The 57,671-nt window shown below is 33.2% G+C and carries 64 protein-coding genes (2 of these 64 running past the window's edge); 24 read left to right on the top strand and 40 right to left on the bottom strand.

The window, feature by feature from the left end:
• A protein-coding gene (locus CELAL_RS07410) for a class I SAM-dependent methyltransferase (protein ID WP_013550281.1) crosses the window boundary here: on the top strand, positions 1-506 show its 3' portion. It extends 322 nt beyond the left edge of the window; 506 of the gene's 828 nt are visible here — the last part of the coding sequence; its start codon lies beyond the left edge, outside the window; its stop codon occupies positions 504-506.
• 284 nt (positions 507-790) lie between these two features.
• Here CELAL_RS07410 and CELAL_RS07415 read toward each other — a convergent pair whose 3' ends face one another.
• Positions 791-2,281: a hypothetical protein gene (locus tag CELAL_RS07415; RefSeq protein ID WP_013550282.1), complete on the bottom strand. Its 1,491-nt coding sequence runs from the start codon at positions 2,279-2,281 to the stop codon at positions 791-793.
• Between the two features lie 181 nt (positions 2,282-2,462).
• On the opposite strand from CELAL_RS07415, the gene yiaA reads away from it, so the two are divergent.
• From yiaA to CELAL_RS07480, 13 genes are all read left to right on the top strand, one after another.
• On the top strand, positions 2,463-2,930 hold the full coding sequence (gene yiaA / locus CELAL_RS07420; protein WP_013550283.1) for an inner membrane protein YiaA: 468 nt from the start codon (positions 2,463-2,465) through the stop codon (positions 2,928-2,930).
• 251 nt (positions 2,931-3,181) lie between these two features.
• Positions 3,182-3,490 (top strand): hypothetical protein, encoded by a 309-nt coding sequence (locus tag CELAL_RS07425; RefSeq protein WP_013550284.1) that lies wholly within the window; start codon positions 3,182-3,184, stop codon positions 3,488-3,490.
• Positions 3,491-3,610: 120 nt separating this feature from the next.
• Complete coding sequence (locus tag CELAL_RS07430; RefSeq protein WP_148229661.1) at positions 3,611-4,366, top strand: hypothetical protein; 756 nt, start codon at positions 3,611-3,613, stop codon at positions 4,364-4,366.
• 8 nt (positions 4,367-4,374) lie between these two features.
• Positions 4,375-4,761, top strand: coding sequence for a hypothetical protein (locus CELAL_RS07435; protein ID WP_013550286.1), 387 nt, complete (start codon positions 4,375-4,377; stop codon positions 4,759-4,761).
• Between the two features lie 54 nt (positions 4,762-4,815).
• Positions 4,816-5,511 carry a hypothetical protein gene (locus tag CELAL_RS07440; RefSeq protein WP_013550287.1) on the top strand — a complete coding sequence of 232 codons (696 nt, stop codon included), beginning with the start codon at positions 4,816-4,818 and terminating at the stop codon, positions 5,509-5,511.
• Between the two features lie 136 nt (positions 5,512-5,647).
• The gene (locus tag CELAL_RS07445) at positions 5,648-6,031 is read left to right on the top strand and encodes a hypothetical protein (RefSeq protein ID WP_013550288.1); all 384 of its coding nucleotides are present in this window, start codon (positions 5,648-5,650) and stop codon (positions 6,029-6,031) included.
• 405 nt (positions 6,032-6,436) lie between these two features.
• Entirely contained in the window at positions 6,437-7,510 is a 1,074-nt protein-coding gene (locus CELAL_RS07455; protein WP_013550289.1) for a hypothetical protein, read from the top strand.
• Between the two features lie 97 nt (positions 7,511-7,607).
• Positions 7,608-8,150 carry an REP-associated tyrosine transposase gene (locus CELAL_RS07460; RefSeq protein ID WP_013550290.1) on the top strand — a complete coding sequence of 181 codons (543 nt, stop codon included), beginning with the start codon at positions 7,608-7,610 and terminating at the stop codon, positions 8,148-8,150.
• A gap of 98 nt (positions 8,151-8,248) precedes the next feature.
• Positions 8,249-8,713, top strand: a complete 465-nt coding sequence (locus CELAL_RS07465; protein WP_013550291.1) for a SitI3 family protein — start codon at positions 8,249-8,251, stop codon at positions 8,711-8,713.
• 41 nt (positions 8,714-8,754) lie between these two features.
• Positions 8,755-8,928 (top strand): hypothetical protein, encoded by a 174-nt coding sequence (locus tag CELAL_RS22345; RefSeq protein WP_013550292.1) that lies wholly within the window; start codon positions 8,755-8,757, stop codon positions 8,926-8,928.
• On the top strand, positions 8,929-10,008 hold the full coding sequence (locus CELAL_RS07470) for a hypothetical protein (RefSeq protein ID WP_013550293.1): 1,080 nt from the start codon (positions 8,929-8,931) through the stop codon (positions 10,006-10,008). It begins immediately after the preceding gene.
• A gap of 251 nt (positions 10,009-10,259) precedes the next feature.
• A complete protein-coding gene (locus tag CELAL_RS07475; protein ID WP_013550294.1) occupies positions 10,260-10,541 on the top strand; it encodes a GNAT family N-acetyltransferase in 282 nt (93 codons plus the stop codon).
• Between the two features lie 107 nt (positions 10,542-10,648).
• Positions 10,649-11,155, top strand: a complete 507-nt coding sequence (locus CELAL_RS07480) for an OmpH family outer membrane protein (RefSeq protein ID WP_013550295.1) — start codon at positions 10,649-10,651, stop codon at positions 11,153-11,155.
• A gap of 83 nt (positions 11,156-11,238) precedes the next feature.
• Here the strand turns inward: CELAL_RS07480 and CELAL_RS07485 are convergent, their stop codons facing one another.
• A complete protein-coding gene (locus CELAL_RS07485) occupies positions 11,239-11,634 on the bottom strand; it encodes a hypothetical protein (protein ID WP_013550296.1) in 396 nt (131 codons plus the stop codon).
• Between the two features lie 12 nt (positions 11,635-11,646).
• Positions 11,647-12,804 (bottom strand): DNA polymerase III subunit, encoded by a 1,158-nt coding sequence (locus CELAL_RS07490; protein WP_013550297.1) that lies wholly within the window; start codon positions 12,802-12,804, stop codon positions 11,647-11,649.
• Between the two features lie 217 nt (positions 12,805-13,021).
• On the opposite strand from CELAL_RS07490, the gene CELAL_RS07495 reads away from it, so the two are divergent.
• The 3 genes from CELAL_RS07495 to CELAL_RS07505 all read left to right on the top strand — a co-directional run bounded on the left by CELAL_RS07495 (position 13,022) and on the right by CELAL_RS07505 (position 16,957).
• On the top strand, positions 13,022-14,209 hold the full coding sequence (locus CELAL_RS07495; RefSeq protein WP_013550298.1) for a phosphoglycerate kinase: 1,188 nt from the start codon (positions 13,022-13,024) through the stop codon (positions 14,207-14,209).
• Between the two features lie 119 nt (positions 14,210-14,328).
• Positions 14,329-15,963 (top strand): lytic transglycosylase domain-containing protein, encoded by a 1,635-nt coding sequence (locus CELAL_RS07500; protein ID WP_013550299.1) that lies wholly within the window; start codon positions 14,329-14,331, stop codon positions 15,961-15,963.
• A gap of 13 nt (positions 15,964-15,976) precedes the next feature.
• Positions 15,977-16,957, top strand: coding sequence for a DUF4837 family protein (locus tag CELAL_RS07505; RefSeq protein WP_013550300.1), 981 nt, complete (start codon positions 15,977-15,979; stop codon positions 16,955-16,957).
• A gap of 75 nt (positions 16,958-17,032) precedes the next feature.
• Here CELAL_RS07505 and CELAL_RS22780 read toward each other — a convergent pair whose 3' ends face one another.
• The 8 genes from CELAL_RS22780 to trhO form a co-directional block, all read right to left on the bottom strand.
• Entirely contained in the window at positions 17,033-17,203 is a 171-nt protein-coding gene (locus tag CELAL_RS22780) for a DUF6747 family protein (protein ID WP_013550301.1), read from the bottom strand.
• 667 nt (positions 17,204-17,870) lie between these two features.
• A complete protein-coding gene (locus CELAL_RS07510) occupies positions 17,871-18,524 on the bottom strand; it encodes a CoA transferase subunit B (RefSeq protein WP_013550303.1) in 654 nt (217 codons plus the stop codon).
• 193 nt (positions 18,525-18,717) lie between these two features.
• A complete protein-coding gene (locus CELAL_RS22585) occupies positions 18,718-18,846 on the bottom strand; it encodes a four helix bundle protein (RefSeq protein WP_316928354.1) in 129 nt (42 codons plus the stop codon).
• A 39-nt stretch (positions 18,847-18,885) separates the two neighbouring features.
• Positions 18,886-19,587, bottom strand: coding sequence for a CoA transferase subunit A (locus tag CELAL_RS07515; protein WP_013550304.1), 702 nt, complete (start codon positions 19,585-19,587; stop codon positions 18,886-18,888).
• Between the two features lie 104 nt (positions 19,588-19,691).
• Positions 19,692-22,040 (bottom strand): penicillin-binding protein 1A, encoded by a 2,349-nt coding sequence (locus CELAL_RS07520; protein ID WP_013550305.1) that lies wholly within the window; start codon positions 22,038-22,040, stop codon positions 19,692-19,694.
• An 8-nt stretch (positions 22,041-22,048) separates the two neighbouring features.
• Positions 22,049-22,537, bottom strand: coding sequence for a gliding motility lipoprotein GldH (locus CELAL_RS07525; protein ID WP_013550306.1), 489 nt, complete (start codon positions 22,535-22,537; stop codon positions 22,049-22,051).
• On the bottom strand, positions 22,524-23,927 hold the full coding sequence (locus tag CELAL_RS07530; RefSeq protein ID WP_013550307.1) for a PSP1 domain-containing protein: 1,404 nt from the start codon (positions 23,925-23,927) through the stop codon (positions 22,524-22,526). Before CELAL_RS07530 ends, CELAL_RS07525 begins: the two co-directional genes overlap by 14 nt.
• 225 nt (positions 23,928-24,152) lie before the next feature.
• On the bottom strand, positions 24,153-25,184 hold the full coding sequence (trhO, locus tag CELAL_RS07535) for an oxygen-dependent tRNA uridine(34) hydroxylase TrhO (RefSeq protein ID WP_013550308.1): 1,032 nt from the start codon (positions 25,182-25,184) through the stop codon (positions 24,153-24,155).
• Between the two features lie 351 nt (positions 25,185-25,535).
• On the opposite strand from trhO, the gene recA reads away from it, so the two are divergent.
• From recA to CELAL_RS07555, 4 genes are all read left to right on the top strand, one after another.
• Positions 25,536-26,543, top strand: a complete 1,008-nt coding sequence (gene recA / locus CELAL_RS07540; RefSeq protein WP_041557613.1) for a recombinase RecA — start codon at positions 25,536-25,538, stop codon at positions 26,541-26,543.
• Positions 26,544-26,631: 88 nt separating this feature from the next.
• On the top strand, positions 26,632-27,054 hold the full coding sequence (locus CELAL_RS07545; protein WP_013550310.1) for a hypothetical protein: 423 nt from the start codon (positions 26,632-26,634) through the stop codon (positions 27,052-27,054).
• A gap of 34 nt (positions 27,055-27,088) precedes the next feature.
• Positions 27,089-27,625, top strand: a complete 537-nt coding sequence (locus CELAL_RS07550; protein WP_013550311.1) for an RNA polymerase sigma factor — start codon at positions 27,089-27,091, stop codon at positions 27,623-27,625.
• 47 nt (positions 27,626-27,672) lie between these two features.
• Complete coding sequence (locus CELAL_RS07555; protein WP_013550312.1) at positions 27,673-29,190, top strand: porin family protein; 1,518 nt, start codon at positions 27,673-27,675, stop codon at positions 29,188-29,190.
• Here CELAL_RS07555 and CELAL_RS07560 read toward each other — a convergent pair.
• Positions 29,187-30,071: an ExbD/TolR family protein gene (locus CELAL_RS07560; RefSeq protein WP_013550313.1), complete on the bottom strand. Its 885-nt coding sequence runs from the start codon at positions 30,069-30,071 to the stop codon at positions 29,187-29,189. The two genes, CELAL_RS07555 and CELAL_RS07560, sit on opposite strands and share 4 nt — an antisense overlap.
• Before the next feature lies 1 nt (position 30,072).
• Complete coding sequence (locus CELAL_RS07565) at positions 30,073-30,819, bottom strand: lysophospholipid acyltransferase family protein (protein ID WP_013550314.1); 747 nt, start codon at positions 30,817-30,819, stop codon at positions 30,073-30,075.
• A 71-nt stretch (positions 30,820-30,890) separates the two neighbouring features.
• Between CELAL_RS07565 and trpS the strand changes: the two genes are divergently transcribed.
• On the top strand, positions 30,891-31,859 hold the full coding sequence (gene trpS / locus CELAL_RS07570; RefSeq protein ID WP_013550315.1) for a tryptophan--tRNA ligase: 969 nt from the start codon (positions 30,891-30,893) through the stop codon (positions 31,857-31,859).
• A gap of 546 nt (positions 31,860-32,405) precedes the next feature.
• On the opposite strand, the gene CELAL_RS07575 is transcribed toward trpS, so the two are convergent.
• The 3 genes from CELAL_RS07575 to dprA form a co-directional block, all read right to left on the bottom strand.
• Positions 32,406-32,732 (bottom strand): DMT family transporter, encoded by a 327-nt coding sequence (locus CELAL_RS07575; RefSeq protein WP_041558015.1) that lies wholly within the window; start codon positions 32,730-32,732, stop codon positions 32,406-32,408.
• A gap of 69 nt (positions 32,733-32,801) precedes the next feature.
• A complete protein-coding gene (locus CELAL_RS07580; RefSeq protein WP_013550317.1) occupies positions 32,802-33,365 on the bottom strand; it encodes a Crp/Fnr family transcriptional regulator in 564 nt (187 codons plus the stop codon).
• Positions 33,366-33,405: 40 nt separating this feature from the next.
• Positions 33,406-34,509 carry a DNA-processing protein DprA gene (gene dprA / locus CELAL_RS07585; protein ID WP_013550318.1) on the bottom strand — a complete coding sequence of 368 codons (1,104 nt, stop codon included), beginning with the start codon at positions 34,507-34,509 and terminating at the stop codon, positions 33,406-33,408.
• 104 nt (positions 34,510-34,613) lie between these two features.
• On the opposite strand from dprA, the gene CELAL_RS07590 reads away from it, so the two are divergent.
• Both CELAL_RS07590 and CELAL_RS07595 read left to right on the top strand, forming a co-directional pair.
• Entirely contained in the window at positions 34,614-35,564 is a 951-nt protein-coding gene (locus tag CELAL_RS07590; protein WP_013550319.1) for an HU domain-containing protein, read from the top strand.
• A gap of 58 nt (positions 35,565-35,622) precedes the next feature.
• The gene (locus tag CELAL_RS07595) at positions 35,623-36,150 is read left to right on the top strand and encodes an acyl-CoA thioesterase (RefSeq protein WP_013550320.1); all 528 of its coding nucleotides are present in this window, start codon (positions 35,623-35,625) and stop codon (positions 36,148-36,150) included.
• 45 nt (positions 36,151-36,195) lie between these two features.
• Here the strand turns inward: CELAL_RS07595 and CELAL_RS07600 are convergent, their stop codons facing one another.
• The 24 genes from CELAL_RS07600 to CELAL_RS07715 form a co-directional block, all read right to left on the bottom strand.
• On the bottom strand, positions 36,196-37,428 hold the full coding sequence (locus CELAL_RS07600; RefSeq protein WP_013550321.1) for a murein hydrolase activator EnvC family protein: 1,233 nt from the start codon (positions 37,426-37,428) through the stop codon (positions 36,196-36,198).
• A gap of 1 nt (position 37,429) precedes the next feature.
• On the bottom strand, positions 37,430-38,203 hold the full coding sequence (locus CELAL_RS07605; protein WP_013550322.1) for a DUF4292 domain-containing protein: 774 nt from the start codon (positions 38,201-38,203) through the stop codon (positions 37,430-37,432).
• Between the two features lie 3 nt (positions 38,204-38,206).
• Positions 38,207-39,154 (bottom strand): tetratricopeptide repeat protein, encoded by a 948-nt coding sequence (locus tag CELAL_RS07610; RefSeq protein ID WP_013550323.1) that lies wholly within the window; start codon positions 39,152-39,154, stop codon positions 38,207-38,209.
• A gap of 63 nt (positions 39,155-39,217) precedes the next feature.
• Positions 39,218-40,234, bottom strand: a complete 1,017-nt coding sequence (locus CELAL_RS07615; protein WP_013550324.1) for a sugar phosphate nucleotidyltransferase — start codon at positions 40,232-40,234, stop codon at positions 39,218-39,220.
• Positions 40,235-40,344: 110 nt separating this feature from the next.
• Positions 40,345-40,779, bottom strand: coding sequence for a dUTP diphosphatase (gene dut, locus CELAL_RS07620; RefSeq protein WP_013550325.1), 435 nt, complete (start codon positions 40,777-40,779; stop codon positions 40,345-40,347).
• Between the two features lie 34 nt (positions 40,780-40,813).
• Positions 40,814-42,280: a lipopolysaccharide biosynthesis protein gene (locus CELAL_RS07625; RefSeq protein ID WP_013550326.1), complete on the bottom strand. Its 1,467-nt coding sequence runs from the start codon at positions 42,278-42,280 to the stop codon at positions 40,814-40,816.
• 50 nt (positions 42,281-42,330) lie between these two features.
• The gene (locus CELAL_RS07630; RefSeq protein WP_013550327.1) at positions 42,331-42,849 is read right to left on the bottom strand and encodes a hypothetical protein; all 519 of its coding nucleotides are present in this window, start codon (positions 42,847-42,849) and stop codon (positions 42,331-42,333) included.
• Positions 42,850-42,946: 97 nt separating this feature from the next.
• Complete coding sequence (locus CELAL_RS07635; protein WP_013550328.1) at positions 42,947-43,501, bottom strand: hypothetical protein; 555 nt, start codon at positions 43,499-43,501, stop codon at positions 42,947-42,949.
• The gene (locus tag CELAL_RS07640) at positions 43,498-43,989 is read right to left on the bottom strand and encodes an RNA polymerase sigma factor (protein ID WP_013550329.1); all 492 of its coding nucleotides are present in this window, start codon (positions 43,987-43,989) and stop codon (positions 43,498-43,500) included. The genes CELAL_RS07635 and CELAL_RS07640 overlap by 4 nt, the downstream gene beginning before the upstream one ends.
• Positions 43,990-43,995: 6 nt before the next feature.
• A complete protein-coding gene (locus tag CELAL_RS07645) occupies positions 43,996-44,829 on the bottom strand; it encodes an alpha/beta fold hydrolase (RefSeq protein ID WP_013550330.1) in 834 nt (277 codons plus the stop codon).
• 683 nt (positions 44,830-45,512) lie between these two features.
• Positions 45,513-46,373 carry an ATP synthase F1 subunit gamma gene (gene atpG, locus CELAL_RS07650; protein ID WP_013550331.1) on the bottom strand — a complete coding sequence of 287 codons (861 nt, stop codon included), beginning with the start codon at positions 46,371-46,373 and terminating at the stop codon, positions 45,513-45,515.
• A 99-nt stretch (positions 46,374-46,472) separates the two neighbouring features.
• Positions 46,473-48,053 carry a F0F1 ATP synthase subunit alpha gene (gene atpA / locus CELAL_RS07655; RefSeq protein ID WP_013550332.1) on the bottom strand — a complete coding sequence of 527 codons (1,581 nt, stop codon included), beginning with the start codon at positions 48,051-48,053 and terminating at the stop codon, positions 46,473-46,475.
• A 56-nt stretch (positions 48,054-48,109) separates the two neighbouring features.
• Positions 48,110-48,649: an ATP synthase F1 subunit delta gene (atpH, locus tag CELAL_RS07660; RefSeq protein WP_013550333.1), complete on the bottom strand. Its 540-nt coding sequence runs from the start codon at positions 48,647-48,649 to the stop codon at positions 48,110-48,112.
• A 4-nt stretch (positions 48,650-48,653) separates the two neighbouring features.
• Positions 48,654-49,151 carry a F0F1 ATP synthase subunit B gene (locus CELAL_RS07665; RefSeq protein WP_013550334.1) on the bottom strand — a complete coding sequence of 166 codons (498 nt, stop codon included), beginning with the start codon at positions 49,149-49,151 and terminating at the stop codon, positions 48,654-48,656.
• Between the two features lie 95 nt (positions 49,152-49,246).
• Positions 49,247-49,435, bottom strand: a complete 189-nt coding sequence (atpE, locus tag CELAL_RS07670; RefSeq protein ID WP_013550335.1) for an ATP synthase F0 subunit C — start codon at positions 49,433-49,435, stop codon at positions 49,247-49,249.
• Between the two features lie 38 nt (positions 49,436-49,473).
• A complete protein-coding gene (gene atpB / locus CELAL_RS07675; protein ID WP_013550336.1) occupies positions 49,474-50,670 on the bottom strand; it encodes a F0F1 ATP synthase subunit A in 1,197 nt (398 codons plus the stop codon).
• 93 nt (positions 50,671-50,763) lie between these two features.
• The gene (locus CELAL_RS07680; RefSeq protein WP_013550337.1) at positions 50,764-51,141 is read right to left on the bottom strand and encodes a DUF6168 family protein; all 378 of its coding nucleotides are present in this window, start codon (positions 51,139-51,141) and stop codon (positions 50,764-50,766) included.
• 4 nt (positions 51,142-51,145) lie between these two features.
• Positions 51,146-51,373: an AtpZ/AtpI family protein gene (locus CELAL_RS07685; protein WP_013550338.1), complete on the bottom strand. Its 228-nt coding sequence runs from the start codon at positions 51,371-51,373 to the stop codon at positions 51,146-51,148.
• Positions 51,351-51,776 (bottom strand): bactofilin family protein, encoded by a 426-nt coding sequence (locus tag CELAL_RS07690; RefSeq protein WP_013550339.1) that lies wholly within the window; start codon positions 51,774-51,776, stop codon positions 51,351-51,353. The genes CELAL_RS07685 and CELAL_RS07690 overlap by 23 nt, the downstream gene beginning before the upstream one ends.
• A gap of 3 nt (positions 51,777-51,779) precedes the next feature.
• Positions 51,780-54,332 (bottom strand): type IX secretion system periplasmic lipoprotein PorW/SprE, encoded by a 2,553-nt coding sequence (gene porW, locus CELAL_RS07695; protein ID WP_013550340.1) that lies wholly within the window; start codon positions 54,330-54,332, stop codon positions 51,780-51,782.
• A 280-nt stretch (positions 54,333-54,612) separates the two neighbouring features.
• The gene (locus CELAL_RS07700; RefSeq protein WP_013550341.1) at positions 54,613-54,972 is read right to left on the bottom strand and encodes a hypothetical protein; all 360 of its coding nucleotides are present in this window, start codon (positions 54,970-54,972) and stop codon (positions 54,613-54,615) included.
• Positions 54,947-55,450: a hypothetical protein gene (locus CELAL_RS07705; protein ID WP_148229662.1), complete on the bottom strand. Its 504-nt coding sequence runs from the start codon at positions 55,448-55,450 to the stop codon at positions 54,947-54,949. The genes CELAL_RS07700 and CELAL_RS07705 overlap by 26 nt, the downstream gene beginning before the upstream one ends.
• A gap of 367 nt (positions 55,451-55,817) precedes the next feature.
• Positions 55,818-56,513, bottom strand: coding sequence for an ABC transporter ATP-binding protein (locus CELAL_RS07710; RefSeq protein ID WP_013550344.1), 696 nt, complete (start codon positions 56,511-56,513; stop codon positions 55,818-55,820).
• 19 nt (positions 56,514-56,532) lie between these two features.
• A protein-coding gene (locus CELAL_RS07715) for a DUF5687 family protein (protein ID WP_013550345.1) crosses the window boundary here: on the bottom strand, positions 56,533-57,671 show its 3' portion. 334 nt of this gene lie beyond the right edge of the window; 1,139 of the gene's 1,473 nt are visible here — the last part of the coding sequence; the start codon falls outside the window, past its right edge; its stop codon occupies positions 56,533-56,535.

Genomic DNA, 57,671 nt, shown 5'->3' on the forward strand with positions numbered 1-57,671 from the left:
GTGTAGAGCCAAATAAAAAAGCACGAGATAAAGCTTTTGAAAAAGGCTTGGTTTTAAAATCAGCCTTAGAAGATTTCTCTGATGAAAAATTTGACGTCATTACCTTATGGCATGTATTAGAACATGTACCCAATTTAACCGATCAAGTAAGTAGGTTATCTCATCTTTTATCGGACAAAGGAATTTTAATTGTGGCTGTTCCTAATTATAAATCTTTCGATGCAAAATATTATAAAGAGTATTGGGCGGCTTTTGATGTGCCTAGACATCTTTGGCATTTTTCTAAATCTTCTATCACTAAGCTATTTTCTAAAGAAAATTTAAAAGTGTCAAAAGTCTACCCTATGATCTTTGATGCATTTTATGTTTCCCTTTTATCTGAAAAATATAAAACTGGAAAACAAAACTTCGTTGCAGCATTTTTTGTGGGGCTGCGTTCAAATATAAAGGCTTGGAGAACTAAGGAGTATTCTTCCCTAATTTATGTCATAAAAAAGGCTAAATAATCATTTTAAGCTCTTTTGAGAGGGTTTTGGCTTTAGTGCCTAATAAGTAGCTGTTTATTTATTTAAATCAATTTATAACCTATTTAAAATCGACTGTTTTTAATTAGATTTACTGATTTCTTTTAGTTTTGAAATAGATATTTCTTATAATACCTATTTCGACCTGTATTTAAAAATTTTATAAAAAAAATTGAGGAAGACACTTGGCGTAATCTTGAAAAATATGTTCCTTAACTTTTATTTTATTGAACGCTCGGGAAAATTTTAAAATAGCTTCATGCCTATCAATTTTTTTGAGCTACAACTTCTAAGGTAGTTTTATACAAATCGGTTTTCATGATTTTTGATTTTAGCCACGCATAAAAACTCAGTACAAATAAATCCTCTTTTTCTTCGTGTAGGGTGATAAGTGTTTTTTTTACTTTCAGCATAAATTCATTTTGATCTATTTTTTCTTTATGATAAAAATAGTGGGTGGCTAAACTCAAGAATTCTAAAACTCTGTGCTCTTTGTTTTCTTTTAAACGTTTGCTGTATTTTTTTCGGAAACTATGTATTCTAGAAGCTACTAGATCTAAATTTTCCATTTCCATATATAGCAATATTTCTGTTAGGTTCTTCTTGACCACCCAAATTTCTCCTCCTTTCTCTGCGTACCAGGTATCGCTATGACGAGATTCTTTGAAAATCTGCAACGCTTCTTTGCATTTATTCTGCTGAAATAAGAGCACTACTGTGGTTAGTTTTAAATCCATGATATATGCAACCTGCTGTTTGTACTTTTCAAAATCAAATTGTTCCAAACATGCTAGAGCTTCTTCTGATTTTCCAGCGTAGTTTAAATTTAAGACTAGCAATAAAGTGTATTGGGGTATAAAACGTTGGTAATAGCTATTGTTTTGTCTTTGCATTTCTGTTTTCATCCGTTCCAAGTACTTCTTAGATTGCTCAAAATCTTTATTTCTGAAGTGTGAATTGGCGATGTAATACAAAATTTGAATATGATAGAACAAATGTTTTTGAGATAACTTTTGTTTCTGTTCTATTTCCCTATTTACTTTTTCTATAAATGGGAGTAAGGTGTAAAAATCTCGGGTAATATGAGCTGCTTCATTATTAATGGCAACAATTTTATATAAAGAACGATAGCTTAAACCATTCTCAATAGAAATATTAAATGCAGCTAAGGTCTTGGCTATAGTTTGGGTAATATTTTTATTTTTTGCTGCCAATTCGTTTTTAATAGTAGCATAAAAAAGATTTAAGTTTTCTTCTTGTTGAAATAATAACTTGTTGGCTTTGAACTGGGTGATTAACTCTTGCAAGTCAACTTTTCTATCTAAATGCGTATACTGTATGCGGGTGTAGTATATTTCATTTAAAATACCATAGAGCTCATGCTGTTTCGCTTTTATTTCTGCTTTTTTTACAACCCTCAACGCTACTTTGTATGCTTTTTGCTCAAAGAGAATTCTACTGGCAAGCAAAAGTTTAATAATTTCCATTTCTTCAGATTGCTCTCCTTCAAAACTCTTTGTAGCTATAAAATCTATTAACCCGTCAAAGAGGCGCTTGCTTAAAGCGTTGTACGCCCCTTTGGCCTTCTTACCATAAAGGAGCACATCAATATGTTCAGCATTAGGGTTTGTTGCCAGTATATTGAATAAAGCAACGTTTTTTGTGTCGTGTCTCTTATTCCTTTGGTTTAACCGAGTAATAAAATTTTTCTGCTCTTCATTGGTTAATGTCGCTATTAATCCAGTATTTATGTTCATTATATCGTAAGTTATAAGATCTATAAATATAATGAATACAATATATAGTTCTAATTTAATATAATTTATATCGTAAGTTTTATTCGAAAGTAGATTTTCCAAAACACACTAGGCTCCCCATCTTTGTACCGTTGAAAGAAACTAAATCAACAAAATAATTAATCATCAAAAATCAATTATTATGAATTACAATTTTAGTAACGATACCGGAGAAGAAAAGAACAAGAAAAAAATTCAGAAAGAATTTGATAACAAACCAACCCCTGCTTTTATAGGCGCTTCTTGGGTGGCATTAGTAGCAGGTATGCTTGCTTTCTGTGTAGGGTTATCTAATGCAGCCATGCTTTTGAATGAAAAAGGGTATTACTTAACCATTCTTCTGTTCGGGTTATTCTCGGCAGTATCTGTGCAGAAAAATGTACGAGATCGTTTGGAAGGTACAGAAGTAACAGATATGTACTATGGTATAAGCTGGTTTGCTGCATTAGCATCTATAACCTTACTGGTTATTGGTTTATGGAATGCCGATTTAAACCTAAGTGAAAAAGGATTTTACGGAATGTCCTTTACCTTAAGCTTATTTGCAGCTATTGCAGTACAAAAAAACACACGTGATAAGAAGTTTATAGAAAGTACAGAAGAGGTATAATTTCAAAAGAAGGAAGTACTCATGAGGTGCTTCCTTTTTTTGATGATTAGAAAAGGCAACTGCAGCGATGTAGTTGTCTTTTTTCGTAAAATAATTTATATTGTAGGTAATATGTGATGTATTTTAGGTTGATATTAACAATACGAGCGTGTATTGAACGTTTACTAAAGAGGTTTACAGAGCGTATTTAAAATCTGATATTCCATTGTAAAACAGCAGCCAAACTAATAACAATTTTTAAGTGTTTATTTATGGAAGAAGAGAGCCTACAAGAGTTAGATAAAATTTTAAAACCTATTATAGATAGAAGTTATCAAGCAGCAAAACGCGAATCCTATAATGGAACTCCCTCCGGGAAATCAATTTTAGAACACTTTCAAGTTGAAATTGATAATACCAGAGTTGCAATATCTAGTCAGTTTTATAAAATTGACAAGTTAATGCAGCATAATGCTAGTTTAAGAAAGTCTTCGGCAAAGCCTAAACAGCCTAAAGTAGATTCTAAAAAATATGTGCGGGAATCTAATGGAGGTTATCAAGTGTTTAATGGGATGAAATGAATACAACTTTCGAATGAAGCGCGGATTGATTTAAAAATTGAATCAAACTGGGAAACAGCGAATAAAGCCGCAGTAATCCTTAGTGCTAGTGATCCTAAAACAAACACCTATGTGCGCTATGTGGATAACGATGTTTTTACAAAGGGATTTGATTATTCTTATACCGGTGATAAAATGGGTAGCGAGCAAACATCTCCCGCTTTACCTTCAAGATATATGTACTGGGAAGATCCTTTTTATGCTACTGTTAAAAAGGGAGTATCAATAACAGGTAAAACAGCAGGGGCGCTTGGAGCACGTAACATTGGAAATTTAACACCATGGAGAAGCGGTAGCAATATAGAATTTGCAAAGGGTTGGTATCGCAATAAAGAAGGAATTTATAGAAAACTAAGTAGCCAAAAAGGATTAGGAGCAGGAGGTCATCAAGTAGGCACAAGAAATGCATTGAATAGAGCTTCAAAGTTTAAAGCTGTTGGAAAAAAAATGTTGTGGGTAAGTGCAGCGATTAGCTTTTATGAAGTTACAGATGTTTTGGTTAATGACGATTCTAATAAATGGAATGTAACGACCAAAGCTAGTATTGATATAACCATGGGTTTAATAGGCTTTTACGGAGGACCTATAGGTTGGTTAGTGTCTGGAACTTATTTTATTCTGGATATTAGTGGAGCTTTTGGTGATTGGGGAAAACCCAGTGGCATTCGTTCTGACGGAGTCCCTTATAATTTTAATCAATTTGAGTATGATCATGAAATAGAATTTAATATAGAGTTTGTAAAAGAAATACAAGAAAAAAAATTACTTGAACTTAGAAATGTCAAAATAGATAAGACAAGTGTCATTAAACCTAGAATTTTGTTACGTAAAAATTAGCCACTACAATGAATCAAGCATTAATTTTTATGATGATGACCATATGGTTATTTCCATTCACCATTTTTATGTTTTATAGAATTTTTTTAGAAAATAAAAAGGGCTTAACGGCTATGTATATTCTATCAATTATTCTTATAATTCTGGGGTTAATAATGGTCATACGATATAAAATACCAATGTTCTTATGTATGTTAGGGCCTTTATTTTTTTTCTCATTGTATGATATCGCTACAAGAATTTTTGTTGCTAGATATAATAGAAAACCGATTGATACAGGTAATAGTTGGCAATCAGGAATATTCGCAGATCGGGTATATAATATTACGGTAACGTCCTTAGGACTAATTTTGCCCATTTTAATATTTGCCTTATTGTACGATTTATTCAAGTAAAATTGTTTAACGAGGGTGATACCTTAAAAACCACTTTAAAAACAAATTAGAATAATGAGTATTTTAAACCAGCATAAAAAAATATTTAGTCTAGTACAAGTTGAATTAGAAAAGTTAGGATTTTCTGAATTTGTATATGAACCTCATTTCTATTCGTTAGATGCTACAAAAAAGTTTGGAGACTTAACATATAATTTAACTTTCCAACTCTTATCAAAAAGTATTTCTTTAGGTTACGTTTATGGATTTATATTAGTCAACCCTGTGAACAAAATACTTAAACAGTTTATACCAGATTTATCAGATAACAATGAGCTGATAACCTTAAAAAATCATATTAACGGTGGAAAACAAGAAGATTTTAAAAAGATAAATGAGCACTTGAAAACCAAAAACACGGGAGACTATATCACGGCTATAATGGAGCATATAAAAAAAATAGACTTCCCGTTTTTCAATAAATACTCCACATTGGAAGCCATTAACCAAGAAATTATTAATAAAGTGCCGGAGGAGGATTATTTTGAATGGTTTCCTGGGGTAGCGATATTTAAAGTGCTAATTATTATGAAACTTCGTGACAATTCAAAATATGAAGAATATAAAAATAAAAGAGTTAAAGTTTATTTATCCTTTGTAGAAAAACAACCTGCTTTATATCAAGATGATTACATTACTTTTTTGTCATTCTTGGATTACATAGACAGTGGTTCATATTTAAAAATAAATGAAAAAGACAACATGGCTTAAGTTCGTTTTTAGTTGCCCTCGCTAGCGGGGCAACTAAAAACTTAATTGAATCAATAACCAACAATTATACTGCCCTATTTAGACTAAATGCTGATAAATCAACGTACCGTTTAGTAACCTTATTTCCTGAATAATCATGTTAGAATCATTAATAATAGACCTTTTTGAAAAGGTAAACAGAAAAACTATCACTCAAGAAAATATAGATATAATAGTTATATTATTAGAAGAAAATAATCTGGATGATGTAACTATGGTACCAATTTGGTTTACTGATCTTTTTAAAAGTATTTTACAACAAGAAAATGTTCCTAGAACTTTTTATCGAAGAGAAATTCATCAAGGAGATATAACAAATTTTTTAGCTGAATTAGAAGAATTAATAAACGCCGAGTGGAATGATTGTGGAGAGGCTGTAGAAGTCTTTTTCCCTAATATAAATATGTTTGTATGTATATCCTCCGAAGGGAATTTTTACGAAATCATTAATCAAAGAAAGGGTCTTTCAACGGATGCTTAGTGTTTTAAAACATTTCTTTTCACTTGTTCTCTTAATTTTAGGTTTTACACAAGAAAACCTAAAAGCAGGTGTATTTTTTCCATTAGAACCAAGTGCTAAATTTTTAAACGCATTTCAGGTTCAATTTACTTCCCCGCTAGCGCGAGCGTCACGTTCGTGGCCGAAACAATAAGTAACTAAAAAGTAAAGTAGAAATGAGTAGAAAATATAAATAGGGCAAGGGATTATAAGCAATCTTGTAGATCAGAACTATAGTAGCGCTAGAAATTACCAAGATGACCAAACCATTTTACATATTGATATATGATTATTAGTAAACTTTTAGTTTGTTTAACGGCACAAGCAAGATGCTTGCGCTAGCGGGGATTGATCAAATATTAAATTTAATGATTAAAGTTTAATTATATGCTTGTGAAAATAATAAAAAAAGTTAATTCATATGCTCTTAAAGATAAATACCTATATATCTCTTCAGGTAGAAGGGTTTATGAATATAATTCAGGATTAAATATTTTTAAATCTGAAGAAGATTTACAGGATTTATCAAATATCAAAAATAATATCTTCGTAAATGATATCTATGGGCGTGGATTTATAATTGAAGAGCTTAATTATAAGTTTCTAGGTGAATTTATTAAAATAACCTATCAACATTACCTAATTTTGTCCAAAATAGAAGAAAATAGGAAAGTTACTATTTTTAAAAATCAAAAAACAAATGAGGTATTAGGAAAAATAAAAGGTAGTTCTACAATATTTTATTTAAACCTTAAATATTTTTTTTCTAAAAATTTAAAAGATGATTCCATTGAATCTTTTATGTTTCCATCTGGAAAATATCTTTGGCAATTCAAATTAGAAACTCTGGGTAAGTTTGAAGACAGAGATGGCAACTTACAAAACTATGAAGTTCTTAAATTTATAGGCGCTTGGCAAAACTCTATAGTAGTTGCGTGTTCTGGACAATTGGTTTTAGATATTAGTAGTAAAACAGGTGAACTAAATAGAAAATGGCAAGCATTGCCTGGTTATGGAAGTTCTGCTTTTCAAGGGCGTTTGCAACATAAATTACCTTCTACTGATGGTTTTCAGTTAGATATCTCTAAATCGTACCTATACCACTTAGCAGGTGCTTATTTAGTAACAATAGATTTAGTTACGGGCAAAGCAAATTATCAGACCTTAAAAAATACTTTAGAAGAACACGTATTTTCTGGTTTTAGGTGGAGTACTGGCTATGCAGAAGATGAAAATCACATCTATACCATAGCAGAAATGAACCGTATGGAGTTGGGTTTAGACTACACACCACAGTGTATTGTTGCTTTTAATAAAAAAACACTGAAAATAGATTGGCACTATAGGTTTGAAGGAGATTGGGTAAAAATGGATATTCCTCAACGATCTACTAACAAACTATATCAACTTAGCGGAGATAACACCTTGTATATTTTTGAAAAAGAAGAAAAATCAGTCTAACAACAAAAAATCACCTGCAACAGTAAGCCCCGCTAGCGCGAGCGTCACGCTCGTGCCGTAAAGAGTAAGCAGAACAACAAAACTATATAAAAGTAAAATGAGCAGAAAATACAAATTTAATAACCCAACAGCAGCTTACTTTGTAAGCTTTGCTACTGTTTATTGGATAGATGTATTTACTAGACAAACTTATTTTAATGTATTAGAAGAGAGTATAAATTATTGTAGAAAAGAAAAAGGAATGGAGGTATTTGCTTATTGTTTTATACCTAGCCATATTCACTTAATTTTTAGGTCAAATGAAGAAGATTCTTCTGGACTACTTAGAGATTTTAAAGGTTTTACAGCTAGAAAATTAATTAAAACAATTCAAGATAATCCACAAGAAAGTAGAAAAGAATGGTTGCTTTGGATGTTAGAAAGAGCTGGAAAAAATAAAAGCAATGTATCTAAAATGCAATTCTGGCAACAACATAACAAACCAATAGAATTATGGAGTACAAAAGTTATTCAACAAAAAATAGATTATACACACAACAACCCTGTAGAGTCTAGTTTTGTAACTAATCCCGTAGACTGGAAATATAGTCGCGCTAGAAATTACCAAGATGACCAAACCATTTTGAAAATAGAGATATAATTATTAGTAAAACTTTTAGTTTGTTTAACGGCACAAGCAAGATGCTTGCGCTAGCGGGGGATAAAAATAATATTATATCACATATTGAATTATAAAAAATGGCTTTAAAGTATATATTACAAGTTAAAACGGAAGTTTCATTACTTAATTTTATTGAAATCTATCTAAATAAAAAGACTGTTTTATTTTCAAAAGGAAAAATAAATAAAGGCATAAATATAAACTTATATGAGGTATTAGGATTTATGTTTTCATTCACGTTTTCAGAAAAGGTCTTTTTTGATTATCTAATAGATGAAAATAAAGTTGTAGAAGAGAATTGGGATTATTCAAGTGATATACATTTTAGATTGGATAAGTTTTATGATAATTTATTAGCTAGATTAAATATGATAGAAGTATGTGTTTATATTTTAAATAATACAAAAGAAGATATCCGCTTATTATTCAATGGAGATATTTTAGTATTGGAAAGAACCAATGGTATTATTAGCATAAATAAAAATTTTGGATTTTGGAACACAAGTGATTTGCTGGGACAAATTAAGATGATTGTATTATGAGCGTATGAACTAAATATAGTAGCTGTAACGGCACAAGCAAGATGCTTGCACTAGCGGGGGCTTCAAAAGGACTAACTAAGACACAGATTTTTAATAATATGAATGACGAATTAAAACAAAGTTTAAATCTTACAGGTTTAAATGCTCAATCAAAATTCACTGAACTAATTGATGATGTTAATTCTAACTTGTATAGTTTTATAAAATCAGAATAAATGAATTTTTACAAAAAAAAGGAGATATCGAAAGTAATTAAGTATTCGAAAAAAAATAACTTATATTTTTTAACGAATAAAAAGTTATTTTTTAACGAAAAATCATTTTCGATATTTGACACACCTGTTGATGGTTTTGAAATATTTAATAATAAGGTATATTTAAATGACTGGAATGGCAACTATAAAATTTATAAAACTTCTGGAGAAGTTATTGAAAAAGGAGAAGGAAAAGCATTTTTCCATTCAAGCAATTCATATTTAGGGTATCAATATCTGAAAGAAGGGAATATTCAAGAAGCATTGATTGATAAAAATGAAGTAATTCTTAACTTGGATATTATAGATAAAAAAAACTCTATTAATTTTTCAAATAAAAACATTTACTGTTGTTTAATAAACAACGAAATCTACGCCTATACTCTTACTAAAGCAAAATTGCAATGGAAATTTAATTTAGAAACTTTAGGTAAGTTTGAAGACAGAGATGGCAACTTACAAAACTATGAAGTTCATAAATTTATAGGCGCTTGGCAAAACTCTATAGTAGTTGCGTGTTCCGGACAATTGGTTTTAGATATTAATAGTAAAACAGGTGAACTAAATAGAAAATGGCAAGCACTGCCTGGTTACGGAAGTTCTGCTTTTCAAGGGCGTTTGCAACATAAATTGCCTTCTACTGATGGTTTTCAGCTAGATATTTCTAAATCGTACCTATACCAGTTATCAGGTGCTTATTTAGTAACAATAGATTTAGTTACGGGCAAAGCAGATTATCAGACCTTAAAAAATACTTTAGAAGAACACGTATTTTCTGGTTTTAGGTGGAGTACTGGCTATGCAGAAGATGAAAATCATATTTATACCATAGCAGAAATGAACCGAATGGAGTTGGGTTTAGACTACACACCACAGTGTATTGTTGCTTTTAATAAAAAAACACTGAAAATAGATTGGCACTATAGGTTTGAAGGAGATTGGGTAAAAACGGATATTCCTCAACTAGCCAATAATAAACTATATCAACTTAGCGGAGATAATACATTATACATTTTTGAGAAAGAAGAAAAATCAGTCTAACAACAAAAAATCACCTGCAACAGTAATCAGGGCAATATAAAAATAAAACAGTAAAATAATAACCAATTGTAAAACACCCTAGCCTAGGGCAGTCCCCTCAAGGAGACAATGGTTAATGCAGATATTCCCCCTTGGAAGGGGGTGCCCGTAGGGCGGGGGATGTAAAAGGATAAAAAAACTAAAAAGTTTAAAATAAGTACAAAAAAGGAATCCTAAACCTTATTTTTAAGAAAAATAAGACAAGAACTATTATGACTATAAAACAATCAGAACAGGATAAAAACGGAGTTTTTAAGGCTGTTATAGAAGATCAAGAAGTTGGCCATTTAGAATATGCTTGGCTAGGTTCAAAAACCTTAAGTATCAATCATACTGAAGTAAATCCAGATTTTGGCGGCCAAGGTATTGGTAAAAAACTGGTACTAGCGGCTATTGATTGGGCTCGGGAAAAAAATGCTAAAATAAAACCATTATGTACCTACGCCAAAGCAGTAATAGATAAATCCGCAGAACTTCAAGATATTCTAGCGTAAAAAAAGGCGTTCAAGGATTAGAATATCAGATATTAGCGCATTAAGGCTAACTTTTTGCAAATAATCCAAAACCTTTTCTATTTTTGCGACACACTTAAAAATAAAACATGAAAAAAATTGTAATGGCTTTAGCACTATTTAGTGTTTTTGCATGCCAAGAGAGTAAAATTGGTTTTGTTGATAATCAAAAGCTAATGGAAGAGTATCAAGAGAAAGTTGATGTTGAAGCTAAATTCAAAGTCAAAATAGATGCTTTAACGAAAAAGAGAGATAGTATTTCTCAAATGTTTCAGATGAAATTACAAGCTTTTCAGGCTAAAGCTCAAAAAATGCCACAAGCACAGGCACAAGAGGAGTACGGTCAATTACAACAAGAGGGTCAGTTCATGGGCCAACAATTACAAACACAAGAACAAGAATTACAACTACAAAGCCAGACAGAAATGGATAGTATTGTAAGTAAAGTTAAAAGAGAAGTTAAAGCGTACGGTAAAGATAATGGGTATACGTTTATCTTAGGTGGTGGTGACGGTGGTAGTGTTCTTTACGGAGCAGAAGCACAAGAAGTTACTGCACCGATTGTAAAAGCATTAAACGAGAAGTATAAGAACTAATTCTCAACGCTAAGCATAAAAAAAGCCTCAACATTTGTTGAGGCTTTTTTTATGCTTAAAAAGTAAGATTTCATTAAGAAATCTTATTGCAATAAAAACAACAAAAACATGGCGGGTATAAAGTAAATAGCAATAGTTTTTGCCCCTTCATAATCTTTAGCCATACGCTGACCGAATAGTAACATTAAAAGCGAAATACAAGAAAACAGTGCGCCATAAAAAGCAAAAACTGTTTTATTTTCAGCAAGTAGTTGGTAGATGCCTCCTATGCATAATAATGCTGCAATCATCTCCGTAATTAAAACAATGCCTAAGAGTAGGGGAACACTATTTTTTAAAGGCGATTTTGAAAAGTGTTCTTTTAGCCAACTCAGGTTTCCTTTCCAATCTGAGATTTTATCAACCCCGCTTTGTAAAAATGTGATGATTAAGAAAATTAATAAAATAATTTCAGTAGCATTATTTATAAGTGGTTTCATATATAGATTGTATTAGGTTAAATCTGCTTTTTTATGCAGTAAACGAGTTAATTTTATAGATAAATCTGTGAAAATAATTTTAGCATTCCCATTCCGTTCAATATGATAGATGGCGCGCTCTAATTCTTCAGTAATTTCAATAATATTATTTTCATGAATAAACGGGGCAAACTTATTAATGTCAAAACCGTCTACATGAATGCGCATATAGGCCAATTCTTTTGCGTTGAAATTAATTAGCATCGCTTGGCGCATAATAGCAATGCAGTACAGAATAAATTTTTTCTGAGTTTCTCTTCCCGTTTTCGCTAATTCTGCACTCCAAGAAATAAGATCGTGAATGGCCGTTTTATTTCCTTTCGCTTTAAATGCGCTACGAACCCATTGTACAAACCATTTTTCAAAAACTAAATCTTCCGAATCATTATTCATGAGATCTAGGGCTTTGTTGTAATTACCGTTGGCTTCATTTGCCAAACGTAAAGCTTGGTCTTGAGCAATTCCTAGTTGTATAAGACCATTTGCAATTGCATCTTCTGACAGTGGCGGAAAATGCAATACTTGACAACGAGAGCGAATAGTTTGAATTATTTGTTCTTCATCTTCAGCAATAAGTATAAAAACGGTTTTATCTGGCGGCTCTTCAATTAGTTTTAAAAGTTTGTTGGATGCAGAAATATTTAGTTTATCGGCCATCCAAATTATACAAATTTTATAGCCTCCTTCATAAGATTTTAAGGAGAGTTTTTTTACAATTTCTTGCGCTTCATCAACACCAATCTGGCCTTGTTTTTTTTCAATATCGATTAATCGGTACCAATCAAACAAATTCCCATAAGGCTGCTCTTTAACAAAAACTCTAAAATCTTGAATATAATTATCACTAACAGCACGGCTTTTTACTTTATCAGAATTTGCAACAGGAAATGCAAAATGTAAATCTGGATGGGTAAGGGTATTACACTTAATGTGGCATGCTTGCTTTGTTTGTTCATTTGTAGCTTCAGAAGATTCACAAAGAATATGTTGTGCATATGCAATTGCCATGGGTAGTGTTCCACATCCCTCGGATCCTACAAATAGCTGAGCATGCGGAATTCTACCTGCTTGCGCACTAGATACCAAGTGGTTTTTTATGTGTGATAAACCTAAAATAGAATCGAATAACATGCGCCAAATATAAGATATTTTGTGGCAATCAATTCTAAATTATATTCTTCAATACGTCTTTAAAACTGAATTACATGGTTCTAGTAAATTGTGTGAATTTCATAATGGATTTAAGGATTCTTAGGTAATTTGTTAAATCAACAATAAATACAGCAATAGTGTAACACATAGAGCGCATAAATTTTTACATTTGTTACTATTCAAATAATGAATCAAGATGAAAACTTTAGATAATTTTAATTTCAAAGGAAAAAAAGCATTAATCAGAGTAGATTTTAATGTGCCGTTAGATGCAGAATTAAATGTAACTGATACGAGTAGAATTGAAGCTGCAAAACCAACTATAATAAAAATTTTAGAAGATGGTGGTAGTGCAATTCTTATGAGTCACTTGGGGAGGCCAAACGGACAAGTAAATCCTGATCTTTCGCTTAAACATATTTGTGATGAAGTCTCTAAAGCAATAGGCGTTAGTGTTAAATTTGTTGACGAATGTGTTGGTGAAAAAGCAGAAGCTGCTGCAGCTAGCTTAAAAAGTGGAGAGGTTTTATTATTAGAAAACCTTCGTTTTCATCCAGAAGAAGAAAAAGGCGACAAGGCTTTTGCTGAAAAATTATCGAAATTAGGAGATATTTATGTAAACGATGCCTTTGGAACTGCACATAGAGCACACGCATCTACAACAGTTGTTGCAGAATTTTTTCCTGAAAATAAATGTTTTGGGTACTTGTTAGCAAAGGAAATTGAAGCTATTGATAAAGTTATGGCAACTGGCGAAAAACCAGTTTGTGCTATTTTAGGAGGCTCAAAAGTATCTTCTAAAATTACTATTATTGAAAATATTCTAGATAAAGTAGATCATTTAATCATTGGCGGTGGTATGACATATACGTTCATTAAAGCACAAGGTGGTAAAGTGGGCGATTCTATTTGTGAGGATGATAAACAAGAATTAGCATTAGAAATTTTAAAGAAAGCTAAAGAAAAAGGAGTAGAAGTTCATATTCCTGTAGATGTTTTGGCTGCTGATGATTTTAGTAACGATGCAAATACTAAAATTGTTCCTGTAACAGAAATTCCTGATGGTTGGCAAGGTTTAGATGCTGGTCCAAAAACGTTGGAAATCTTTAAAGAAGTTATCTTAAAATCTAAAACTATTCTTTGGAATGGACCTATTGGTGTTTTTGAAATGCCAACTTTTGCAAAAGGAACTATTGCTATAGGAAACTATATTGCGGAGGCAACTGAAAAAGGAGCTTTCTCATTAGTAGGTGGCGGAGATTCTGTTGCAGCTGTAAAGCAATTTGGCTTTGAAGACAAAGTAAGTTATGTCTCTACAGGTGGTGGTGCAATGTTAGAAAGCTTAGAAGGTAAAACATTACCTGGTATTGCTGCAATACTATAACATGTAACAGATTATCATTAAAAAGACTTTTGTTGGAAAGGTTAAATTAGGAGTGAAAATTTTTTTTTTGTAAAAAAAAGACGATTTTCGTCTATTGCTTTCTAATAAAGGTTTTTTTTATGATTTATAAACACAGTAAAATACTAACTCTTTTCTCTGTAGTTATTTGCAGTACAAGTATATACGCGCAAACTTCGCCTAAAAGAAATACGACCAGAATTATTGAGTCTAAAGATATTCCTTTAGATACTACAGTAAAAGTTCTAAAAAATACACAAAATAATATTATTCAGGTAGCTCCTAATGGTACTATTGAACATCCTAATTTTATTGTTAAAAAGGATGATAAATATCATTTAGAAGATCATTTGCTTGCTGCGAAATATGATAGTCTTTGGCTAAAAGAATTGTCTGATAGCGCTCCTCTTTTTGATGAAATGTATGAGGAGATATCTGAGCTAGAGATTGATGAAAATTTTTTGGCAACTATCGATACCGAAACGCTTAAACTTCGTTTAGAAAAATTAAATCAGAAAACACCTTTTAATATTGAATATAATCCTTCTCTTGAAAGTGTTATTCAATCTTTCTTAAAAAGAAAAAGAGGACTAATGGAGCGTATGCTTACCCTTAGTCAGTTCTATTTTCCAATGTTTGAGCAAGAATTGGCAAGTTATAATATTCCACTAGAATTAAAATATTTAGCCATTGTAGAATCTGCTTTAAATCCTAGGGCTACATCTAGAGTTGGTGCTACAGGACTGTGGCAATTTATGTATCCTACCGGTAAAATGTATGATCTTGATGTGAGTAGTTATGTCGATGACCGTAGTGACCCTATAAAAGCAACGAAAGCTGCTTGTGCTTATCTTTCAAAATTACATGATATTTACGACGATTGGGATCTTGCTTTGGCTGCCTATAACTCTGGGCCGGGAAATGTAAATAAAGCAATACGAAGATCTGGTGGGTATAGAAATTATTGGAATATCCGGGATTATTTACCTCGTGAAACAGCGGGCTATGTTCCAGCTTTTTTAGCTACCATGTATTTATTTGAATATGCGGACGAGCATGGTTTAAAGCCTAAAAATGCGGAGCGTCCTTATTTTCAAACAGATACGATTCATGTAAAAAGACTAATTACATTTCAACAAATATCAGAGTTAGTAGACGTATCTGTTGAAGAATTAGAAGTATTAAATCCTTCTTATAAATTAAATATTATACCGTTTATAGAAGAAGAAAATTATGCGCTCCGTTTGCCTCTAAATGCTATTGGTAAATTTGTAGCAAATGAAGATGCTATCTATGCACATGTAGAGGAGCAGTTAAAAATTGAAGAAAAAGTTTTACCAAAATTAGTCGAAACGAAAAATCAGATTCGCTATAGAGTTAAAAGTGGAGATTTCTTAGGGAAGATAGCTGGGCGTTATGGCGTTAGAGTAAGTGAGATTAAACGATGGAACAATTTAAGGAGTAATAATTTAAAAATTGGTCAGCGTTTAACAATCCATTCTAAAAAACCTGTAAGCGTTGCAAGTAAGACTACTAAAAGTAGTCCTAAAACAAGTACAAAGAGTGCTATTGCATCTGCTACCAAAGTGTATACGGTAAAATCAGGAGATTCTCTTTGGACAATTTCTAACAAACATCCTGGTGTCTCTGTAGAGAATTTAAAAAAATGGAATGGGATTAGTGGCAATAACTTAAAATTAGGCACGAAACTTGTGTTGTGTGATTGTCAACCCTAAAGAATAATTTTTTATGAAAAAAATAGTAGGTTTTTTCGCCATTGTACTTCTATTTGTATCCTGTAAAGATGATAAGAGTGTAAAATATTTACCAGAATCTATTGGTGCTATAAATTCATTGGCCGTGGTTATGGATAATGAGTTATGGCAGGGTGAAGTAGGGGATAAAGTTCGGGAGCATTTTGCAGCACCAGTTGTAGGTCTTACTTTAGAAGAACCATTATTTACTATTAATTACATGCCACCATCTGTTTTTACAGGAAGTGTTCAGCATTCTAGATCGGTCTTGTATGTTACTAGAGATAGTACAAATAAAGCATTGATTAAAACAGATGTTTATGCTAAACCACAAAAAGTTGGTGTAATTTCTGGTAAGAACATTCAAGAAATTAAAAAAGAGATAGATGCTAAAGCAGATGAGATTATTAAAGCTTTTAGAGGGTTAGAAATTTCTGAAGCTCAAAAACGTTTTAAGCGCTCGTTAAATAAAGACAGCATTCTATCTAAAAATTTTAAAGTTAGTTTAGATATTCCTTCTGCTTATAGAGTAGGAAGACAAGAAGATAATTTTGTTTGGTATGACCGTCAAGTGCCTAAGGGTACTATGAATGTTATTATGTATACTATGCCAGAAGATTATTTTAAAAATGATTCTACATTGGTAAAAGATATTCTTAGAATGCGAGATTCTATAGGTAGTATCTATATTCCAGGAGAAGATATAGCAGGCAAGAAAAACCATATGGTTTCTGAAAAAATGTTTGCTCCTCATGTGTATCCAGCAGAAATTGGTGGAAAAAAGGCTGTAGAAGTAAGAGGTCTTTGGGAAATGAGTGATTACCCAATGGGAGGCCCATACTTATTGTACATCATTAACGATAAAGAGAATAACAGAAAATTAATAGTAGAAGGATTTACTTTTGCTCCTGCCTCTCAAAAAAGAGACAATATGTTTGAGTTAGAAGCAATTATGAAAACTATTGCATTTAGATAATAAGTTTTTTTTTTTTTAGTATTAAAAAACCCCTATTGCGAAAGCAGTAGGGGTTAATTTTTGTCGAAATTTACTTTATTGAAACGCAAAACCGGTAGACATTCTAAACACGAGTGCATAGATTGATATACCGATTAAGGCAAAACAACACCATGCAAATAGTTGCAAATAGTTTTTGATTAGGAAATTCCCCAAATTCCTAAAAGCTTCAAAATAAATTTCTTTAACGAGTAAAATATTCCTCATAATCCCCAAATTATTAATTAACAATAGTTCAAGGTTGTAATATCCAGTGCTTTAATAAACTATAATGGTTGAAATGGCTATTAATCAGGTGTATAGAAGTGTCAAATTGTATTCACTCTTTTAAGTGTCCATTTAATCGTTTAACGGGAGTAAATTTTGATTTGAATGTTATTCAAGGGATTCTTTTAGTGTCGGTAATAATCGGTAGCCCTATCCATTTTATGAGATAGCTTTCTGATTCTCGTGAGGCTTCTTTTAATGTTTTACTGATAATCTAAAGAGTTCGCTATAAAAGAGGCTTAAAACGCTTTAAAATTGCTTCTTGTTAGTATTTGGAGGTGTCATCTGATAAATTTTTACCAAAAAAAAAGAGCAACTTGTGAGTTGCTCTTTTTCTAATTTTAAGGAGGGACTTATACCATAAAAAGTTTTTTAACTAGTACGATAATTCCACTAATAAAATTGTTTCTGTAAACTTGAATTTCTTCTTGAGAAGAAGAATGACTGATTTGTGCTTCCATAGTATAATAAGGTTGTTAAATTATAAACTTGGGGTTTATAGTTGTTGTTCCGTAAATCTAATAAAAAACATTAGATTTTGAAATATAAATGTTGTGAAATTATAAAAAAACGTTGGCTATTCTTATTTTTTCAATGGAAGCTTAGCTTAACTCATCATTTCAGGAACGTCTCCTTCAATGATTAGTGTGCCTTCAGTTGCTTTTATAATGTCTTCTACACGCACTCCTGGAGCACGTTCTAAAAGTTTAAATCCTTTTGGAGTAACTTCTAATACCGCAAGATTGGTTACAATTTTTTTGACACATCCTACGCCTGTAAGGGGTAAACTACATTTTTTTAAAAGCTTAGATTCTCCAGCTTTATTGGTATGCATCATAGCAACAATAATATTTTCTGCAGAAGCAACTAGATCCATAGCACCACCCATTCCTTTCACCATCTTACCAGGAATTTTCCAGTTAGCGATATCGCCATTCTCAGAGACCTCCATAGCGCCTAAAATTGTTAGGTCTACATGTTTACCTCGAATCATACCAAAACTCGTAGCAGAGTCAAAGAAAGACGCTCCTGGTAAGGTGGTAATGGTTTGTTTGCCAGCATTTATAATATCCGCATCTTCCTCTCCCTCAAAAGGAAAAGGTCCCATGCCTAAAACACCATTTTCACTTTGGAATTCTACACTTATATCTTCGCGAACATAATTAGCAACTAAGGTAGGAATCCCGATACCTAAGTTTACATAATAGCCGTCTTTTACTTCTTTTGCGATACGTTTCGCTATACCTATTTTGTCTAACATTTCTTTAATTTGAAAATTTGAAAATGAATTAATTTGAAGATTTTACACTTGAACTTTTTTGCGGGTAGAGATAGTTTTGGCAATAATCAAAATTATTAATTTAATTTTTTGTAAGCTTTTCTTTTGAATCAGGATAATGCTCGGAAGATTTACATAAGTCTAACCAATACTTGAGTTCATCAGCTTCTTTCGCCTAAATTTTAAACTTGTCAATAAAATCTCTTTTACTTTCTGTGTTTGAAGCCTCTCTAATATTTGTACTTATTGATGTTTCACTTCTAAAAATCTGAGAAACCATTTCAAATTGATTATTGGTTCTTATTCTTTCAGAAAATGAAACTACTTCAAGGGATAATTCAAATTAATTCTTTTTCCTTACCGTACGTTGTTCAATTCTCTTTTCATAATTTTTCCCTTGGAATATGCGTTGTACGAATATGCCTGGGACGTGAATTTCATTGGGGTTTAATTCCCCTGCTGGAACAAGCTCTTCTACCTCAGCTACCGTAATTTTTGCAGCGCCGCACATTACAGGATTAAAATTACGAGCAGTTCCTTTAAAAATTAAATTCCCAGCTTCGTCTCCTTTCCATGCTTTTACAAAAGAAAAATCTGCTTTATATGCCTCTTCCAACACATACATCTTTCCGTTAAATTCTCGGGTTTCTTTTCCTTCCGCAACTTCGGTACCATAACCTGCAGGAGTGTAAAAAGCAGGGAAACCAGATTGTGCTGCTCTACATTTCTCGGCCAATGTTCCTTGTGGTGTTAATTCTACATCTAGTTCACCACTTAGCATCTGCCTTTCAAATTCATCATTCTCACCTACGTAAGAGGAGATCATTTTTTTTACTTGATGTTTTTGCAATAGTAAGCCTAAGCCAAAATCATCTACACCAGCATTATTAGAAATGCAGGTTATATCTTTTACTTCTAAAGACACCAATTCTGCTATAGCATTTTCGGGTATTCCGCATAGTCCGAAGCCGCCTAGCATAAACGTCATTTTATCTTCAACACCTTTTAAAGCTTCATGAACATTAGAAACAGTTTTCTTAATCATTATAATATAAATTGAGTTGCCTCTAAATTACTATTTTTTAAATGAAAAATGCCCTTAACTTTTCAGGAAAAAGTTAAGGGCATTTTAAGATTTTGTATTTTAGATTAAAAATCTAAATCATCTAAATCATCTTCTTCAGGACTCGTATCGTCCTTTTTATCTTCTTGAAACTTAGAACAGTCTAGTTCTATAGACATACCAGCGGGTCTTTTGAAATTACCATCTGAAATATCTAATTCTTTATTTGCATAATTTTTAACCATGTACAGCCCCCAAATAGGAAGTGCCATAGTGGCTCCTTGCCCATAAGCTGTTCTATTAAAGTGGGTAGCCCGTTCTTCACCACCAACCCAAACGCCAGTGACTAAATTAGGTACCATTCCCATAAACCAACCATCACTATTTTTTTGAGTAGTACCTGTTTTACCTGCAATAGGATTTGTTAAGTTGTAAGGGTAGCCTGTAACCACTTCTTTATAAACAGCATTATTTTTGGCATAGCTGTGTCTTAATCTTCCTCCAGAACCAGATTGTACAACCCCTTGCATTAGATCTACCATAGCATAGGCTACATCTTTGCTCATGACATCCCTTGTTTCGGGTACATATTCATAAAGAACAGTTCCGTTTTTATCTTCAATTCTAGTAACTAGTACCGGTTTTACATATACACCTTCATTTGCAAAAGTCCCAAAAGCACCTACCATTTCATAGACATTAACGTCTGCGGTACCTAAGGCAATAGAGGGTACTTCAAGTATATCTCTAGTAATTCCCATATTTTTAGCCATGGCCACTACAGGTTTTGGTCCTACTTTATCCATTAATTGCGCAGTTACTGTATTTACAGATCCTGCCAAAGCCGTTTTAAGACTCATGTTTTTTAAGCTATACTTGCCATCAGAGTTTTTAGGACACCATGCTTCTTGATTTCCATGTTTACCGGCTTCAATACAGTATTCATCATCGTATAATGTTTCACAAGGAGATAGACGTAATTGGTCAATTGCTGCAGCGTATACAAATGGCTTAAACGTAGAACCTGCTTGGCGGGCTCCTTGAATTACATTATCATATTGAAAATGCTTATAATTTAAACCACCAACCCATGCTTTTACATGTCCGGTTTGTGGTTCCATAGACATCATTGCAGTTCTTAAAAATGATTTATAATAGCGAATGGAATCTAAAGGAGTCATAATAGTGTCCTTTTCATTACCAACACTATTCCAATCAAAAACAACCATAGGTGTAGGTTCTTTGAAAGATGCTCTGATCTCTTTTTCAGATTTCCCGTTACTTTTCATTTTTCTCCAACGGTCAGAAACTTTCATACCGCGTTCCATAATACTGTTAATCTGACTTGTGTTTATGTCTAGAAAAGGGGCAGTTTTATTCCTTTCAGGAGTATTTTGATTGAAAAATTCTGCTTGTAAATTTTTCATATGCTCTTGTACTGCATCTTCTGCATTCCTCTGCATTCTAGAGTCAATGGTAGTATAAACCTTTAATCCGTCTAAATAAATATTCCATTTATCTCTTTCTCCTTTTAATGCTGGTTTCGGGTTTTTAGAAATCCATTGATTTAAAAAACTCTGCAAGTGCATTCTAAAATAGGTGGCCAAACCATCACTATGCGACTCAGGAGAATAGCGTAATGCTAAGGGTAGTTTTTGTAATGAATCCTTTAGTTTTTCAGGAATAAACTCATATTTTGCCATTTGAGCCAAAACAACATCACGTCTGTTTTTGGTTCCTTCAGGATTTCTTTTAGGTCTAGGATTGTATAAAGAGGAGTTTTTAAACATACCTACTAACATAGCAGATTCTGATACGTTTAACTCTTTAGGTTCTTTACTGAAATAGATTTTTGCAGCAGAACGTATTCCATCCGCATTGTTACCAAAATCATAGATATTAAAGTACATGGCTATAATTTCTTCCTTAGTGTATTGACGCTCTAAACGGGTGGCAATAACCCATTCTTTAATTTTTTGAGTGTAACGTTTCCATCCACGAGATGCTGTACCTGTGAACAACTGTTTTGCCAACTGTTGAGAAATGGTACTTGCACCCCCTTTGGAACCTAAATACGCAAAAGCACGAATGGTTCCACGTGCATCAACTCCAGAGTGCTCAAAATAACGCGCATCTTCTGTAGCTACTAATGCATTCACTAGGTTTTTTGGTAACTCTTCAAAAGGTATTGGAGTACGGTTATCGTCTATATAATATTTACCTAATGTTTCTCCATCAGAAGAAATAATTTCTGTTGCTAAATTCGTTTGTGGGTTTTCTAAACGTTCAAAGGTAGGAAGCTCTCCAAACCAGTTCCACGAAGCTGCTAGGAAAATTAAAACTACAGCTAGAAGTCCTGTAATGAAAAGGATCCAAAACCATTTTATGAATTTGAAAAAATTGTTCTTTTGTTTTTTTTTGGGAGCCGCTGCCATTCCTTTAATTAATTGTGTTTTTCAATTTGATACCCGACATCTGTAATGCCTTCTAAGTCTATAATTCCTTCTACTCGTCCACTCTTTCGCATGGCATGAGAAATTTTTAAATTATATACGCCTTCTAATGGTAAAGTGATGTTTTCTTTATACCAAAGTTTACTTTCTTTTATACTTCCAGAACCTTTGCCTAACCAATTACCATCTGGTAAAGTCATTTCATATTCTAAAGTGTCCTTTACCGAAGCACCATCAGGATATTGTAACTCTGCAATCAAAAAAATATTACTAAATGCGTATTTTTCATCATTTCGCAGGTTAATGAAAATATCATACTGTTGCGTTGAATCTAACGCTGCAATTTGAAATTCTAGTATATTATCTTTATCCCAACTACCATCTGGAGTTGTTTTGTACTCAGATTTTACGATACTAGAATCACAAGAAACAAAAAGTACAATTGATAAAAAACAAAACAAATACTTAGCCATTGTCATTGTCAGTAGGTCTTTTTTTATTGTTAGTTCTTCGCTTATTGTTGTTTCTTTTTTGAGCGGTACCCTCTGGATTTGGTGGATTCTGATTTATTTGCGCGCTAGGTTTACCCTCGGTATCTGCAGTTTTTGCAGGTCTTGGTTTCCTAGGCTTATTTCTACTTGGTTTTGCCTTTTGGTTAGGGTTATTTGCGGGGCTATTTTGCTTAGCCTCTGGAGTTGCAGCTGTACCCGCGTTTTGCTGTGGTTTTTTGTTTGGACTCCTTTTCTTATTCCGATTGTTTTTAGGTTGTTTCGGTTTATCAAATCGTGTTAAACTGTCTTGACCTACAACATTTTCGAAAACTTTTTCTTGCTCTTTTTCTTCAGATTCCTCAATGGCATATTCCTCAAGACTAGAAACCTTTTCGTTGCGTTTATTTTTCTCAAGCATTTCATTTACATGCTCTTTTGATAAGGCATGCCAATTTGCCCAATCATCTTTATAACAGAACCAAAGTGTAGCTTTAAAAATATCTACTTTCTGACATAAGGCCACCCCTTTTTCTGTGATAATTTTGGTGTCTGAAGCAGGAAAATCTTTTAATGCGTCTAAATAAATATCTAGCTCGTAATTTAAACAACACTTAAGTTTTCCGCATTGTCCTGCTAGTTTTTGCGGATTTAAAGATAGTTGTTGGTAGCGTGCAGCAGAGGTACTAACAGATCTAAAATCTGTAAGCCAAGTAGAACAACACAATTCACGGCCACAAGAACCAATACCCCCTAAGCGCTGTGCTTCTTGGCGGTATCCTATTTGGCGCATTTCAATTCGTATTCCAAAAGATTTCGCCATATCTTTTATCAACTGGCGAAAATCTACCCGTTCTTCTGCCGTATAATAGAAGGTAGCTTTAGAACCATCTCCTTGAAATTCTACATCAGAAAGTTTCATTTGAAGATTTAAAGCAATGGCTAATTCTCGGGATCGTTTTTGAATTTCTGCTTCGCGATCTCTACATTTTTGCCAAATATCTATATCCTTTTGAGAGGCTTTACGGTATACTTTTGGTAATTCTTTGTTGGTATGGTCTTCATTCTTCTTTTTCATTTGAACTTTTACAAGTTCTCCTGTCAAGGTAACCATACCAATATCATGGCCAGATTGCGCTTGTGTAGCGACAATATCACCAATGGAAAGGGATAAATTTTCTGAATTTCTAAAAAATTCTTTTCTGCTATTTTTAAATCGGACCTCTATGCAATCAAATGGTTTTTCTCCATTTGGTAGTGACATATTTGAGAGCCAATCAAAAACTGTAAGTTTATTACAACCATCAGTTCCGCAAGTTCCGTTATTCTTACAGCCTTTTGGTTGTCCGTCTTTACCAGTTGAACAACTGCTACAACCCATATTTTTTATATTGGTTTCTTGAAGACCAGTAGTCTGCAAGAAAAAAGATTCATACTAAAATTTAATAACTGTAAAGATAGTGATTTTTCGATGTGACGAAAATTTTAAAAAAAGAGACTGATAATATATTTTGAGTAGGAGGCCAATTTAAAATAAAAAACCTCAGCATATTGATGATGAGGTTTTTAAGTGTTAGTACTTGTAGTACTAAAGTAATCTTTACTCTTATTTTTTATATTTTAATACTTCAGACCGGCCTTTTTTGAATATTTTATTACTTACTGTTTTGCCTTTACGTAGCGCTTTTTGCTCTTCAAAAGGTAATTCATGGATGTCTTTACATTCTGTAGAACAACATTGATTCATCGTCGTTGCGCATGCTTCACATTGTATGAATAATAAATGGCAAGCTTCATTAGCACAATTTACATGATTATCACAAGATTTGCCACATTGGTGGCAATTTGCAATGACATCATCTGTGATACGCTCACCTCTTCTATGGTCAAAAACAAAGTTTTTCCCCATAAATTTATTCTCTAACTTTTTGTCTTGAACTTGCCGCGTGTATTCAATAATTCCGCCTTCTAATTGATACACTTGTTTAAAGCCTTTGTGTTTGTAATAGGCGCTGGCTTTTTCACAGCGGATTCCACCAGTACAATACATCACTAGTTTTTTATCTTCTTTGTGATCCTTTAAATCGTTTTCAATAATATCTAAAGAATCTCTGAACGTATCTACATCAGGGGTAATGGCATTTTTAAAATGGCCAATCTCACTTTCATAATGGTTACGCATATCTACCAAAACGGTATCCGGATCTTCAATTAGTTCATTAAACTTTTCAGCATCAACATGAATTCCTTTTTTGGTAACGTCAAATAAATTGTCGTCAAGACCATCGGCAACAATTTTATCGCGCACCTTAACTTTTAATTTCAAAAAAGATTTGTTGTCTTGCTCAATAGCTACATTAAGTCTAACATTTTCTAAAAAACTAATGCTATCTAAATGTGTTTTAAAGGCTTCAAAATTTTCTGCTGGAACAGATAATTGGGCATTTATGCCTTCGAAAGCAATATAAATTCTACCTAAAACATCTAATTCATTCCAAGTAATGAACAGGTGATTTCTGAAAAGTTCTGGATTTTTAATATGCGCATATTGATAGAAAGAGATTGTAAGTCGTTCTTTACCAGCTTCTTCGATAAGAGCTTCTCTTTCTTTTGCGCTCAACGTATTGTACAGTTGCATGCTATACTAATTTTTTGAGTTAAAGAATAATTTAAGAGTGCAAATTTAGTGGTTTTGATAAGTTTAACCAAAGTTTTAAGGGAAACATCTTGTAAATGATTCCCTTTTAAAAAAGAAATAAAAATTTAAAAAGGCCTTGAAAACTTTCAAGGCCTTCATTGATTACTAAACTTCTTCTTTTTCATAGAAATTTATTAGAAATGTAGTGATCATCACTGCCCATTACAATACTATAATAGTATATGCGAAAGCGTTCGTTACTTATAAGAGGTGTGATTTCTAAAAAGGTTGCTTCTCAAATTGTTATATGCGAAAAGAATTGGTAATTTAGCCTTCCTTAATACAAAAAAAATGAGTTCGGAAAAAGAAGCAAAATTAAAGGCATTAAAACTTACACTAGATAAACTTGACAAGACATACGGTAAAGGTGCTGTTATGAAAATGGGAGATAGTGTTGCTCAAGACGTTGAAGTAATTCCATCTGGATCTTTAGGATTAGATGTTGCTTTAGGTGTTGGAGGCTATCCTAGAGGAAGAGTTATTGAAATATACGGACCAGAATCATCAGGTAAAACAACCTTAACATTACACGCTATAGCGGAAGCTCAAAAAAATGGTGGTATTGCAGCATTTATTGATGCAGAGCATGCTTTTGACCGTTTTTATGCAGCAAAATTAGGTGTAGATATTGATAATTTAATTATTTCACAACCAGATAACGGGGAGCAAGGTTTAGAAATTGCCGATAACTTAATTCGTTCTGGTGCTATTGATATTGTTGTAATAGATTCTGTTGCAGCATTAACACCGAAAAGTGAAATTGAAGGTGAAATGGGAGATTCTAAAATGGGTCTTCATGCACGTTTAATGTCTCAAGCCTTACGTAAACTTACCGGTTCAATTAGTAAAACAAAATGTACCGTAATCTTTATTAACCAATTGCGTGAAAAAATTGGAGTAATGTTCGGTAACCCAGAAACAACAACAGGTGGTAATGCATTAAAATTTTATGCATCTGTACGTTTAGACATTAGAAGATCTACACAAATAAAAGATACCGATGGTAATGTTCAGGGTAACAAAACCAGAGTAAAAGTGGTGAAGAATAAAGTAGCACCACCATTCCGTCAAACAGAGTTTGATATCATGTATGGTGAAGGTATTTCTAAAGTCGGTGAGGTAATTGATTTAGGGGTAGAATATGAGATTATTAAGAAAAGCGGTTCTTGGTTTAGTTATGGGGATACCAAACTAGGACAAGGCCGTGATGCCGTTAAAAACTTACTATTAGATAACCCCGAGTTGCAAGAAGAACTCGATGCTAAAATTAGAGAAGCCATAAAAACTGTAAAAAGTTAAATTAAAAATCCCGATGTAAAAATCGGGATTTTCTTTTTTTAAACGCAACCATTGGCAATCTGTATCATCTTAATAAAAAAATTAAGTTATGAGGAACCTATTTGCCTTCTCCATGATGTTGCTAATAGTACTAAGTTTTACAGGATGTAGCTTAGAAGATACTGAAAATTTTCGTTTTGTAGCATTTCCGATAGAAAGTGTAGAGTTGCCAGAATCTTTTGAATTAAATGAAACTTATGAGATAAAAGTAAAATACCTGAGAGGATCAGATTGTGCTTTTTTTGAAGGTTTTGATATTGTAAATGAAGAAACTACGGTAAGAAATGTTGCTGCGATTGGCTCTATGTTAAGTGATTCTGATGATTGCAAAGAAGTTTTGGAAGAAGTAGAAACTTCGTTTAATTTTATTGTTTTATATCAGGACACCTATCTTTTTAAATTTTATACAGGTGAAGATGCTGAGGGTGAACCACTATATTTAGAAATAGAAGTGCCAGTGAACGCGTATTAATAGGATTATCAACCTTTAAACATACCACTTAATTTTGAGTCTAGAAGACCTCATAAACAACTGCAAAAAAGGCAATAGAAAAGCCCAAGAGCAATTATATCGGGATTACTCTCGAGTATTGTTTGGGGTTTGTCTTAAGTATTCTCGCAATAAAACGGAGGCAGAGGATAATTTGCATGATAGCTTTATGGTTATTTTTAAAAAAATAGACCAGTTTAAGTTTAAAGGTTCTTTTGAGGGGTGGATAAAACGGGTTACCGTTAATACTGTTTTGCAGAAATATAGGAAGGAGACTAACCTTAGTCTTGTTCATGATAATATTGAAGAAGAAATAGTCGTAGAATCAAACTATTCAGAGATTAGCTTAACTAGTTTACTACAATACATACAAGATTTGCCTAATAAATATAGGCTAACCTTTAATTTATATGTTTTAGACGGATATTCTCATGCAGAAATTAGTGAATTGCTGGGGACCTCTTTAGGTACCTCAAAATCTAATTTAGCGCGGGCTAGAATGATTTTAAAAGATAAAATAGAAGCAGATATAAAACGGGAAGTTATTTTATGACATTCTAGTTTAAGGATACTGCCAATTTGGAAGATAATACGTAGATAATGAGTAAAAAGAATTTAGATGAATTGTTTCGTGAACAGTTCAGAGATTTTGATGAAGTTCCAGACGAAAAAGTTTGGATGGCTATTGAAGAATCTTTAGACCAAAATAAATCGCGAAAAATAATTCCGATATGGTGGTGGCAATTAGGTGGCGTAGCTGCTGCATTGGTTATTTTGCTATTCCTTATAAACCCGTTTGCTAAGAATATAGAAGCAAACCCTTCTGTTACAGATGTGGAACATCCTGTTCAAGAACAGCCTAAGGGAATTATTGAAAAATCTAAAAACGAAAATGCAGCAGAATCCTCTCCTGCCCATGTACAGGAAGAATTTGATGCTAATGCACAAGAACAAAATAATTTTAACACAGCACCTTCTTATGTTGTTGATGAAATTGATAGCTCAAACAGTGCCGCTACCAAGGATAGTAGTGTAACAAATACAAAAAAAGCAATTTTTAATACGTCTAAAACTAAGCTTGCAGCAGCCAATAAACAAGGGAAAATAACAAATGCTACTACTAAACAGTCATCAGAATTAGTGTTAAATACTAGGAATGAATTAGAATCTGCTACTAAAAAATCAGCGGGGTTGGCTGATAATTCTATGCATCAGAATAAAAAACCACTTAAAGAGAATGATGGTTCCGGGAACGCATTAAAAAATAACGGAAACACAACGGAACTTGCTGTTAACGTAGAAGAAGATCAATTAGATAAAAAGGAAGCCAAGAAAAAATCAATCTTTGATGAAATAGAAGATGAGGAAGAACTTATTGCGGAAAACAATACAAATAAATGGTCGTTAAGTCCTAGTATTGCTCCGGTATACTTTAATGGTATGGGCGAAGGTTCTCCAATTCATTCTGCATTTGTTTCTAATACAAAAACAGGAAATGTAAACTTAAGTTACGGAATAGCCGTAGCCTATGAGGTTTCTAGAAAATTAAAAGTACGTACAGGAATCCACAAAGTAGATTATGGGTATAATACCAATCAAATTGAATTTAGTTCGTCTGTAAATGGAGCAGCAACGATACAAATTGCGAATATTGATTATAAACCAACCTCTAAAAATATTGTAGTTCAGAGTGAATTAAATCTTGATACTAAGGGAGCGGCTATTGCAAATGATGTAACGGCGAAGTCTGCTAGTTTAAATGGCGACTTATCGCAGCAGTTTGGGTATTTAGAAGTGCCGTTAGAGCTTAATTATGCGTTATTGGATAAACGTTTTGGAATTGATGTTATTGGCGGGGTAAGCTCGTTATTTTTGTTAAATAATGATGTGTTCTTAAACTCTGGTGATCAAACGACAGAAGTAGGGGAGGCAAATAATATTAATGCAATAAATTTTAGCACCAATTTTGGATTCGGATTTAACTATAAGCTCACGCAGAAACTTCTATTTAATGTAGAACCTGTTTTTAAATATCAATTAAATACGTTTTCAAATACTTCAGGCGATTTTCAGCCTTTCTCTCTTGGCGTATATAGTGGCGTGAGTTTTATATTCTAATGATTTTTAACTTCTGTTTCGATACTATTTAGTGGATACATGAGGTCTACTTTATCTTTATCACCAATTTTTAGTGCATCATAGCTTAGATCATAAATATCTAAGGCATATTCTTGTTTTAGTGCCACTATACTACGTACAACTGCTTGTTGTAATTTTATATAATCTCCATAAGTTGTGTTTTCACTGTAACTTATAAGTATAGTAGCATTTGAGGTGTTTTTTAACAGGTAAGCTTTCAGTAATTCGCTTAATTCATTTATTGAAACCACCGTGTCTGCATAGTAAATCTCATTGTGGCTATTTATTTCTATTTGAAATGCATTTTCACTGTAACTTATAGGGGGTAATAATTTGTCAGATCCATCAATGTTGGTGGTAGCTGATGTTGCCATGAATAGGAATAGATTTAATTTGATGTACTCTAATTCTAAATCTTTATCTGAAAAAATCTGCAGCATTATCTGGGCTATATCAGATGAGCTTTGTCTGTTTTTTTTTGAGATTAAGTCACTAACTTTTAGTTCAAAGGGTAGCGAATTTTCTTTTAGAATAGTATTACGGCAGTTCTTGTTTATTCTGTCAAAAGAGTTTGCGACTTTTTCCCATTCATCAGAAAAATTAAAAAAAAATTGGTTGGTGAGAAAGGTGTCCTTCGCCATTTGGTTAATAACCCTTCTATAACTAGACCCACTAAAATCTGCGATTACTTTTTCTTGAAGTAACTTATCTTCAAAATCTAAAATTAATTGCTTTAACGCAACTCCGTGATCAGGATAATTCCTGTAAATACATTCCATCAAGACATTTTCAGAAATTTTGTTTTGTCCGTGGATTACTATTCCAAATAGAATAAAAAAAATGAAAAATGTATTTCTCATTTTACTTACTGCCAGAGTTTGTAAGGTTATTTAGTATAATGGTTCTAATTTCTTCTCGAAGGCTGGCTTTATGGGCTTCATCTAGATTTTCAGTTTTGAAAAAATGGTGCACAGTAACCTTACTTATTCCCGGTTTTCCTTTAGTGATGGTAAAAGGCAAACGTGCTTTATTGTTGTAAAACGTCATAGGCACTACGGGAATTTTATGTGCTATCGCCATTTTAAAAGCACCATCTTTAAAACTATCTAGAACAATATGTTCGTCAGGAACTCCTCCCTCAGGGAAAATACAAATACTTAATCCTTGATTTAATCTTTTTTGGGCTCTTCGGTATACTGCCGTTCTACTTTTGCTATCTCCACGGTCTACCAGAATACAAACACGTTTATAAAAGAATCCAAACAAAGGAATCTTAACAAGTTCTTTTTTCCCAACAAATACAAAAGGATTAGGACTAGCCTTTAGCATCATCATAATGTCTAGCATGCTGGTATGGTTTGCAACAAGCATGTAACTTTTTCCTTTTACAAGTTTTTCTTCTCTTTTTATTACAGGTATGCAACACATTCCATAAAGAATAAAATTAGCCCAAATGTTTCGCGCTACCCAGAAAAACTGTGGATACCACTTTTCTGAAGCTGATAATACCACCAATATGGGTAAAAAGATAAGGATAGGTATTGCTACTAAAATGTAGAACCAAATTTGGTATAGTACACTTCCTGTTTTTTGCAAAATTGAAATCATAAATTCAAAAGTAACAATTTTACGAGGTTATACTATTTGTTTTATCTTTGCATGATAATTTTTTATAGGAAATGGCTCGAATTTTAACAGGAATACAAAGTACAGGAACCCCACATTTAGGAAATATTTTAGGCGCAATCATGCCAGCAATAGAGATGGCGAATGACCCTAAGAACGAATCTTTTCTATTTATAGCAGATATGCATTCTCTTACCCAAATTAAAAATGGAGAGGAATTAAGGTATAACACTTATGCAGTTGCTGCAACCTGGCTGGCTTTTGGTTTAGATATATCTAAAACAGTGTTTTACAAACAAAGCGCTATTCCGCAAACAGCAGAACTTTCATGGTATTTAAGTTGTTTCTTCCCATACCAACGTTTAACCTTGGCGCACTCATTTAAAGATAAAGCAGATCGTTTAGAAGATGTAAATGCAGGTTTGTTTTCATATCCTATGCTTATGGCAGCAGATATTTTATTGTATGATGCAAATATTGTTCCCGTAGGGAAAGACCAATTGCAACATATAGAAATGACACGTGATGTGGCGTCTCGTTTTCATGCCCAAATGGGAGAAACTTTTGTATTGCCAGAAGGTAAAATCCAAGAAGAAACGAAGTATGTTCCAGGGACTGACGGTGACAAAATGAGTAAGAGTAAAGGTAATTTAATAAGCCTTTTTCAGTCTGATAAAAAATTACGTAAGCAAATCATGGGGATCCAAACGGATAGTACACCTATGGAAGATCCAAAAAATCCTGATACGGATAATGTATTTGCATTGTATAAAATACTAGCAAGTGAAGATCAAATTGCGGAAATGCGTACGAATTATCTCAATGGAAATTATGGATATGGTCATGCAAAACAAGCACTGTATGAAGTAATTTTAGCTAAATTTGGAGACGCTCGTGAGAAGTTTGAATATTATATGACTCACACTGAAGAGATTGATAAAGCTTTAGAAATTGGGGCAGAAAAAGCGCGTAAAATTGCGAATGAAGTATTAGGCCGTGTTAGAGAAAAGGTAGGATATTAATACATATTACTCTTTTTCCTCAAAATATAAAAACCGACTAGCTAGTCGGTTTTTTGGTTTTCAATACGTACTACCTTTTAGAATAGGTTAGTTTTTAGCATGTATTTTAACGATGAACAGCATTATTTACTACTCTTAGATAAAACTGTCTTCATAAAACAAACTGACCAGTCTGTAGTATGTGTTCAAATGGGTATCGTTTTCATGCCTATTGCGGACTAATCAATAAAGTTGTGAGCCAAATTTTAATGCTCTCCTTACTTGCTTAGCATCTTTTACGACTACAAATTTAAAACCATGATAATAAGCTACAATAGCAGGATAACTGATGGGATGCTTTGCTAATTCAGTCTAAAATAGTGCGGTTAACCTACAACTACATCTAAAGCGTAATGAATGTTTAGGATAATTCATCGGTTTTAATTTTATCATGGGTAATAGTTATTCTTCGGTCTGTTTAAATTCTTTTAAAATACAGGCACTAAGGAGCAAGTTTGTATGTTTTACTAATGCAGAAACTGTTTTAAGACTGGACCTGTAATAATTTTATTTAGCAACAGCCTTTAATCCAATTACCGAAATGATAAGAGTGGTAATAAAGAACATTCTCCAAAAAGTGGCAGGTTCTTTAAATACTAAGACTCCAATCAATACAGTTCCCACTGCCCCAATTCCAGTCCATACAGCATATGCTGTGCCAATAGGTAAACTGCGTATGGCGTAGATTAACAGTAGAAAGCTCGTTGTGGAGCAAAGTAAAAACCCAAAATACCACCAATACATTTCTGTTCCTGTAGTTTCTTTTGTTTTTCCTAAACAATAAGCAAAAGCTACTTCAAATAGTCCTGCTATTATTAATATAATCCAATTCATCGTATTTAATTTTTTTGCAAAATTCGATAGAATCATTGGCTTATTACTTTACATATGATAAAAAAGTATTTATTTTAAAGTAGCTCTAATTCTACTTAAACTAACTTGGGTAATTCCTAAATAAGAAGCTATATGGTTTAAGGGTACTCTTTTAATCAAATCTGGCTCATTGCTAATTAACTCTAGGTAGCGTTCTGTAGCTGTTCTCAATTGTCTTGATATAAGGCGCTCTTCTGTTTTGATAAGTTCTTGTTCTGCCAGTATTCTTCCCCAATTTGCAATAGCAATGTCTTTTTTGAATAATAGTTTTAGGGTGTGACTATCTGCACTGTAGACAGTGCTTGGTTCTAAAAGCTCAATATTTTCATAGCCTCTTTTATTTTCTACGTAGCTTTTCATAGAAAGGATGGGGTTTCCTTCTTTTCCGAACCAAAAGGTAATATCGCCTGTTTCAAATTCTGAATATCCCCGCACAATTCCTTTTTTCATAAAATAAAGTTTAGGCTCTATTTTTTGAGCTTTGATTAAAATATGAGATTTAGGATATGTCTCTTCTTCAAAAATAGCCATTAATTGCTTTTTAGAAGGGTTTGTCAACGGGTATATTTGGTCTAGTATTTCTTCTAGGCTCATGGCGGTATTTCTACTATTTATTTCTGTTGATGATTCGTAATTAGAGCGCTTCAAACAGCTTACCAGGTAAAGGCCTGATGACGCCTTTCATTTCCATATTCAATAGGCTAGAAGACGCTTTAAAAATAGGGATGTTGCAGGTTAATGCGATGAGGTCTAATCCTTGCTTGCCTTCTTTTAATAAATAACTGTGTATGGCTTGCTCTGTATCATCCAAATCTACAAATAATTGCTTTTGAACCGTTTTTGTTTTTTTTGCATTTAATTCCCAACCTAAGTTATAAATTAAGTCGGCAGCAGAGGTAAGCATTTGCGCTTTTTGTTGTTTGATTAGTGTATTGCAACCAGAACTGTATTTATCACCGGCACGACCAGGCACGGCAAAAACATCACGATTATAACTGTGTGCAATATCTGCGGTGACCAAACTTCCTCCTTTTTCGGCAGATTCTATAACGATAGTAGCCTCACTCATGCCGGCGACGATTCGGTTTCTTTTTAAGAAATTTTCTCGCTCCGGATTGCTTGTAGACCAAAACTCTGTGTAGAAGCCTCCATTTTTCTCTACATCTTGAACATATTTTGCATGCACTTTTGGATATATTTGATTTAAACCATGGGCCAAACAGCCAATAGTTTGCAAGCCATGTTTTATAGCAGCTCTTTGGATACAAATATCTACGCCGTATGCAAAGCCACTTACAATAATAGGATTTAGAGGAGCCAAATCTTCTATTAGTTTTTCACAAAATGCAGTCCCATAACTAGTAATATTTCGCGTACCAACCACACCAATTATTTTTCTATTCTCTAAGTTAATATTTCCTTTTTCGAAAAGAAGAATAGGGCTGTCAATACAATGTTTTAGATAATTTGGATAATTCTGCTCTTGAAAGTAAATAGGTTTAATATTTTCTTTCTTGATAAAAGCGTATTCGGCTTCAGCAGTTTCTTGATGTATTTTGTCGTTTAAGTGCCTGATTGTGTGCGTGCCAATACCATCTATTTTTAATAAGTTTTGATTTTTCTCTTCAAAAACAGCATTAGGATTGCCGCAATGCGAAATCAATTTTTTCGCGGTTACATCACCAATATTAGGAATTCGCTGTAATTTTAATAATGAAATTAGCTCACTATCAGTCATTTATAATGTGTGTTTATAGCTTTACAAGGTACATCAATTAAAATGTTAATAAAAAGTAATGTTAAGGGTTTTCTACCGCCAGATTTTTTACAATCTTTGCCACGATGAGATTAGAACACCATATTGAGGAATTACTTTACAGGTACAATTGCGTTATAGTACCTGAGTTTGGAGCATTTTTAAGTCAGACTAAGTCTGCATTTATTGATAAAGATACCCATACTTTTTACCCACCATCAAAGTTTATTTCGTTTAATGAACAGCTTACGTCTAACGATGGTTTGTTAGTTTCATATGTTGCGGATTCAGAAAAAGCAACTTATGAAAGTATGCTAACAGAAGTAGCTACTATTGGTAAAAACTGGAAGGTTCAATTGCAGAGAGGCGAAAGACTTTTCTTAGGAAATATAGGTAAGCTTTGGTTGAATAAAGAAAGTAAAATTCAATTTGAACCTTTTGAAAAAGTAAATTTCCTGACCACCTCATTTGGATTATCATCATGTGTTTCTGGAAAAATTACGAGAGAAGTTCTTAAGCAAGAGGTTGAAAAACTTGAAGAAGAAATTCCGTTTATCATTACTCCAGAACAAAGAGCAAAGCATTCTTTTAGGCCTTATTTAAAATATGCAGCAATTGTATTTTTTAGTATTTCATTAGGTGTGTCTGGATTGCGAGTTTATAAAGAAAATAAAAATATAGATTTGCTAGTGCAACAAGATGCACAGAAGCAGGTATCTAAAAGAATAGAAGAAGCTACTTTTTTTGACACTTCTCCTTTAGAGTTACCTGTGGTAAATTTACATGCATCTCTTACGCCTTCTATTACTTCTGCAAAATATCATATTATAGCCGGAGCATTTAAAGTAAAAGAAAATGCAGATAAAAAAATTGAACAGTTAAAAGTTAAAGGCTATAACGCAAATTATATTGGCGTAAATAAATTTGGTTTTCATGTAGTAGCTTTTGATAGTTTTTCTGAAGCCAATGATGCTATAAACTATTTAAGAAAGATAAAGAAAACCGAATCTAGCGATGCTTGGTTGTTTCAAGAATAATTTTTTTTTCAGTTTTTAGGATAATTTAAAGAACGTATCTTCGCGCCAAAATAAAGATATGACGCCAAAGACTCCTCGTGAATCTAGAACAATAATGACTGATATGGTTTTGCCTAGCGAAACAAATCCTTTGAATAATTTATTTGGAGGTGAATTGTTGGCTAGAATGGATCGTGCGGCAAGTATTGCTGCAAGACGTCATAGCCGACGAATTACAGTAACAGCATCTGTTAATCATGTAGCTTTTAATCAATCGGTACCTGTGGGTAGTGTTGTGACGGTAGAAGCAGCTGTTTCAAGAGCTTTTAGAACCTCTATGGAGGTTTATATAGATGTTTGGATGGAAGATAGGTTTACTGGTGCTAGGTCTAAAGCAAATGATGCTATTTATACCTTCGTAGCTGTAGATGATGCAGGCAAACCAACAGAAGTACCACAATTAGCTCCTGAAACAGATTTAGAAAAAGAGCGTTTTGCAGCAGCATTGCGAAGAAAGCAACTAAGTTTGGTATTGGCAGGTAAAATGAAACCCCATGATGCTACGGAACTCAAAGCATTATTTTTAGCAGACGAGTCTCCTAAATAATATAAAAAAAAACCTCACTTGCTGAGGTTTTTTTATGCCATATTTTTAAAGCTTATAGATCCATTCTTCGGGATTAAGTCGTGAAGTATCTTGGTATAAATAAAATTTTAATAAGGTTTGGTTGTTGCCAGAATTGGTAAACACTTCACCCAATTCTGCTTTCGCTTTTATCTTATCTCCCTTTTTAACATACACAGAGGATAGGTTGTAATAGGTGCTGATGTAGTTACCATGCTTTAGCTGTACTCCTTTATTACCTCCAGGAACACTAATTACCGCAATAACTTCGCCTTCAAATACAGCTCTTGCTTTAGCGCCTTGATCCGTAGCAATAATTACCCCATTATTCTGATGCTTTATGCCAGGATAAACGGCATCATTATACACTCCAAAGCCAATACTTTTTATTCCTTTTTCTACAGGCCAAATAAGTTTCCCTTTGTTAGATGAAAAATTATTAGCAACAATTTTGGCTTCTGGGGTTAAAACAAATTTATCAGATTTAGTGGTGACGCCTACTTTTTTATTAGAACTTACAATAGCACTTTTAATTAAACTTTCTATTTGTTGGTCTATTTTACGAGCTTCTTTTTCTTTCTTTTTAATCGTTGCAGTATACTTACTTTCATTTTTTCGAATTGTACTCAGAAGATCATTTTGTGTATTCTTCTCTTTTTCCAATTCTTTTTTAGCCGTAGTATTTTCTGCGATTAAACGATCTTTTGTTTTCCGCTGTTCTGTGAGTTCTAAATTTAAGGAATTTAGTTCTTCTGTTTTAAAAACGATTTGCTCTCCTTGTTCTTTTCTATATTTGGTATATTGCTTCATATACTGAAGCCTTTTAAAGCCCTGGAAGAAACTTTCTGACGAAAGTAAGAACATAAGCCTACTTTGTTTTGATTTGTTCTGATAGGACTTCTGAATCATCAATGCGTAGTCTTCTTTAAGCGTTGTTAGTTCGTTTTTTAGTTTAGATATATTTCTGATGTTCGCGTTTAATTGACGATTTAATAAATTAGATTGTTCGTTGGTAACACGTATCAATTGTTGGCGAACAGATATTTTCTTATCCAAAGCATTCATTTGATCCAAAACAGTGCCTTTCTCCTTCTTTTCTGCATAGAGAAGACGGTTTATTTCGCGTATTTCTTTTTGAAGTCTCTCTCGTTTGGCTTCTAGGTTTTTCTGCTCTGTGGTTTGTGAGAAACCAGCTTGCAGCCCAAAAAATAAGAGCGTTATAAAAACAAAGAAATGGCGATATGTTTTGCTTGCAACCATATTAATCTAAAGTAATCTCTTTAAAACCGTTTGGTATATCATAAGGGAACTTTAAATCACGATCAAACTCAATGTTTTTATATTCAATTTCAATTAAACTTTCATTGCCATCCATTGCAGCGGAAATAGCAATTTCATTGGGAATTATTTTTTTATCAATCTCCTGATAATTTGTATAATTTATTTGCAACAAACGTCCTTTTTCTGGTTGAGAGAGTTGCTCCTTACTGATTCTAAAATATTTTGGTTCTATTTGAAACAGAATTTTAAATAAGTCTTGTGCTTTTTTTGGCTGGAGCTGATAGTTTTCATTAGCAATAGAAGTTTCGTATTTATCTACGCGTAAATCTTGAATAGCTTGGCCTAATAACAAACTTTGTACCTTCTCAAAATCTAAATCTGTGCCTAATAATTTACTTAGATACGAGAAATCTCCATCAAAATAGGTGTTGTCTAAACGATTATAGAATGATACTCTTTCGGGGGTTATGTATGCTTTAACAATACCAAGTGTAGCGCTAATCCAAATGGCTTTGTCTTTTTCCATTCGAAGACTAACACTAAAACCTTGTGATGCGTGTTGGTCTTCGTAATCAATTTTCATTTTCCCTGCGATTGTTTTAAAGTCCAGGGCATTTGCATAATGTGCTTTAATAATAGATTTGGCGTTTAAACTTTCATTAATGGCACCGCCCGTCACTACTTTTTTAGCCTTACAAGAGACCACAGCAACTATTAGAAAACTATAGATTATTTTTTTTATCACGCTTATCATATTTTAAAATCCAGGTTTAATTTTTCTGAGATACATATTCGCTTTTGCCGGATTATGAACTCCATTATAGGCAACAGATAGCTCTTTATTTATTTTGTTAGATAAGCTTATATCATCAAGCATATAATCTAAAGCTTCTTCTAATACGGCGATGGCATCTTTGTATTTATTTTTGTTATTTAAAGCTAGCCCTCTTGCATAATAGAAGTAGGGTTGTGCAGGATAATTTTCTAAAGCTTCTTTTGAGATAGCATCAAGGATTATATAATTCTTATTTTTAATTAAATTAGAGATATAATTTCTATAGTGTTCTATAGAGCTGTTTTCTGCAGTCCTCGGCGCTGTAGTAACCGATGTACTATAGCTGTATGTTTCGCTATTTTCTTCTTGAATCTTTAAGCCTGTCTTAATTTTTGAATACAAGTTTTTAGTAAAAGCTGAAGTTTTAAGATCATTCAAGATGCTAGTTGCACTGGTGTAATTCTGCATTTGATAGAAGACTAAGGCTAAATTTTGTTTTAGTGTTAGGTTTTCAAATGGAATTTGAGAAGCTACCGTTGCAATTCCGTTATGCTTTAAATTTAGGATAATCACTAGATTATTTAAGTACCAATAGTTCTCTGGATCACTATTTACCGCATTTACGGCATATTGTTGGGCTAAATCTAGTTGTTTTGTTTCGCAATAAACTCGAGCCAGTTCGTGATCTATTGCTTTTGCATTCGGATCAATATTTTTACAATCTAAAAATAGATTGATGGCTTTATCATAATTTTCAATGCCTTTTTGTTTTAAACCTTCAAAGAATTTTTCTTGAAAATCATCTGAGTATTCTTCTAGATATACTGCGGCATTTTCTTCTTCACTGTCTATTGGTTTTTGTGCAATACTTGGGCTAGAGATCATAAAAATCCCCACGATACTATAAGCGAGCAAAAACGTTCTTTTCATATGTTTCAAAACTTAGCCTTCCGTGTTCAAGAGAAGGCTAGTAGTTGTTTATTTAAAACGTGATTATTCTAAAATAGAATAATCACCAATACTTATCGATTCAAAATTACCGTTAAATACTACATGATTTCCAATCATAGCATTATCTAAGTTAGCATTTGAAATTTTAGTATGGCTCTGTATTAAGCTATTCTTAACAGTTGAGTTTTCTATAACAGTGTTATTCCCAATAGAAACAAATGGTCCAACAGTAGCATCTTTTAAGATTACGTTTTCACCAATAAAGCAGGGCTCAATGATGTTTGCGTTTTCTAATTTAGCAGATTTGGCTATTAATGGTTCCCCATCTTTTTCTAAAAAACCTAACATGCGTTGGTTGGTCTCTATGGTTACAGCTTTGTTTCCACAATCCATCCATTCTGTTACGGCACCTGTTTTAAAAACTTTACCATTGGCCATCATACGTTTAATACCATCATTAATCTGGTATTCTCCGCCGTTAATGATATTATGATCTAAAACATATTGCAATTCTTTTTTAAGAACGGCTACATCCTTGAAATAATAGATACCAATTACCGCTTGATCACTTACAAATGTTTCTGGCTTTTCAACTAATTCTACAATTTCATTTTTGTCGTTTAAGTTAACCACACCATACGCAGATGGGTTTTCAACTCTTTTCGTCCAAATAACACTGTCTGCATCTTTATCTAAATCAAAATCTGCACGAATTAAGGTGTCTGCATAGGCAATAACTGCAGGACCGCTTAAAGAGGGTTCTGCACACATAATAGCATGGCCTGTTCCTTTTGGATCTAATTGGCGGTAAATACTAGGTTTTGCACCTAACTCTATAGCTAGTGCTTTTAAGCTTTCTACAACCTCATCACCAAAAAATGCCGGATCGCCTAAAATAAAAGCTATCTCCTCTATTTCTTCATTTAATACACTAGCAATATCTGTAACTAGTCTATGTACAATAGGTTTTCCTGCAACCGGAATTAATGGTTTTGGAACGGTTAAACTATGTGGTCTTAATCGTGATCCACGACCAGCCATGGGAACAATAATTTTCATTTTTTTAATATATCAACTAAGTTAATGATTGTGTTTTATACTATGGAGTAATTATAGTACCATAAAATTCAACGTCTTTTTTATAATTTTGTTACACGAATAAGGATTATTTATTTCACACCCGTACTACCAAAACCACCTTCACCTCTTTTTGTTTCAGATAATTGATCTACAAGTTTCCATGCTGCACGCTCATGCTTGGCAATGACTAACTGCGCAATACGTTCCCCATTTTCTACGGTAAAAGGTTCGTTGGAAAGGTTTACTAGAATCACACCAATTTCTCCTCTATAATCCGCATCAATAGTTCCAGGTGCGTTTAATACCGTCACTCCTTTTTTCGCTGCCAAACCACTTCGGGGTCTCACTTGAGCTTCAAAACCAACAGGTAACTCTATAAAAAGTCCTGTTTTAATGATTGCACGATCAAGTGGTGCCAAGGTGATGGCTTCTGTTAAATGAGCACGAAGATCCATTCCTGCAGATGCCCCAGTTTCATAATGTGGCAACTCGTGATTAGATGTGTTAATTATTTGTATTTCCATTCAATGATATATTGTAGTGAGCTAACTGTTTTTATTATTTTTTATTGGAGATTATTTGTCTGATTTTTTCATTTTCAAGCTTATAAACTAATCCAAGAAAAATAAGCAATAGAATAATTCCAATAATTAGATTGCGGTCAAAGATATAAAATGATATGATAGACAAAAGAATAGACAGTCCAAGATAAAATCCAATTTTACGCATATTATACGGAATTGGATAGTGTTTTTTTCCAATCCAATATGACAATACCATCATGGTACCATATGCCATTACGGTTGCAATTGCCGATGCCATGTATCCCCAATACGGAATAGCAATGAAGTTTATGAGTAGGGTGATGATAGCACCTATTACGGATATAAAAGCACCATAGCGTGTTTTGTCTGTGACTTTATACCAAACCGATAAATTGTGATAAATACCTAAAAAGAAACTCGCTAAAATTAATAAAGGCACAACGGGCATAGCTTCCCAGTAGGCCTCATTTTGCACGATGAGTTCTTTCAATACGTCTGCAAATACGATTACGCCAAGTAGTATTATACTTCCTAAGATCACAAAATAATTGGTGATTTGAGCATATGCTTTTTGTGGATTTTCAGAATTTGAATGACTAAAGAAGAAGGGTTCTATTCCTAATCTAAAACCTGTAGCAAACAAGGTCATGAATACGGCTAATTTATAACATGCAGAATACTTGCCGACTTCTGATTTGGCTATGTTTTCTGGCAGTAATTTTTCTAATAAAATACGATCAAAAACTTCATTAACGGTGAATGCAATTCCGGCAATTAGTATGGGCCAGGCATATTTCATCATTTTTTGCCAAAGTACTTTATCAAAAATATAGTTGTTTTTAAAGTAGAGCTCTAACATTACCACTAGCGTAAAGGCACTAGCAATTAAGTTTGATATGAAAATGTACGAAATCTGATAGTCTGGTTTATACATCCATGCAATAGTACTAGACGGATTCTGTTCTACGATTTCTGGAAGGTAGATGAGAAAGAAAACATTCAGCCCTAAATTCATAGCAACATTCACAATTTTTATGAGGGCGTAGCGCATCGATTTTTCTGTGGCGCGTAACCATGAAAAAGGGATGATTACCAAAGCATCTAATGCTAAAATGTAAATGGCATATTTGATGTAGGTTACATCAATAGTACTCCAAACGGCTAAATAGTTTTTTAGAATAAAAGCAACTACAAAAAAGAGGGTGGTAGACGCAAGAATTGAAATCAGTGAGGTGGAAATCACTTTATTTTTATCTTCAGCCTTGTAGAAAAATCGAAAAAAAGAGGTTTCCATTCCGTAAGCCAGAAATACATTGAAAATTGCGATATAAGAAAAAATAATAGCTATTTCGCCATATAATGCAGTGTCGGGCATCACGGCGGTATATATGGGAACCAAGATAAACGAAAGCATTCTGGGTAGCACTGTTGCTAGTCCGTATACAAAGGTCTGTTTAAAAAGTTTTTTAAATGGATTCAACCGTTGAAAATTAGGCGTTAAAAGTAGGTATTTTAACGTTCTCTACAAAGTTAGTTCCTTGGTTTGCTTGAATATATTAAAGGCTTCTTTTCTTTAATTCCAGAAATCTTGGTGTATTTAACTTTTTTTCCATCTTCTTCGATATAAGAAAGCACGGCTTCATCATCTTTTAATTCGTATGGAAAATTAATTGCTGCTTCTTTTTTTGGACTAGGTGGTTGGTTTCCAACTTCTTTTCTTGGGTCAAGATGCATAATAATATCTGGCATGGGTGTTTTTTCCGTCTTTATTTTAGCTATTATAAAACGCTGACCTTCAATAATTGCTTTTTTTACAGTCGTAATTTTATTCCTGAAATATAGTTGTTGAAAGGATATATTCTCATCCATTATTTGTGTTATTGGTAAAATCACTTCTAATCCAGTGCCACTTTCTTCTTTACCACCAATCCATTTTTGACTCGTTGGTCCTTCAATAATAAATGGAGGCTCTGGTTGCATTTTTTTTTGTGAAGCACAACTACTAAGTCCAAGTAATGCAATGAAATAGAGGTATACTAAGTTTTTCATTTGTAACAGTTTAAATTATCTTACTACACGAATATATTCAAAAGTGATGCCAATTAAACAAGGAACTTAAATTTTCATTATTAATTTCTACTAAGTATTAGCGTTTCAATTCCTTAATGACATCGAGTTCATTAGTTATCTTCTTATATATAAATGTGCTTAATGCAATGATTATAATAGGAAATGAAATAATAATATAAAGAAAAAATCCAGAAGATAAATTTTCTTTAAAAGAAGGTAACAAGAGTACAAAACCTAAGATGTATATTAGGAGCAATACCGGAGTCCATATAAAATGTATTTTTTTACGCTGCTGATAATACATGGCCACCTTATTCTTGTAAAGACTAGCCGTTGTATCAATTTCTAAAATGCTTAGTTTTTTTGTGCTTATCACCTCTATTACTATTCTTACGACTAATGCAGTGATCATTAAAACTAGTCCAAATGCTGTGATGCTGTGATTGTATGCTGCTATATACATAAAGAATGTGATAAGGATAACTATAGTAACCGCTAATACTGCATTCGTTATTTTTTGTTTTTTCTTAATGGAATTCACTTTTTTTATGATGGCTTTATACCCATCCTTTGGGGTAGCTTTTTTTTCTTGTTGTGCCCATTGTGCTTTTAATTCTTCAAATGATGTCATTGTCGTACACATTTAGTTAATTCATTTTTGATTCTGTGAATTCGGATACGGATTGCTTCGTGACTTATGCCCATGATGTTTGCAATTTCCTTTTGTGGGATTCCTTCCAATTCTAGTAATATGATGCTCTTATTGTCTTTGGTGAGTAGGTCTATGCACCGATAGAGTGCTTTAAAGTTTTTCTCGGTGCTTTGCGATTCGTTTTCTGGGTTTGTTATTTCAACTGTGCGCATCACTTTTGAAAACGGGATACTTCTTTTTTTTCTCAAACTTATAAGGCACGTATTTACCGTTATTCTATAGATCCATGTAGAAATTGTAGCCTCCTTCCTAAAGGAGGGAAGGTGTTCCCAAACTTTTATAAATACTTCTTGAGCATAATCACTAGCGGTCATATGATCGCCTGAGGCATAACCAAGGCACATTCTATATACTCTAGGGTGGTTTTCTTGGTAAATAGCTTTAAAATGGGCTTCTAAATGCTTCATATGTGATTATAATGCCAATCTTATTTCTCTTACTAACCATTTAGGTTGGTCAAACATAATAAAATGGGCTGACTTACCTGCGAATTTTAGGGTATAGTCCTCTAGGTTTTTATACTGCTCTTGATATGTTTTTCTTGCCGTTTCTTCGCCATAGGGTTGTGTAGCTGCTAAAATAGTTATAGGAGTTTTTATTGTGGTAACAGCATCTCTTAAGTCTAGCTTTAATAAATCCGTGTAGCCATTCACATAAGTATTTCTGTCTGCTTGCAACATCCAATCTACAATTTGCTGTATTTTATCTGCATTTACTGTCATTCCTTGAGCCATTTGTAAAGCCATTGCAGAAAATTCTTGACTGTTCATTTTCAATAGTTGAGCGTTATATGGATTGTCGTAGCTAATAAATTCACTTTTAAAGTTGGGCATCATTAACGCTCCTGTAGATGTCAAGGCGTCGATTAAAATTATGTTTGAAAACTGTTCTTTTTCTGTAGCCATCCAAAGTGCTAAGCTGCCACCAAGACTATGGCCAATTGCTGTGGGTTTTTTTAATTTATTAGCTATAATATATTCAGATACGCCATTTTTTATTTCTGCTAACCATGGAGTTTCTATAGCTGGTACATCTCCAAATCCTGCGAAGGTAAACACGTGGCATTCGTAATTTTTAGATAAGTCTTGAACTACATCGTTCCAAACCGCTCCTGTACAAGTAAAGCCTGGAAACAACAAGATTGGATTTCCTTTTCCAACTACGTTTACTTTAAATGGATATTCTTGCGCCTTTAGCGTTAGACTTATATTCAGAGCTAAAAGGGCAACTAGTAATTTTAAATTCATCTTGAGAGTTTTAGTTATTTACCCTTTAGATTCATTTGTTTAAAAATGTTACATCACTTTTTAATATTTATTTTTGCACATAAAAAAACCCCGCTAAAAGCGAGGTTTTCTATACGTGTTTGTTCGTTGTAATAGACGATTTTGTAATGTTGTCTAATTTGCTAAAGCTTCCGCATTATTTAAATTTGACTTCACTGTCATTCCGTCTAATTTGCTAAAGCTTCCGCATTATTTAAATTTGACTTCACTATCGTTCCGTCTAATTTGCTAAAGCTTCTGCATTATTTAAATTTGACTTCACTATCGTTCCGTCTAATTTGCTAAAGCTTCTGCATTATTTAAATTTGACTTCACTATCGTTCCGTCTAATTTGCTAAAGCTTCCGCATTATTTAAATTTGACTTCACTAGCGTTCGGTCTAATTTGCTAAAGCTTCTGCATTATTTAAATTTGACTTCACTAGCGTTCGGTCTAATTTGCTAAAGCTTCTGCATTATTTAAATTTGACTTCACTGGCGTTCCATCTAATTTGCTAAAGCTTCTGCATTATTTAAATTTGACTTCACTAGCGTTCGGTCTAATTTGCTAAAGCTTCCGCATTATTTAAATTTGACTTCACTGGCGTTCCGTCTAATTTGCTAAAGCTTCCGCATTATTTAAATTTGACTTCACTGGCGTTCCGTCTAATTTGCTAAAGCTTCTGCTCCACCAACAATTTCTAAAATTTCGTTGGTAATTGCGGCTTGTCTTGCTTTGTTGTACGTAAGTTTTAACTGATCTCTCATTTCTGTAGCGTTATCAGTTGCTTTATGCATTGCAGTCATACGCGCACCATGCTCACTTGCGAAAGAATCTCTAATACTTTTGTATAATTGTGTCTTTAATGATTTTGGAATCAATTGTTCTACAATTTCAAATTTTGATGGCTCGTAAATATAATCTGCATTAGAAACTTCCGCTCCAGACACAGGAACAATTGGTAAAAATTGTTCTGTCATTATTATTTGAGTAGCAGCGTTTTTGAATTTATTATAAACGATTTCTATTTTATCGTAGGAACCATTCGTAAATAAAGCCATTAATTCTTCAGCAATTGCAGCTACATTATCAAAAGTTAAATCATCATAGATTTCACTATGATTTTCAATAACAGTAAATTTCTTTTTAAGAATGTCGTTTGCTTTCTTCCCAATAGCCATAAACTCTACCTGTTTACCAGCATAGGTTTGGTTGGCTAAAAGTGTACTTTGTTTGATAATGTTCGTGTTAAAAGCACCACATAAACCTCTGTTTGAAGTTATCGCTACTACTAAAACTTTATTTACCTCACGGTTTTCTGCATAGACACTACCAGCATCACCTTCAAGACTTGCACTTAAACTCTGTAAAAGTTCAGTAAGCTTATCTGAATAAGGACGCATTGCAGTAATAGCATCTTGTGCTTTTTTCAGTTTTGCAGCAGATACCATTTTCATGGCACTGGTAATCTGCATCGTTGAAGAAACTGATGCTATCCTATTACGTATTTCTTTTAAATTTGCCATATTTTCCTCTCCTAACCTCTCCAAAGGAGAGGGATTGATTCGTTAAAATATTTATTATCCGACTTTAAAGCTTCCCCGTAGAGAACATTTAAAAGGGAATTATTTTATGTATTTCGCTGATAAATCTTTACAAACAGAAGTTAATACATCAATAACCTCATCCGTTAATTTACCGGCTTTCAAAGAATCTAAAGTATCTCTATGTTTTGCATTTAAGAATTCGATATAATCACGCTCAAACTCTTTAATTTTATTCACAGGAACAGTTCTTAACAGGTTTTTAGAACCTGCATAGATAATTGCTACTTGATCTTCTACGGTATAAGGATCGTTTTGTGCTTGTTTTAATATTTCAACGTTACGACGTCCTTTCTCAATCACATTTAAAGTGGCAGCATCTAAATCTGAACCAAACTTAGCAAATGCTTCCAATTCACGGAATTGTGCTTGATCTAATTTTAAAGTACCCGCTACTTTTTTCATTGATTTAATCTGTGCATTACCACCAACACGAGATACAGAAATACCTACGTTAATTGCTGGACGTACCCCTTGGTTAAATAAATCTTGCTCTAAGAATATCTGACCATCTGTAATAGAAATTACGTTGGTTGGGATATACGCAGAAACATCACCTGCTTGTGTTTCAATGATTGGTAATGCCGTTAAGGAACCACCACCTTTTACAATTGGTTTTAATGCATCAGGTAAATCGTTCATGTCTTTTGCAATAGCATCGTTAGCGATGATTTTTGCAGAACGCTCTAATAAACGAGAGTGAAGGTAGAAAACATCACCTGGATACGCTTCACGTCCCGGTGGTCTTCTTAATAAAAGAGAAATTTCTCTATAAGCAACCGCTTGTTTAGATAAATCATCATAGATAATTAAAGCTGGTCTACCGGTATCTCTAAAATACTCACCAATGGCAGCTCCTGCAAATGGTGCATACACTTGCATAGAAGCAGGATCAGATGCGTTAGCAGCTACAATAGTCGTATATGCTAAAGCTCCGTTGTCTTCTAATGTTTGTGCAATGTTTGCTACTGTAGATGCTTTTTGCCCTATAGCAACATATATACAATATACTGGTTTCCCAGCATCGTAAAATTCTTTTTGATTTAAAATGGCATCAATACAAACAGTAGTTTTACCCGTTTGACGGTCACCAATAACCAACTCACGTTGTCCTCTACCTACAGGGATCATAGCATCAATTGCCTTAATACCTGTTTGTAATGGTTCAGTAACTGGTTGACGGTAAATTACACCTGGAGCTTTACGCTCTAAAGGTAATTTGTATAGTTCACCAGCGATAGCACCTTTACCATCAATTGGTTTCCCTAATGTATTTACAACACGACCAACAATACCTTCACCAACTTCAATAGAAGCAATAGTCTGAGTTCTTTTAACTACAGTACCTTCTTTGATATCTCTAGAAGGACTTAAAAGAACAACACCAACGTTGTCTTCTTCTAAGTTAAGAACGATACCTTGCAATCCGCCTTCAAATTCTACTAACTCACCGTATTGTACGTTAGATAATCCGTAAACTCTTGCAATACCATCACCAATTTGTAAAACTGTACCTACTTCGTCTAAAGAGGCTGTAGCTTCAAATCCTGATAATTGCTGTTTTAATATTGCTGATACTTCAGCGGCTTTTACTCCTGCCATGTTATTAATGATATAAGTTGTAGCGCAAATTTACACCGGCGACTACGTTATTATAATTATAAACTGTTTGTAAATTCTCTTTTTAAATTTCCTAGTTTACTCGCGATGCTCGCATCGTATTGTAAATCTCCTACTCGTAGTACAAAACCTCCTAGAATTTTTTCATCGATAGTATTTTTTACTACAACTTTTTTTCCAGTCAATTCTACCACCTTATCAAGTATCTTTTTTTCTAAGTCAGCTGTTAAAGCGACAGCGGTAGTTACAAATGCAACTCCTTGCCCTTTTAAGTCTTCATTAATAATAAGATACTTTAAAGCAACTTCGTTTAGTAATGCAATTCTTTTATTGGTGATTAAAACACCAATAAGGCCTTTAGTAATTTCATTGGCATCTTTAAAAATAGCCAATAAAATGTCCTTTTTATCAGAACTTTTTACAACCGGACTGCTCAATGCATCTGATAATTCTTTGCTTTCGCTTATGGTTTCAGCGATAGAACGCATATCAGCTTCCATAGCATCCAAGGCTTTGTTTTCTATAGCCTGGTCTAAGGTAGCTTTTGCGTAACGTACTGCTGCTCTAGATTCGCTCATGCTTCTAGTTTAATTTGATGTCACCTAACATGTTCTCAACCAATTGTAGTTGCTTGTCTTTGTTAGCTAGTTGTTCTTTAATCACCTTTTCTGCAATCTCTAAAGATAAGGAAGCTACTTGATTTTTAATATCTGCAACAGCTGCTTTTTTCTCACTCTGTATTGCTTCTTGAGCATGTGCTAGCATTTTATCGCCTTCTGCCTTTGCTTGACCTTTAGCATCTGCTAACATTTTATCTTTAATCTCACGCGCTTCTTTGATCATTGATTCTCTTTCAGCACGTGCTTCTTGTAATAAACGCTCACTATCAGCAGTGATATTTTGCATTTCTTTTTTTGCGTTTTCCGCTGCAGCAAGTGCATCAGCAATACCAGTTTCTCTTTCGTTTAAAGAATTCAAAATTGGTTTCCAAGCAAATTTAACCATTAATGCAATTAAGATTAATAAGATAAAAGTTTGCATGAAAAATAAGCCTACCGGAAAATCATTAAAAATATCCATACGATGTTATTCTGTGTTTTTATTAGTTTATTTTTTAAAGCACAATAGCAACCAACCGTTACTATTGTGCTTCAATTTGCTTTGATCGGGAATTATTATTTTCCTAAAAGTAAAGCACCGAATGCTAAACCTTCTAATAATGCTCCGATAATGATCATCGCAGTTTGGATTTTTCCAGCTGCTTCAGGTTGACGAGCAATACCTTCCATTGCCTTACCACCAATCATACCTAAACCGATACCACCACCGATTACGATTAATCCTGCTCCAATTAAATTGTACATACTAAATTGATTTATATTAAATTAAAAATAAACTCTCGTTAAATAAAATCACCTCTTACATCTTCTACATCTTCAATTTTATGACCGTGACCATCATGCTCGTGAGCATGGTCATGCTCTGCTACTGCCATACCAATAAATAGGGACGATAACATGGTGAAAATATAGGCTTGTAAAAAGGCAACTAATAATTCTATTACTGTTAAAAATAAGGTTAATAATACAGATATTCCTGTAGCACTAACAGTTCCAAATTGCGCTTTTAATATAATCATTAAAGCGGCAATACCCATTACTACGGAGTGGCCTGCTGTAATGTTAGCGAATAAACGTACAAATAATGAGAATGGTTTTGTTAACATCCCTAATATTTCGACAGGGATTAATGCAATCTTCATTAATACTGGTACACCTGGCATCCAGAATATATGTTTCCAGTAATCTTTATTTCCGTTAAATTGAATAATTAAAAAGGTAAATAGTGCTAAACATACTGTTACCGCTATTTGTCCTGTAACGTTAAAGCCTAATGGTGTTAATCCTAATAAATTCAAAATCCAAATAAAGAAAAATACAGTTAATAAGAAGCCCATAAATTTACGGTAATGCTTCTCACCAATGTTTGGTCTTGCTATTTCGTCACGAACATAAAGTACTAAAGGTTCTAATACACGAGCAAAACCTGTAGGTATTGGACTCTTTTTATAGCCTTTAGCTAAAGCTCTAAAACCAAAAATCATTAAAAACCCGGCGAATAACATTCCGAATACACTTTTAGTGATTGAAAAGTCTAGAGGTTTATGTGCGTTTTCTGGGTGATGATGTTCATCAAAACTAATTGCTGTTGCATTAGCATCTAATTCATAGATGACACTGTGAAGTTTAGTGAATTTAGAACCACCACGGTTTACGATAACCTGTGCGTTATCATCATGATGAAAAGCTGAGGACATAAAAGTAACTAATCCATTGCTTGACCATAAGATTACCGGTAGTGGAAAACCTATATGTTTTGTTTCTCCAGCATCATTAGTATAAGAAAACAAATGAAAATCGTGAGCATCTTTAAGGTGATGCGCAATATAGTTGTCAATACTTTCTTTAGTATTTATCTTACCTTCTACGGTCTCTACATGTGCTTCCTTTTCTGGATCAGATACAGAAAACCCTTGTAATGAGAATGTAAGGGTAATTAATAAAGCTGTTCTAGTAATATATTTTGATGCTATATTCATTATAAATATTTCGAAAATTGACTTCCTAAAATTTTGCGCAAAGGTAGTTATTAAAAATAAAAATCAAATAATTTTAATGTAATAATTATTCAACTAGATTTTCTTTAGAATTTTTGAGATAAATAGCACCTCAACCGTCAGAAATAGAATAAGTGGAATTAGCATGGAAAACCTATCTATGCGAGGTAATACTACCTCACTAAATACGGTACTTTTAAATAGAATAGCAAAGAAAATTAACTTTAAGAAAAGTGTAGCTAAATAGATTAAACTTAATTGTTCTTTTAAAATATCTGCAAAAGCTAGGTAAGCAATTAAAATGCAGATACCCATTGAAAATAGATAATGAAAGAGATACATTTTTCCTAATGGGAAAGGAATTGAATAATCTAAAATGGCTAAATGGGTATATTTACCCACAAGGAATAATAGCGTAAATACAATGATATATTGTAAAATGGATTTGAGCAAAACTTTATTTGTTAAGGTTATTGGCTTGACGTATCATGGAATACATAGATACAAAGATAGCAACAAGTGTGATAGAAATTTCTAAATAATTAGTTGCGTATTTTTCGTCTAGCCAAGAACCTAATAAGTTTCCTAAGTAAATGGTAAGTCCCATTTGGATTCCTATTCCTGAAAGTTTTGTTGCAGTTTGTAAACCCTTGTTTATTTTCTTACGAGGCTTTTGCGGTTCCATTTCCAGAATTAGCAGGTTTGTTCTGAGAAGCTATTTTACCGCCTCCCATGGTACAAGCTGCATTAAATGTTGCGCCTGGCTCTACAGCTAGTTTAGCTACAGAAACAACGCCCTCAATTACAGCAGAAGATTTTAATGATAACAGGTCTGATACTAAAAGCTCGCCATTGAAGCTTCCTTCAATATCTGCATTTACACATTCCACTTTACCATGGATGTAACCATCTTTACCAATAACAACTTTACCAGAAGTCTTTACATTCCCATCTAATTTTCCATCAATTCTCAAATCTGCTTCTGAAATGATGTCTCCTTTAATGCGAGTGTTTTTTTCAATTCTGTTCGGTTGTCCTCCTAGTTCTGTCATTGCTTTAGGTTTTTGTTTTTTATTGTCTGAAAACATGTTCTACGGTTTTGGGGTTACAGTGTGTGTTTTGTAAGCAGTTAAATTTTTATGAACCTGAATAATTTTATAGTTCGAAGATAAAATTACGAAATTCTCATCCGCTATTCTATAGTCTTTATTGTTTTTTATCAATTCAGCAAATCCAAGCGCATAATCTTGTGTTTTAAAACCGTGTACAACAACAAATTTATTTTCTAGGTCATAAATATCAATAGATACCGTATTTCTGTATTTTAAATCTTTTATCGCTTTTTCTAATTCTTCTTTTAGCGTAGTTGCAGATTCCGTTGCAGCCATGTCAAATGTGAATATTAATTTCCAGTTTTCTGCTTTTTTAGACGGATTAGGCTGTAAAAATTCTTTTGGGGCTAACTTGGGTAATTGATCCGCAATAATCTCCTTTGCTTTTTTACCTTCTGGGTTATTAGGGTAATTTAAGGCTACATAATTTAAAGCCTCTTCAAAGGCATCATAACCTTGAATTCTACCTATAGCATTTGCTTTTAGCATTTCTAACTTAGGCACAATAGGATCACCAGTAAATTTGGTAATATTCTCCTGTGTACCTGTAATTACCTGTAAATACTCTTGATTTGTATATTTCTTATACAAATCGGCATACTTTGCATCAGGGCTTTCTGTATCACCTTCTAGCACTGCATTTGGATTTAATAGTATTTCTGCGTAGCGAGAGTCAGGGTGATTGGTAATAATATTTTCTTTCATCTGAGCAGTAAGTGGGCTACCAGATTCTTCATAGATTTTATATAAATTGTATTTAGATGGAAGAATTAATCGCTTTTCAGGATCAGATTTCAATACTGTTTCTAGCTTACCGGCAGCTAAGAAATTCTCTTTAAATTTCTCCTTGTAAATTAAACCTAGTTGATAGTTTGCTAAATTTCGTTCTGTTTTTAAACTATCAATAACGGTAACTTCTGTTGGAATTTGATCCATATAGAAATCAATAGAATATTTTTGCTCTTCAGTAAGGCCTGTAATTTCATTAGTTGCATTATTTGCAATAGAATCAACTTCTGCAATATTTGTTTTGGCTTTATCAGTCCAACGCCAATTATCTTCTAATTCCCGGTTTCCCCAGCGAGTTCTAAAATCGGTTTTACCGTAACCAAGGCTTGCAATGTTATAAAAATAGAACTTGCCTTTGTTTTGTTTCCCACCCTTAGTTTCTGCAAAAGCGCTAACACCTCTTGTTTGGCGCTCAACCTCTTTCTTAGCGGCTAAAGAGTCTTTTTCTTTTAAGTCCTTTATATACGTCCCAAAGTAAGCCAATTGCTTTTCTTTTGGCATGTTGTATATGGTAATTATACTATCCGTGTAGTGTACCACATCTTCATAAAGTATAACATCTTCTAAGTTATCTAGTTTTTTCTTTATAAATCGATATTTTTTTGTGTTTTCTGGCAAATTTACAAGTGTACTATCATAATAAGCACCAGCAATTTTATAATCATTTTTATCAAAATTATATTCCCCTAAGTTTTCGTAATTCAGGGCGTTAAGCTGTGGTTTGTTTTGTGTTGCTCTTAATGATTTATTAAAATACGCTAAAGCCAAACTATCTGAGACATTCTCTAAATGGAATTCCGCTATCTGACGAAAAATTTTATCCAGATAGGGCCTGTTTTCACGATCTTCTTCCAGGTCTGTTAAATATTCGTATACTTCTAATGTGTTTTCGGGAGTGAGTTTTGTATTTCTAATTTTTTGCAGATGTGCGTTAATCATATACTCACGTGGAGATTTACGATTAAGGTGTATTATTTTATCAAATGCATAATTGGCACTGTCTTTATATCCAAGTTGATTATAAAGTTGCCCAATGATGTAGTAGTAACGTCCTTTTTCAGGATTTTTTTTAGTGTATGCAGAAGCTACTTTTAGATTCTGAATTGCAGTATCAATTTTACTTAAGTTAATATATGCTTGAGCCATCATTGCTTTGGCGTCTGCATATTCTTGATCTTCTAGTACTTCAAACTTGAAGAGTCTTTTTAAATTTTTTAAGGCTAATTCATCATTTTCTAAACGAATGTTAACCTTTTCTCTCCAAATAGAGGCTTCATTAAGCTTATCACTTTTTGGGTATTTTCTTAAGATATAATTAAATGCTTCTAGGGCAGGAAGAAAGCGTTGCTCAAAATAACGGGTTTTTCCAAGAAGTAGAAAAGCTTCGTCAGTTTGTGGATTGCGTTCTGTATCCTTAATTTCCATACTGTGTTTCTGTATGGCTTTTGTTGCTTTTTCTTCCGCTAGTTCAAATTTTGGATTCTTATTTTCAGAATCTAAAATTATTTCTTCGCGAATAGTAATACGTTCTATGGGTAATACTTCCCAGTAATTATCCTGATAGGAGGCATTGAGTTCTTCTCTACCTTCTTCAAAAGCAATATTACCATTGTACAAGACATTGTACTTGGTATTTAATGCGTGCCAATTACGGTTCACAAAAGCATCTTTCTTCGTGGAACATGCATTAAATAACACACCTCCAAAAACAAGAGCAGCAATAAGTTTAAACTGAAGCTTCAATATTCTAGGTTTATCTAATTACTAAACTTAAAAAGGAGCTTATTATTATGTAGTTCATCGATAAAAAGTCCTTTAATTTTTAATAGATAGAAATGAATGAGGTCAAAAATATCGAATTTCACAAACTAAGCGGTTTGTATAGTATATTTTTTAACTATTAAATAGCTAATATTTGCCTTTTTGACGATGATTTTAATTATGAAATCGATTTAAGTAATAATGAGGTTTCTTTTTTACGACACAACTACCAACTAGTTGGTTTGTGTTGTCTTTTTAAGAACTATATCGATGAACGGTCACTGTTTGTAATTCTCAATGTTGTCTTTACATTACTTATTGAAGTTTTTTTTTTCTTTAGAAGGCATCTTTTAAGCATTCTAACCTGCGCATAAAGCATATCATGATTTACTTCAAAAGTTTTATCATTATTCATTTTAGAAAGAATATAGCTCTTGCAAAAATCTTCTATAGAAGAGCTAGACTTTTTGAACTTATCAACAGCGTCATTTACATCTATAGATGGGTGTAGGTCAACCGTAGAGAAACTAAGTAGGGTTTGGTTAATCTCACTAGAGATAAACTTCATAAATATCACGAAGTCAGTACTCAGGGATTTAATTTTTTGTTTGGGTTTTGGCATTCTTGTCGGTTAAGTAAAAATTGAGTATCAACAATACTCCCACCAAAAGTAAGATAAAAATTTTATAATTCCAGTTATTTAAGGGTGTTTTACGTAGATTAAATACCATAAGTAGTAATTGGTAGCCATTTATTACTGTAGGAAATAGAAAAACAAACCTGTAAGATTTACCTTTAGAAAATTCTAGAACTAACAACCATGCTATAAAAGAACTGAGTTGCATGCCGACTAATGCTAAAAAAATACGATAGGCGGAATACCCTAAGAAGGATCCATCGGAGGCAGAAAAGAATTCTATGATTCTTAAATTTGGCACCCAACTTTGTAGTTCACCAGTGCTTGTAGTTATAATGTCATGAGCAAAAGGAAGCAATGCGCATAAAATTATGCCCATTGCTTTCCATATGTTTAGATTAAACGTCGCCCATCTTGACTTCATCTCTGTCAATTGCTTGCTGCTCATATATATTGTTTTCACTCTCATCGGAATTATCATTTGTGCATGATGCTAATGATAAGGTTACAATGGCTAAAGCTAATAAAAATGTTCTTGAAGTTTTCATATTAAAATAGTTTTTTATTGAGGGTGCAAACTATAAATTACGCTGACTCCAAACTATTTTATGCCTGTAATGATATTAGGTTTTTTTAACTACGGTCTGTTGATATTTTTATCTACTTTGTAGTTCATCTGAAAGTTGTTGGTTTTAAATTAATTATAGCTTATATACATAAGCACTTGATTATCTATATCTTAAGATGCCAAAATTTTGTTAACTACTTTTTTTACCGTTAAAGTGTAGTTCTTAACAATTGTAATTAGAAAATTGCTAGAATTAAAGGTCTTATCCAGCAAAAAACACCTCTAATTCTTTTAAAGTCTCTGCAGATGTTTCAATATCTTTAACGAGTTGTCCTTTATTTAATACAACAATACGCTCGCAAACTTCAGTGACATGGATTAGATCATGACTAGAAACTAAAACCGTTACATTTTGGTTCGCCGCTAAATCTTTGATTATTCCTTTTAAGCGTATTTGAGTTGTAGGGTCTAGGTTTGCAAAGGGTTCATCCAGAATTACCACTTCTGGGTTTCCTATGAAAGAAGCTACAATACCAGCTTTCTTCTGATTCCCTTTAGATAGATCGCGCAAATATTTAGTCTGACCTAGTATTTCCCCATGAAAAAAGTCTTGGAAGTTTGCAAGTAGCGCATTGACATCTGCTTTATTCTGCCCTCTTAATTCTCCAATAAAGTAGAAATATTCTTCGGCAGTTAAATACCCAATGAGAAACGTTTCATCAATAAAAGCAGTAGTAAAAGGTTTCCAGTCTTCGCTTATATCTACTTGAACGCCATTATTGTTAATATACCCTGTAGTAGGTTGTATTAAATCCAATAACAAACTAAATAAGGTTGTTTTACCAGCTCCATTATTTCCTACGAGTCCAAAACTTTGCCCTTTAGGAATCTCAAGATGTTCAATATTTAGGACGGTATTTTTTCCGTATGTTTTTGTTAAGTTTTGTACAGTTATCATTTAGTGGTATGCTTTAAAGTTAACTTACTTGCTTATAGGCTAGTAGAGTTTTGTATTTTTCTTTTTTATAAACGTGCTCTATTTTCTTAAAAACATACCCTTTAAAAGCAAAACCTATAACACCGGCCATGGCTACAAAGATATATCCAGCTGTAGGGCTAATTAAATAATGGCCTAAGCCGTAAATGATTAAAGGCAATAGAAGTTTGGGCATGGTAAGCATTACAGTTTTTAAATTAAAAGATTGTTTGTCTCCAAATGCTTTTTTTGAAGAGGTTAAATCTATTGGAGTTCGTGTGTACGCTCCGCCTAATAAAACGACATATGAGTTTACCCCAATATTATAAACGGCACCAACCAGTACAGCTAAGTAAGCGTGTAAACCAAAGAATAGATAAAACGATGCAATGGTGGTGCTAATAAGTGTAGCAATGACCATCAAATACCATTTAGAATTTAGGTATTCTTTGTATTTAATATTTTGTGACATCATTAAGGGGTAATAGGAACTATCCCAACTCGGTACAAATTGTCCAAAGCTAAAAAGGAATCCACCGGATATAAATATTCCTGCGAAAATTCTCCATATAGGTCCATCATAGGCTTCTATAGTTCCTGTGAAAAATAAGAACCCGTAGAATATGAAAAAGAAACTCGTAATCACCGCCATTTTAGAGCGCTTATTTCTTTTTATTAGTTTAATGTCATTCTTTAAGAAAGTGCCTAAATTCCCAAATCTATTCAACCAACTTAAATCTTCTGTTTTAGCAATGGTTTGCTTGGTCTGCAATCCTGCATCTAGGTACAAGTTCTTTTTAAAATAATTAAAGGCGGCATAATATAAGCCAAAAGCTATTACCCAAAGAATAATGGAAATCCACGGTAAGGTATAGAGCGCATTGAAAAATGGTGCAGTGTACGTTGTAATATCAAACCATTGTAAATAGTGACATAATCCTAAGAGTGCAATTAAACCCACTAACGGATAAAAAATACTGTCTTTGTTGTTAACGAGAACATTGATAAAATTGTTGCAGTAGATAATAGCGATTAGGGCTAGATGCCAACCAATAACTCCTGTTGCAGCATACCCTTTTGTCAATAGTACTATAGAAAGAGGGATAAAAAAGAACGCATGAGACCAATTAAAATAAGATG

It is taken from the genome of Cellulophaga algicola DSM 14237 (assembly GCF_000186265.1).
Lineage (GTDB): Bacteria > Bacteroidota > Bacteroidia > Flavobacteriales > Flavobacteriaceae > Cellulophaga > Cellulophaga algicola.

What these genes read in the sequence shown, in the direction of transcription:
- CELAL_RS07415 (WP_013550282.1), bottom strand. Translation starts at nt 2,281, where the DNA reads ATGAACATAAATACTGGATTAATAGCGACATTAACCAATGAAGAGCAG.
- yiaA (WP_013550283.1), top strand. Translation starts at nt 2,463, where the DNA reads ATGAATTACAATTTTAGTAACGATACCGGAGAAGAAAAGAACAAGAAA.
- CELAL_RS07425 (WP_013550284.1), top strand. Translation starts at nt 3,182, where the DNA reads ATGGAAGAAGAGAGCCTACAAGAGTTAGATAAAATTTTAAAACCTATT.
- CELAL_RS07435 (WP_013550286.1), top strand. Translation starts at nt 4,375, where the DNA reads ATGAATCAAGCATTAATTTTTATGATGATGACCATATGGTTATTTCCA.
- CELAL_RS07440 (WP_013550287.1), top strand. Translation starts at nt 4,816, where the DNA reads ATGAGTATTTTAAACCAGCATAAAAAAATATTTAGTCTAGTACAAGTT.
- CELAL_RS07445 (WP_013550288.1), top strand. Translation starts at nt 5,648, where the DNA reads ATGTTAGAATCATTAATAATAGACCTTTTTGAAAAGGTAAACAGAAAA.
- CELAL_RS07455 (WP_013550289.1), top strand. Translation starts at nt 6,437, where the DNA reads ATGCTTGTGAAAATAATAAAAAAAGTTAATTCATATGCTCTTAAAGAT.
- CELAL_RS07460 (WP_013550290.1), top strand. Translation starts at nt 7,608, where the DNA reads ATGAGCAGAAAATACAAATTTAATAACCCAACAGCAGCTTACTTTGTA.
- CELAL_RS07465 (WP_013550291.1), top strand. Translation starts at nt 8,249, where the DNA reads ATGGCTTTAAAGTATATATTACAAGTTAAAACGGAAGTTTCATTACTT.
- CELAL_RS22345 (WP_013550292.1), top strand. Translation starts at nt 8,755, where the DNA reads ATGCTTGCACTAGCGGGGGCTTCAAAAGGACTAACTAAGACACAGATT.
- CELAL_RS07470 (WP_013550293.1), top strand. Translation starts at nt 8,929, where the DNA reads ATGAATTTTTACAAAAAAAAGGAGATATCGAAAGTAATTAAGTATTCG.
- CELAL_RS07475 (WP_013550294.1), top strand. Translation starts at nt 10,260, where the DNA reads ATGACTATAAAACAATCAGAACAGGATAAAAACGGAGTTTTTAAGGCT.
- CELAL_RS07480 (WP_013550295.1), top strand. Translation starts at nt 10,649, where the DNA reads ATGAAAAAAATTGTAATGGCTTTAGCACTATTTAGTGTTTTTGCATGC.
- CELAL_RS07485 (WP_013550296.1), bottom strand. Translation starts at nt 11,634, where the DNA reads ATGAAACCACTTATAAATAATGCTACTGAAATTATTTTATTAATTTTC.
- CELAL_RS07490 (WP_013550297.1), bottom strand. Translation starts at nt 12,804, where the DNA reads ATGTTATTCGATTCTATTTTAGGTTTATCACACATAAAAAACCACTTG.
- CELAL_RS07495 (WP_013550298.1), top strand. Translation starts at nt 13,022, where the DNA reads ATGAAAACTTTAGATAATTTTAATTTCAAAGGAAAAAAAGCATTAATC.
- CELAL_RS07500 (WP_013550299.1), top strand. Translation starts at nt 14,329, where the DNA reads ATGATTTATAAACACAGTAAAATACTAACTCTTTTCTCTGTAGTTATT.
- CELAL_RS07505 (WP_013550300.1), top strand. Translation starts at nt 15,977, where the DNA reads ATGAAAAAAATAGTAGGTTTTTTCGCCATTGTACTTCTATTTGTATCC.
- CELAL_RS22780 (WP_013550301.1), bottom strand. Translation starts at nt 17,203, where the DNA reads ATGAGGAATATTTTACTCGTTAAAGAAATTTATTTTGAAGCTTTTAGG.
- CELAL_RS07510 (WP_013550303.1), bottom strand. Translation starts at nt 18,524, where the DNA reads ATGTTAGACAAAATAGGTATAGCGAAACGTATCGCAAAAGAAGTAAAA.
- CELAL_RS07515 (WP_013550304.1), bottom strand. Translation starts at nt 19,587, where the DNA reads ATGATTAAGAAAACTGTTTCTAATGTTCATGAAGCTTTAAAAGGTGTT.
- CELAL_RS07520 (WP_013550305.1), bottom strand. Translation starts at nt 22,040, where the DNA reads ATGGCAGCGGCTCCCAAAAAAAAACAAAAGAACAATTTTTTCAAATTC.
- CELAL_RS07525 (WP_013550306.1), bottom strand. Translation starts at nt 22,537, where the DNA reads ATGACAATGGCTAAGTATTTGTTTTGTTTTTTATCAATTGTACTTTTT.
- CELAL_RS07530 (WP_013550307.1), bottom strand. Translation starts at nt 23,927, where the DNA reads ATGGGTTGTAGCAGTTGTTCAACTGGTAAAGACGGACAACCAAAAGGC.
- trhO (WP_013550308.1), bottom strand. Translation starts at nt 25,184, where the DNA reads ATGCAACTGTACAATACGTTGAGCGCAAAAGAAAGAGAAGCTCTTATC.
- recA (WP_041557613.1), top strand. Translation starts at nt 25,536, where the DNA reads ATGAGTTCGGAAAAAGAAGCAAAATTAAAGGCATTAAAACTTACACTA.
- CELAL_RS07545 (WP_013550310.1), top strand. Translation starts at nt 26,632, where the DNA reads ATGAGGAACCTATTTGCCTTCTCCATGATGTTGCTAATAGTACTAAGT.
- CELAL_RS07555 (WP_013550312.1), top strand. Translation starts at nt 27,673, where the DNA reads ATGAGTAAAAAGAATTTAGATGAATTGTTTCGTGAACAGTTCAGAGAT.
- CELAL_RS07560 (WP_013550313.1), bottom strand. Translation starts at nt 30,071, where the DNA reads ATGAGAAATACATTTTTCATTTTTTTTATTCTATTTGGAATAGTAATC.
- CELAL_RS07565 (WP_013550314.1), bottom strand. Translation starts at nt 30,819, where the DNA reads ATGATTTCAATTTTGCAAAAAACAGGAAGTGTACTATACCAAATTTGG.
- trpS (WP_013550315.1), top strand. Translation starts at nt 30,891, where the DNA reads ATGGCTCGAATTTTAACAGGAATACAAAGTACAGGAACCCCACATTTA.
- CELAL_RS07575 (WP_041558015.1), bottom strand. Translation starts at nt 32,732, where the DNA reads ATGAATTGGATTATATTAATAATAGCAGGACTATTTGAAGTAGCTTTT.
- CELAL_RS07580 (WP_013550317.1), bottom strand. Translation starts at nt 33,365, where the DNA reads ATGAGCCTAGAAGAAATACTAGACCAAATATACCCGTTGACAAACCCT.
- dprA (WP_013550318.1), bottom strand. Translation starts at nt 34,509, where the DNA reads ATGACTGATAGTGAGCTAATTTCATTATTAAAATTACAGCGAATTCCT.
- CELAL_RS07590 (WP_013550319.1), top strand. Translation starts at nt 34,614, where the DNA reads ATGAGATTAGAACACCATATTGAGGAATTACTTTACAGGTACAATTGC.
- CELAL_RS07595 (WP_013550320.1), top strand. Translation starts at nt 35,623, where the DNA reads ATGACGCCAAAGACTCCTCGTGAATCTAGAACAATAATGACTGATATG.
- CELAL_RS07600 (WP_013550321.1), bottom strand. Translation starts at nt 37,428, where the DNA reads ATGGTTGCAAGCAAAACATATCGCCATTTCTTTGTTTTTATAACGCTC.
- CELAL_RS07605 (WP_013550322.1), bottom strand. Translation starts at nt 38,203, where the DNA reads ATGATAAGCGTGATAAAAAAAATAATCTATAGTTTTCTAATAGTTGCT.
- CELAL_RS07610 (WP_013550323.1), bottom strand. Translation starts at nt 39,154, where the DNA reads ATGAAAAGAACGTTTTTGCTCGCTTATAGTATCGTGGGGATTTTTATG.
- CELAL_RS07615 (WP_013550324.1), bottom strand. Translation starts at nt 40,234, where the DNA reads ATGAAAATTATTGTTCCCATGGCTGGTCGTGGATCACGATTAAGACCA.
- dut (WP_013550325.1), bottom strand. Translation starts at nt 40,779, where the DNA reads ATGGAAATACAAATAATTAACACATCTAATCACGAGTTGCCACATTAT.
- CELAL_RS07630 (WP_013550327.1), bottom strand. Translation starts at nt 42,849, where the DNA reads ATGAAAAACTTAGTATACCTCTATTTCATTGCATTACTTGGACTTAGT.
- CELAL_RS07635 (WP_013550328.1), bottom strand. Translation starts at nt 43,501, where the DNA reads ATGACATCATTTGAAGAATTAAAAGCACAATGGGCACAACAAGAAAAA.
- CELAL_RS07640 (WP_013550329.1), bottom strand. Translation starts at nt 43,989, where the DNA reads ATGAAGCATTTAGAAGCCCATTTTAAAGCTATTTACCAAGAAAACCAC.
- CELAL_RS07645 (WP_013550330.1), bottom strand. Translation starts at nt 44,829, where the DNA reads ATGAATTTAAAATTACTAGTTGCCCTTTTAGCTCTGAATATAAGTCTA.
- atpG (WP_013550331.1), bottom strand. Translation starts at nt 46,373, where the DNA reads ATGGCAAATTTAAAAGAAATACGTAATAGGATAGCATCAGTTTCTTCA.
- atpA (WP_013550332.1), bottom strand. Translation starts at nt 48,053, where the DNA reads ATGGCAGGAGTAAAAGCCGCTGAAGTATCAGCAATATTAAAACAGCAA.
- atpH (WP_013550333.1), bottom strand. Translation starts at nt 48,649, where the DNA reads ATGAGCGAATCTAGAGCAGCAGTACGTTACGCAAAAGCTACCTTAGAC.
- CELAL_RS07665 (WP_013550334.1), bottom strand. Translation starts at nt 49,151, where the DNA reads ATGGATATTTTTAATGATTTTCCGGTAGGCTTATTTTTCATGCAAACT.
- atpE (WP_013550335.1), bottom strand. Translation starts at nt 49,435, where the DNA reads ATGTACAATTTAATTGGAGCAGGATTAATCGTAATCGGTGGTGGTATC.
- atpB (WP_013550336.1), bottom strand. Translation starts at nt 50,670, where the DNA reads ATGAATATAGCATCAAAATATATTACTAGAACAGCTTTATTAATTACC.
- CELAL_RS07685 (WP_013550338.1), bottom strand. Translation starts at nt 51,373, where the DNA reads ATGGAACCGCAAAAGCCTCGTAAGAAAATAAACAAGGGTTTACAAACT.
- CELAL_RS07690 (WP_013550339.1), bottom strand. Translation starts at nt 51,776, where the DNA reads ATGTTTTCAGACAATAAAAAACAAAAACCTAAAGCAATGACAGAACTA.
- CELAL_RS07700 (WP_013550341.1), bottom strand. Translation starts at nt 54,972, where the DNA reads ATGCCAAAACCCAAACAAAAAATTAAATCCCTGAGTACTGACTTCGTG.
- CELAL_RS07710 (WP_013550344.1), bottom strand. Translation starts at nt 56,513, where the DNA reads ATGATAACTGTACAAAACTTAACAAAAACATACGGAAAAAATACCGTC.